Annotated in this window: 52 protein-coding genes and 2 pseudogenes (1 of these 54 only partly in view); 23 read left to right on the forward strand and 31 right to left on the reverse strand. The window is 58.8% G+C overall.

Going from position 1 to position 57,276, the window contains the following annotated elements; genetic code table 11:
• Nucleotides 1-307: 307 nt before the first annotated feature.
• The 5 genes and pseudogenes from TU74_RS24980 to TU74_RS03000 form a co-directional block, all read right to left on the reverse strand.
• Nucleotides 308-2,149: pseudogene (locus tag TU74_RS24980) on the reverse strand (site-specific integrase); the annotation flags it as partial.
• Nucleotides 2,146-3,252, reverse strand: coding sequence for a tyrosine-type recombinase/integrase (locus TU74_RS02985; protein WP_169775904.1), 1,107 nt, complete (start codon nucleotides 3,250-3,252; stop codon nucleotides 2,146-2,148). The pseudogene TU74_RS24980 and the gene TU74_RS02985, both read right to left, overlap by 4 nt.
• 240 nt (nucleotides 3,253-3,492) lie before the next feature.
• Nucleotides 3,493-4,188: pseudogene (locus TU74_RS02990) on the reverse strand (thymidylate synthase); the annotation flags it as partial.
• 49 nt (nucleotides 4,189-4,237) lie between these two features.
• Entirely contained in the window at nucleotides 4,238-5,044 is an 807-nt protein-coding gene (gene lgt, locus TU74_RS02995) for a prolipoprotein diacylglyceryl transferase (RefSeq protein WP_048375048.1), read from the reverse strand.
• A gap of 12 nt (nucleotides 5,045-5,056) precedes the next feature.
• Nucleotides 5,057-5,839: a sulfite exporter TauE/SafE family protein gene (locus TU74_RS03000; RefSeq protein ID WP_047279198.1), complete on the reverse strand. Its 783-nt coding sequence runs from the start codon at nucleotides 5,837-5,839 to the stop codon at nucleotides 5,057-5,059.
• A 117-nt stretch (nucleotides 5,840-5,956) separates the two neighbouring features.
• On the opposite strand from TU74_RS03000, the gene TU74_RS03005 reads away from it, so the two are divergent.
• A complete protein-coding gene (locus TU74_RS03005; protein WP_048375049.1) occupies nucleotides 5,957-6,712 on the forward strand; it encodes an NRDE family protein in 756 nt (251 codons plus the stop codon).
• A 36-nt stretch (nucleotides 6,713-6,748) separates the two neighbouring features.
• Here the strand turns inward: TU74_RS03005 and ptsP are convergent, their stop codons facing one another.
• Both ptsP and TU74_RS03015 read right to left on the reverse strand, forming a co-directional pair.
• On the reverse strand, nucleotides 6,749-9,028 hold the full coding sequence (gene ptsP, locus TU74_RS03010; protein ID WP_048375051.1) for a phosphoenolpyruvate--protein phosphotransferase: 2,280 nt from the start codon (nucleotides 9,026-9,028) through the stop codon (nucleotides 6,749-6,751).
• A 21-nt stretch (nucleotides 9,029-9,049) separates the two neighbouring features.
• Complete coding sequence (locus TU74_RS03015; protein ID WP_047278492.1) at nucleotides 9,050-9,529, reverse strand: RNA pyrophosphohydrolase; 480 nt, start codon at nucleotides 9,527-9,529, stop codon at nucleotides 9,050-9,052.
• Between the two features lie 143 nt (nucleotides 9,530-9,672).
• On the opposite strand from TU74_RS03015, the gene TU74_RS03020 reads away from it, so the two are divergent.
• Complete coding sequence (locus tag TU74_RS03020) at nucleotides 9,673-10,329, forward strand: histidinol-phosphatase (protein ID WP_048375053.1); 657 nt, start codon at nucleotides 9,673-9,675, stop codon at nucleotides 10,327-10,329.
• A gap of 49 nt (nucleotides 10,330-10,378) precedes the next feature.
• Here TU74_RS03020 and TU74_RS03025 read toward each other — a convergent pair whose 3' ends face one another.
• Nucleotides 10,379-10,807, reverse strand: coding sequence for a DUF2269 family protein (locus TU74_RS03025; protein WP_047296181.1), 429 nt, complete (start codon nucleotides 10,805-10,807; stop codon nucleotides 10,379-10,381).
• Nucleotides 10,808-10,847: 40 nt separating this feature from the next.
• A complete protein-coding gene (ilvA, locus tag TU74_RS03030) occupies nucleotides 10,848-12,362 on the reverse strand; it encodes a threonine ammonia-lyase, biosynthetic (protein WP_047278497.1) in 1,515 nt (504 codons plus the stop codon).
• A gap of 219 nt (nucleotides 12,363-12,581) precedes the next feature.
• On the opposite strand from ilvA, the gene rpiA reads away from it, so the two are divergent.
• Nucleotides 12,582-13,253 (forward strand): ribose-5-phosphate isomerase RpiA, encoded by a 672-nt coding sequence (rpiA, locus tag TU74_RS03035; protein WP_047278499.1) that lies wholly within the window; start codon nucleotides 12,582-12,584, stop codon nucleotides 13,251-13,253.
• A 54-nt stretch (nucleotides 13,254-13,307) separates the two neighbouring features.
• Here the strand turns inward: rpiA and TU74_RS03040 are convergent, their stop codons facing one another.
• Both TU74_RS03040 and TU74_RS03045 read right to left on the reverse strand, forming a co-directional pair.
• Nucleotides 13,308-13,529, reverse strand: coding sequence for a DUF1161 domain-containing protein (locus tag TU74_RS03040; RefSeq protein ID WP_047296183.1), 222 nt, complete (start codon nucleotides 13,527-13,529; stop codon nucleotides 13,308-13,310).
• Nucleotides 13,530-13,649: 120 nt separating this feature from the next.
• Nucleotides 13,650-13,865, reverse strand: a complete 216-nt coding sequence (locus tag TU74_RS03045; RefSeq protein ID WP_047278502.1) for a dodecin — start codon at nucleotides 13,863-13,865, stop codon at nucleotides 13,650-13,652.
• A gap of 156 nt (nucleotides 13,866-14,021) precedes the next feature.
• On the opposite strand from TU74_RS03045, the gene TU74_RS03050 reads away from it, so the two are divergent.
• A complete protein-coding gene (locus TU74_RS03050) occupies nucleotides 14,022-14,348 on the forward strand; it encodes an ElaB/YgaM/YqjD family protein (RefSeq protein WP_047278504.1) in 327 nt (108 codons plus the stop codon).
• Here TU74_RS03050 and TU74_RS03055 read toward each other — a convergent pair.
• Complete coding sequence (locus TU74_RS03055) at nucleotides 14,345-15,241, reverse strand: LysR family transcriptional regulator (RefSeq protein WP_048375056.1); 897 nt, start codon at nucleotides 15,239-15,241, stop codon at nucleotides 14,345-14,347. The two genes, TU74_RS03050 and TU74_RS03055, sit on opposite strands and share 4 nt — an antisense overlap.
• A gap of 113 nt (nucleotides 15,242-15,354) precedes the next feature.
• Here TU74_RS03055 and trpB point away from each other — a divergent pair, with 113 nt between their 5' ends.
• Nucleotides 15,355-16,575 (forward strand): tryptophan synthase subunit beta, encoded by a 1,221-nt coding sequence (gene trpB / locus TU74_RS03060; RefSeq protein ID WP_047279504.1) that lies wholly within the window; start codon nucleotides 15,355-15,357, stop codon nucleotides 16,573-16,575.
• On the forward strand, nucleotides 16,575-17,384 hold the full coding sequence (gene trpA / locus TU74_RS03065) for a tryptophan synthase subunit alpha (protein ID WP_047296187.1): 810 nt from the start codon (nucleotides 16,575-16,577) through the stop codon (nucleotides 17,382-17,384). Before trpB ends, trpA begins: the two co-directional genes overlap by 1 nt.
• A gap of 48 nt (nucleotides 17,385-17,432) precedes the next feature.
• Here the strand turns inward: trpA and TU74_RS03070 are convergent, their stop codons facing one another.
• From TU74_RS03070 to TU74_RS03100, 7 genes are all read right to left on the reverse strand, one after another.
• Nucleotides 17,433-18,077, reverse strand: a complete 645-nt coding sequence (locus tag TU74_RS03070; protein WP_047296189.1) for a methionine ABC transporter permease — start codon at nucleotides 18,075-18,077, stop codon at nucleotides 17,433-17,435.
• Entirely contained in the window at nucleotides 18,067-19,188 is a 1,122-nt protein-coding gene (locus TU74_RS03075; protein WP_048375059.1) for a methionine ABC transporter ATP-binding protein, read from the reverse strand. The genes TU74_RS03070 and TU74_RS03075 overlap by 11 nt, the downstream gene beginning before the upstream one ends.
• A gap of 1 nt (nucleotide 19,189) precedes the next feature.
• A complete protein-coding gene (locus tag TU74_RS03080) occupies nucleotides 19,190-19,999 on the reverse strand; it encodes a MetQ/NlpA family ABC transporter substrate-binding protein (protein WP_048375061.1) in 810 nt (269 codons plus the stop codon).
• Nucleotides 20,000-20,040: 41 nt separating this feature from the next.
• Nucleotides 20,041-21,402 carry an LLM class flavin-dependent oxidoreductase gene (locus TU74_RS03085; protein WP_048375063.1) on the reverse strand — a complete coding sequence of 454 codons (1,362 nt, stop codon included), beginning with the start codon at nucleotides 21,400-21,402 and terminating at the stop codon, nucleotides 20,041-20,043.
• Nucleotides 21,402-22,598 (reverse strand): SfnB family sulfur acquisition oxidoreductase, encoded by a 1,197-nt coding sequence (locus TU74_RS03090; protein ID WP_048375065.1) that lies wholly within the window; start codon nucleotides 22,596-22,598, stop codon nucleotides 21,402-21,404. The genes TU74_RS03085 and TU74_RS03090 overlap by 1 nt, the downstream gene beginning before the upstream one ends.
• A gap of 14 nt (nucleotides 22,599-22,612) precedes the next feature.
• Nucleotides 22,613-23,854 (reverse strand): SfnB family sulfur acquisition oxidoreductase, encoded by a 1,242-nt coding sequence (locus tag TU74_RS03095; RefSeq protein WP_047279509.1) that lies wholly within the window; start codon nucleotides 23,852-23,854, stop codon nucleotides 22,613-22,615.
• 243 nt (nucleotides 23,855-24,097) lie between these two features.
• On the reverse strand, nucleotides 24,098-24,862 hold the full coding sequence (locus tag TU74_RS03100) for a hypothetical protein (protein WP_048375067.1): 765 nt from the start codon (nucleotides 24,860-24,862) through the stop codon (nucleotides 24,098-24,100).
• Nucleotides 24,863-25,534: 672 nt separating this feature from the next.
• Between TU74_RS03100 and TU74_RS03105 the strand changes: the two genes are divergently transcribed.
• Nucleotides 25,535-26,467: an SdiA-regulated domain-containing protein gene (locus TU74_RS03105; RefSeq protein WP_048375068.1), complete on the forward strand. Its 933-nt coding sequence runs from the start codon at nucleotides 25,535-25,537 to the stop codon at nucleotides 26,465-26,467.
• Nucleotides 26,468-26,579: 112 nt separating this feature from the next.
• Entirely contained in the window at nucleotides 26,580-27,500 is a 921-nt protein-coding gene (locus TU74_RS03110) for an SdiA-regulated domain-containing protein (protein ID WP_048375070.1), read from the forward strand.
• Here the strand turns inward: TU74_RS03110 and TU74_RS03115 are convergent.
• From TU74_RS03115 to TU74_RS03125, 3 genes are all read right to left on the reverse strand, one after another.
• The gene (locus tag TU74_RS03115; protein ID WP_048375072.1) at nucleotides 27,494-28,156 is read right to left on the reverse strand and encodes a TetR/AcrR family transcriptional regulator; all 663 of its coding nucleotides are present in this window, start codon (nucleotides 28,154-28,156) and stop codon (nucleotides 27,494-27,496) included. The genes TU74_RS03110 and TU74_RS03115 overlap by 7 nt on opposite strands.
• A gap of 47 nt (nucleotides 28,157-28,203) precedes the next feature.
• A complete protein-coding gene (locus TU74_RS03120; protein WP_157315133.1) occupies nucleotides 28,204-28,914 on the reverse strand; it encodes a carbonic anhydrase in 711 nt (236 codons plus the stop codon).
• Nucleotides 28,915-29,170: 256 nt separating this feature from the next.
• Entirely contained in the window at nucleotides 29,171-30,547 is a 1,377-nt protein-coding gene (locus TU74_RS03125; protein WP_020295897.1) for a glutamine synthetase family protein, read from the reverse strand.
• Nucleotides 30,548-30,825: 278 nt separating this feature from the next.
• Between TU74_RS03125 and TU74_RS03130 the strand changes: the two genes are divergently transcribed.
• The 8 genes from TU74_RS03130 to TU74_RS03165 all read left to right on the forward strand — a co-directional run bounded on the left by TU74_RS03130 (nucleotide 30,826) and on the right by TU74_RS03165 (nucleotide 40,073).
• Entirely contained in the window at nucleotides 30,826-31,602 is a 777-nt protein-coding gene (locus TU74_RS03130) for a gamma-glutamyl-gamma-aminobutyrate hydrolase family protein (RefSeq protein WP_047279513.1), read from the forward strand.
• Nucleotides 31,603-31,638: 36 nt separating this feature from the next.
• A complete protein-coding gene (locus TU74_RS03135) occupies nucleotides 31,639-32,997 on the forward strand; it encodes a glutamine synthetase family protein (RefSeq protein WP_047296205.1) in 1,359 nt (452 codons plus the stop codon).
• 55 nt (nucleotides 32,998-33,052) lie between these two features.
• Entirely contained in the window at nucleotides 33,053-34,417 is a 1,365-nt protein-coding gene (locus TU74_RS03140; protein ID WP_048375075.1) for an aspartate aminotransferase family protein, read from the forward strand.
• 184 nt (nucleotides 34,418-34,601) lie between these two features.
• Complete coding sequence (locus TU74_RS03145; protein ID WP_048375077.1) at nucleotides 34,602-35,714, forward strand: polyamine ABC transporter substrate-binding protein; 1,113 nt, start codon at nucleotides 34,602-34,604, stop codon at nucleotides 35,712-35,714.
• Nucleotides 35,715-35,963: 249 nt separating this feature from the next.
• Complete coding sequence (locus tag TU74_RS03150; RefSeq protein WP_047296212.1) at nucleotides 35,964-37,058, forward strand: polyamine ABC transporter substrate-binding protein; 1,095 nt, start codon at nucleotides 35,964-35,966, stop codon at nucleotides 37,056-37,058.
• Between the two features lie 68 nt (nucleotides 37,059-37,126).
• The gene (locus TU74_RS03155; RefSeq protein ID WP_047278543.1) at nucleotides 37,127-38,269 is read left to right on the forward strand and encodes an ABC transporter ATP-binding protein; all 1,143 of its coding nucleotides are present in this window, start codon (nucleotides 37,127-37,129) and stop codon (nucleotides 38,267-38,269) included.
• Nucleotides 38,266-39,186 (forward strand): ABC transporter permease subunit, encoded by a 921-nt coding sequence (locus tag TU74_RS03160; protein ID WP_047279516.1) that lies wholly within the window; start codon nucleotides 38,266-38,268, stop codon nucleotides 39,184-39,186. Before TU74_RS03155 ends, TU74_RS03160 begins: the two co-directional genes overlap by 4 nt.
• Nucleotides 39,183-40,073, forward strand: coding sequence for an ABC transporter permease subunit (locus TU74_RS03165; RefSeq protein ID WP_047278547.1), 891 nt, complete (start codon nucleotides 39,183-39,185; stop codon nucleotides 40,071-40,073). The genes TU74_RS03160 and TU74_RS03165 overlap by 4 nt, the downstream gene beginning before the upstream one ends.
• Before the next feature lie 86 nt (nucleotides 40,074-40,159).
• Here TU74_RS03165 and TU74_RS03170 read toward each other — a convergent pair whose 3' ends face one another.
• Nucleotides 40,160-40,540 carry a COG4315 family predicted lipoprotein gene (locus TU74_RS03170; RefSeq protein WP_048375079.1) on the reverse strand — a complete coding sequence of 127 codons (381 nt, stop codon included), beginning with the start codon at nucleotides 40,538-40,540 and terminating at the stop codon, nucleotides 40,160-40,162.
• Between the two features lie 152 nt (nucleotides 40,541-40,692).
• Between TU74_RS03170 and phoB the strand changes: the two genes are divergently transcribed.
• From phoB to epsC, 7 genes are all read left to right on the forward strand, one after another.
• Entirely contained in the window at nucleotides 40,693-41,385 is a 693-nt protein-coding gene (phoB, locus tag TU74_RS03175) for a phosphate regulon transcriptional regulator PhoB (RefSeq protein WP_047278552.1), read from the forward strand.
• A gap of 41 nt (nucleotides 41,386-41,426) precedes the next feature.
• Nucleotides 41,427-42,749, forward strand: a complete 1,323-nt coding sequence (phoR, locus tag TU74_RS03180; RefSeq protein ID WP_047296217.1) for a phosphate regulon sensor histidine kinase PhoR — start codon at nucleotides 41,427-41,429, stop codon at nucleotides 42,747-42,749.
• 123 nt (nucleotides 42,750-42,872) lie between these two features.
• On the forward strand, nucleotides 42,873-44,213 hold the full coding sequence (locus TU74_RS03185) for a hemolysin family protein (RefSeq protein WP_048375081.1): 1,341 nt from the start codon (nucleotides 42,873-42,875) through the stop codon (nucleotides 44,211-44,213).
• 220 nt (nucleotides 44,214-44,433) lie between these two features.
• On the forward strand, nucleotides 44,434-45,741 hold the full coding sequence (locus tag TU74_RS03190) for a CitMHS family transporter (RefSeq protein WP_047296218.1): 1,308 nt from the start codon (nucleotides 44,434-44,436) through the stop codon (nucleotides 45,739-45,741).
• A gap of 207 nt (nucleotides 45,742-45,948) precedes the next feature.
• Nucleotides 45,949-47,607, forward strand: coding sequence for a Na/Pi cotransporter family protein (locus tag TU74_RS03195; RefSeq protein WP_047278560.1), 1,659 nt, complete (start codon nucleotides 45,949-45,951; stop codon nucleotides 47,605-47,607).
• A gap of 81 nt (nucleotides 47,608-47,688) precedes the next feature.
• Nucleotides 47,689-49,071, forward strand: a complete 1,383-nt coding sequence (locus tag TU74_RS03200) for a M16 family metallopeptidase (protein ID WP_048375083.1) — start codon at nucleotides 47,689-47,691, stop codon at nucleotides 49,069-49,071.
• A 94-nt stretch (nucleotides 49,072-49,165) separates the two neighbouring features.
• Nucleotides 49,166-50,092, forward strand: a complete 927-nt coding sequence (gene epsC / locus TU74_RS03205) for a serine O-acetyltransferase EpsC (protein WP_047278566.1) — start codon at nucleotides 49,166-49,168, stop codon at nucleotides 50,090-50,092.
• A 60-nt stretch (nucleotides 50,093-50,152) separates the two neighbouring features.
• Here epsC and TU74_RS03210 read toward each other — a convergent pair whose 3' ends face one another.
• From TU74_RS03210 to TU74_RS03245, 8 genes are all read right to left on the reverse strand, one after another.
• Complete coding sequence (locus tag TU74_RS03210; RefSeq protein WP_003444581.1) at nucleotides 50,153-50,368, reverse strand: TOBE domain-containing protein; 216 nt, start codon at nucleotides 50,366-50,368, stop codon at nucleotides 50,153-50,155.
• A gap of 36 nt (nucleotides 50,369-50,404) precedes the next feature.
• Complete coding sequence (gene ssuB / locus TU74_RS03215) at nucleotides 50,405-51,211, reverse strand: aliphatic sulfonates ABC transporter ATP-binding protein (RefSeq protein ID WP_048375085.1); 807 nt, start codon at nucleotides 51,209-51,211, stop codon at nucleotides 50,405-50,407.
• Nucleotides 51,208-52,014, reverse strand: a complete 807-nt coding sequence (gene ssuC / locus TU74_RS03220; protein ID WP_048375087.1) for an aliphatic sulfonate ABC transporter permease SsuC — start codon at nucleotides 52,012-52,014, stop codon at nucleotides 51,208-51,210. The genes ssuB and ssuC overlap by 4 nt, the downstream gene beginning before the upstream one ends.
• Nucleotides 52,015-52,021: 7 nt before the next feature.
• The gene (gene ssuD, locus TU74_RS03225; protein ID WP_047296224.1) at nucleotides 52,022-53,170 is read right to left on the reverse strand and encodes an FMNH2-dependent alkanesulfonate monooxygenase; all 1,149 of its coding nucleotides are present in this window, start codon (nucleotides 53,168-53,170) and stop codon (nucleotides 52,022-52,024) included.
• Between the two features lie 31 nt (nucleotides 53,171-53,201).
• Nucleotides 53,202-54,167 (reverse strand): sulfonate ABC transporter substrate-binding protein, encoded by a 966-nt coding sequence (locus TU74_RS03230; protein WP_048375088.1) that lies wholly within the window; start codon nucleotides 54,165-54,167, stop codon nucleotides 53,202-53,204.
• An 87-nt stretch (nucleotides 54,168-54,254) separates the two neighbouring features.
• Nucleotides 54,255-54,848 (reverse strand): NADPH-dependent FMN reductase, encoded by a 594-nt coding sequence (gene ssuE, locus TU74_RS03235; protein WP_047278578.1) that lies wholly within the window; start codon nucleotides 54,846-54,848, stop codon nucleotides 54,255-54,257.
• A 214-nt stretch (nucleotides 54,849-55,062) separates the two neighbouring features.
• Nucleotides 55,063-55,701 carry a peroxiredoxin gene (locus TU74_RS03240; RefSeq protein WP_047296227.1) on the reverse strand — a complete coding sequence of 213 codons (639 nt, stop codon included), beginning with the start codon at nucleotides 55,699-55,701 and terminating at the stop codon, nucleotides 55,063-55,065.
• Nucleotides 55,702-55,995: 294 nt separating this feature from the next.
• On the reverse strand, nucleotides 55,996-57,276 hold the 3' portion of the coding sequence (locus TU74_RS03245; protein ID WP_048375091.1) for an OprD family porin. Its footprint extends 72 nt past the window's final position; 1,281 of the gene's 1,353 nt are visible here — the last part of the coding sequence; its start codon lies beyond the right edge, outside the window; it ends in the stop codon at nucleotides 55,996-55,998.

Genomic DNA, 57,276 nt, shown 5'->3' on the forward strand with positions numbered 1-57,276 from the left:
GCGATATCAGCCATTTTTTGATGCATCGCTACAATTGGATTAGGCCTCATCAATTCAACGATGGGTTGGCTCCAGCGCGGGCCGAGGAAAAACTTAAAGTCGTGTCCGGGATAAGTTGACCACTACAGTCAAAAACGTTCATGCATGTGGCAAGGCCAGAACGCAGTGGCATCGCCTCGGGCGTGGGCTCGATAGTCTTGGTCGGGATCAGCTTCGGAGCCTCCTCTAACGTGTCTTGCTGCATTTCATGGAGAACCTTATTCAGCATTCGGCGCGCCATGGGGTTGAAGTCCATCTGATCCAGATAGGCCATGGTGGTGCTTAGGCTCTTATGCCCCAGGAGAACCTGGATCTCACGTGGAGAGACGCCGCGCTCGATCAGTTCGCTTACGAAGCTAGGTCGGAAACGTGACGGTGAGAGCTTGAGAGGATTACCATCTTCGTCAAGCAGCCCGTGATCCTGAGAGAACTTGTCCAGGGTCTTATTGAGCTGGTTGCCACCTGAGTTCTCAAAGGAATCTACAACCCCGTATTTCCTGGGAGAGCTTGAGCGGTAAATGAAGAGCTTGTTCTGGGCTTCGACAGGCGCACTCAAGCGAATCTCACGGGTCAGGTGCTTCACATCGTCAAAGATTTTCTTGACCACACGGCCTTGAGAGGTGGTCAGCCAAGAGATCTCCGCATGGAAGATATCTAGATGAAGCATCTTCGCGCCTTCAGAACGCTCTTTCCAATACAGCAAGCAAGGCCGATCCGTTAAGTCATGGCGCTCAATGAAATCATCCAGCTCCAGTCCCAGCAGCGAGTCAGCATTCATCCCGGTAACTTGGGCAAGCCGAGCGATGTACGGCGCAATGACTCGACCATCAACCTGATACTGCACGCCCCAGCTTTTATAAACCTCGAAGATCGAAATTGGCGAAGCCGAGATAATCGACATAAACGCCCGTTGATAAAGGTCGTTTTTATCTACGGATTCGAAGTTTAGGGGCTTGCAGTTGAGTTTGTTCTCAAAAATCCACCGTGCGTTATCCAGAGTGTTAAAGCCTCGGCGTACTCTTCCGTCAGCGTTCAGCGGATCTTCCCCTACCTGGCTTGGAACGTAAGCCTGGGCCAAGCGATTGGTTTCATCAATTTCTTGCTCAATGACCTGCGAAATACGGTTTCGGACAGCCTGGGGATAAGGCTTGTACTGGTCAGTTTCACGCTCAGCATCGAAGCCTGTAGCTGCGACGTAGCTGCTCAGCCCGAGACCCTCGATTTGGACTGCGCGCGCCATCATTTTCCGAGCAGAGCTCATCATCGAACTGCTGTGGCTGGTCGACAGCGAACGCTCCAAGATCTTTTCCTGGAGATATCCCCTGAACTTGGGGAGGGAATACGGGGTTACGAGCTCCCTAATGTCCTCCAAGCCTGTGTAGTTGGCATCCTTGAGATAGGCTCGGAAGTTTTTGAAAGCCTCAATGAAATTCGACTGCCCTGACGCACTACTGCTCTTCATTGATGAAGCACTGAAGAGGTGCAGCAGGTGCTGGAAGGGGCGCTCCGGTTCCGGGCTTACGAGGTCGGACAGGCGATGGATGCGGACTGAGCGCAAAGCGTTGAAGCCGTCTCGCAATGACTCAGTCTTTTCGACTACCGTCTTCGAGGCGATACGCTGCTCGACGGTTTGATAGTTAGGGTCAAGAACACCAAGCTTGCGAAGATCATCGAGAATCTCCTCAAACGTGATCCGCACCAGTTCGAAGCTCGCCCTGGCTGATTTGAAGCCAGCCAATTCAGGAATCTCGCTCATGAAGCCACGATCCCTGATGGTATTGGCAGCCACTGGAATCGCCAGCTTCTCCTCCATAGACATGCCTTCGTACCAGGCAAGCAGCCTACGGCGCCAATCGCAGGCGCCAGACGGATGGCCAGGTACGATAATTCCTTCGGCGCGCATCGCCTCGAAGATCGGCTCAAAGCTTGAGACGCGCTTTGAGATCGTACCTGGGTTCAGATTAGTCTGTTCGATGAGGTATTTAGGAGCCACCGCCAACTCGTCCCCCCTGCTCAGACATACCTTCAGCAACGACTCCCGATCATCAGTGGCGCGGGCCACAAATGACTCAATGACGGCGTCTGCCTGAGCGCTAGTCAACCGACTCATTTCATATCTCCCGCATCAATTTTCAGGCGCGTCTGCTGGGAAAGCTCAGCCATCTCGCCTGCTTTCGTCTTGGTTTCAGTTCCGGGGCGTACGAGCTTCTGGTAGAGGTCGTAGGGGATCTGGGTATAGGTTTCCGACGTGCTGAGGCGCGAGTGACCAAGCGTCTTCTGCACGCTCACTAGCCGGTCAAGGTAATCACTACCAATGTCTGGCGTTCTCAACAGGGCATAAGCATTCCCGTGCCTCAACTTGTGGGGAGAGATCATCCTGTCGATTTTCAGCAGGTTCAGCGCTCGCTCGGATGTGCGCTCCAAGAGCTTGGAGATCGAGCGAGGGGTGTACTCACCCCCTTCCGCATTCAGGAAAGCAGGGGTGTTCTCAGCCCCCTTGAATTGACGCTTAGTCATTTTGTACAGCGGCGAAGCATGGTACTTCTTGATGCGCAGCAGCGTGGCGCGGCTGACCAACGTCTGGCGGGGCTTAAATGAGTCCGCAGGGCCTTTGCTTCCATCAATATGCAGCGGGCAGTAGTCCGCGTTTACCGGTTCTGAAACACCAGGCGAGATGAACAACGTGTCCTGGAATCGAAGGGCATCATCAATGGCCTTGAGGGTCACTCGCGGGACTTCTGAGCGGCGCACGCCTGCGTCGTACATGAACTGGAGCAAGCAGCGCTCACGCTCACTCTGCGTAGCCAGGATGAGCTCTCTGAGATCATTCAGGGAACAAGCCACTACCAAGCTCTTGTTGGGACGGGGGGACAGGTAGCCGGCAGTGTAGGGGTTAGGCGCGGTACGAGGCGCGGGTGCGTCGTCCACTCCCCGGCATAGAGAATCATTGAAAAACGCCATCAAAGACGAATCCCGGTTGCGCACCGTCTTCTTGGAAAGCTCCTCGTCCTCGCGCAGGTGAGCGAAGTACTCCTCGATCACGTGGGTGCGGATTTCCAAGAACGCCGAGTCACGCTCGCAATCACGAAACTCACGGCGGTTCGTCAGGTACTCGCAGGTGTACCCAAGGTTGCGACCATAGGTGATGGCCGTCTGCTGGGATATATAGGCTTTCTGAAGCGCGTGGGATAGGTAACCCGAAATCAAAGGCATGAGGCGCTCATCATCATCAAAGACGGCTGTCCCTGTGACGTTCACGGCTTCCTGAATTGGGGATTCTTCGGATGAGTCGTCCCGCCTGGTTGGGGACTCTCTGAAATCTAGGGGGGCGCCCCTAACTGCGATGACCTTCACGGCTTCCTCTCTCTTCAAAGCGGCCCGTACTATACACAATGTGCATTTCGTATTGGGGCACAATAAATGAGCTTGGAAGGTAAAGCCTTACTACGCAGCCATTGCGTAATGTGCGGTTTCGTCGAGGGGGTATAATAGGCCCAGGTCGTTGGAGCGAATGTAGAGGGTCAGGGAGATTTCCCGGGTCTCGACGTTCGGGTGGAACTGGTACAACAAGTGGCACGGCGGCAAAGCCATTTCGTCGAGTTGGGCGCAGTTCCAGCCATGGAACAGGATACGGCGGCTGCCGGGGTCGTTGATGATCGTGTCGACGCACTGGCGCACCTGATCGATGGCCTTGTAGAGCACCACGTACGGTTGGCCGTCTTCTTCACCTTCGGCGATCTGACGGTAGCCCTGGCTCAGGCAAAGTTCGATGGCCGCCCGATTGCTGCGGGCAACCTGCTTGTACGCGGGCCATTTGCGCCATTGCACGCCATAGATTTCGCCCAGGTCGTCTTCACCCTGACGGAACGGGTTGGCCAGCCACTGGGCGTTTTCATTGGCGTTCTGGTCCCAGACTTTGCAGCCCAGGGCGCGGAAGTCAGCCGCGCTGTTGACCGGACGCAAGAAACCGCACATCTCGCCGATGGCCGATTTGAACGCCATGCGTCGGGTGGTGATGGCCGGAAAGCCTTCCTTGAGGTCGTAGCGCAACATGGCGCCGGGCAGACTGATGGTCTTCACACCGGTACGGTTGGCTTGCAGGGTGCCGTTTTTAATGACGTCGGCAACGAGGTCGAGATATTGCTTCATGGTTTTCCTACCGTTTGAATGCAGGGCCGCGCAGCCCTGCGATTCGAATTTAGTGCGCTGCTTGGCGGGCCGCCGGATCGCGGTGGTACGCCAACCCGATCAAGAACAGGCCACCGAGAATCATCGGGATGCAGAGAATTTGACCCATCGTCACCCAGCCGAACGCCAGATAGCCTAGCTGAGCATCCGGCACGCGGACGAACTCGACGATGAAACGGAAAATCCCGTAGAACAGGGCGAACATGCCGGAAACGGCCATGGTCGGGCGCGGTTTGCGCGAGTACAGCCACAGGATCAGGAAGAGTGCCACACCTTCGAGGGCAAACTGGTAAAGCTGCGACGGGTGACGCGCCAGTTGCTGCGGATCGGTCGGGAAAATCATCGCCCAGGGCACGTCGCTCGCCTTGCCCCACAACTCGGCATTGATGAAGTTGCCGATACGCCCGGCACCCAGGCCAATCGGCACCACCGGCGCAATGAAGTCCATGATCTGGAAGAACGACTTGTTGTTGCGCTTGCCGAACCACCAGGTCGCCAGCATCACGCCGATCAGCCCGCCGTGGAACGCCATGCCGCCCTTCCACACTTCAAAGATCAGCAGCGGGTTGGCGATATAGGCGCTCAGGTCGTAAAACAACACATAGCCCAAACGCCCGCCGACGATCACGCCCATCGCCACCCAAAACACCAGGTCGGAGAGTTTCTCTTTGGTCCAGGTCGGGTCGAAGCGGTTCAGGCGGCGCGACAGGATCAGCCAGGCGGCGCCAATGCCGATCAGGTACATCAAGCCGTACCAATGGATTTTCAGCGGGCCGATGGCCAATGCCACCGGGTCAATCTGCGGGTAAGGCAGCATTGCGACTCCTTGTTAGATCAGGAAACTCAAACCGACACAGAACAACAGTGCGGCAAACAGCCGTTTCAGCAAGCGCGGCGATAGTGTGTGGGCCAAACGCGCACCAAAACGGGCGAAAAACATGCTGGTCAGGGCAATCCCGAGCAGCGCCGGCAAATACACAAACCCGAGACTATGCGCGGGCAGGTCGGGGTTGTGCCAGCCAATGATCATAAAACTTAATGCACCTACCAACGCAATCGGCAGCCCGCAAGCGGCCGACGTGGCCACGGCTTGCTGCATCGGCACACTGCGCCAGCTCAGGAACGGCACGGTCAAGGAGCCACCGCCCACCCCGAAAATCGCCGACGCCCAGCCAATCACAGTGCCCGCGAGGGTCAGACCGACTTTACCCGGCACCGTTCGGCTGGCTTTGGGTTTGAGTTCAAGCGCCATTTGCACGGCGATGACCAAGGCAAAAACGCCAATGATTTTCTGCAAATGAGGACCGGCAATCGCTTCGGCCGTCAGCGCACCGATGCCCGCGCCGATCAAAATGCCCAGCGCCATCCACACAAACAGTGGCCAGCGCACCGCGCCTTTGCGGTGGTGTTCGCGGATCGAATTGATCGAGGTAAAGATGATCGTGGCCAATGAGGTGCCCACGGCCAGATGGGTCAGCACCTCGGGATTGAAGCCCTGCAAGGTGAAACTGAACACCAGCACCGGGACGATGATGATGCCGCCCCCGACCCCGAACAAACCGGCCAATACCCCGGCAAAGCCTCCCAGCACCAGATAGAGCAGAAATTCCATGACGCCCCCCAAATTTGACCCGCATGGTAACGGAGCAAGGGCTTGGGCTCCACACATGGCGCGAGACGCCTGAGCAATCTATAAGTACAGGGGTTAAAAAAACATTAAGGACTGACCATGTGCCTGATTGTCTTCGCGTGGCGCCCCGGCCATGCACAGCCGCTGGTGGTGGCGGCCAACCGGGATGAATTTTATGCTCGCCCCGCCAGGCCCCTTGCGCAGTGGGTCGATGCGCCGCACGTGTATGCCGGGCGTGATCTGGAGGCAGGCGGCACGTGGCTGGGCGTTGGCGCGAACGGCCGCTTTGCGGCTTTGACCAATATTCGCGAACCGCACACACCGCCTACACGGCGTTCGCGGGGGGATCTGGTTGCGCGTTTTTTAAGCGGGAATCAATCGACTGAAGAGTATTTAAACGACGTTAGTCAACAATCAGTGAATTACGCCGGCTTCAATTTACTGGTGGGCACCCGCAACGAGCTGTGGCATTTCAATTCCAGGGACGTCGTCCCGATACGCCTGAATTCGGGGGTATATGGCCTGTCCAACGCCGGCCTGGACACACCGTGGCCAAAATTAGTGAAAGCCAGGGCCGCGCTCGGCGACGTGTTAAACGCACCCGACCCGCAAGCGTTGCTGGCCATTCTGAAAGATCGACAGACGGCCTCATTCAGTGACCTGCCCGATACCGGTGTGGGATTGGCCACGGAGCATTTGCTGTCGAGTGTCTTTATTGCCAGCACCACCTACGGCACCCGTGCCAGCACGGCATTGATTGTTAACGCTGACGGTTCAAGGGTGATGGTGGAACACAGCTTCGGGCCCAATGGCGGGCGCCTGGGGGAAGTCAGGCTGGAGCAGCCCTCACCCTGATCCGCTCCTGTGCGAGAGGGCCGGGTGAGGCGGTTGTTAATACGGCTTGATGGCCGCCGGGTTCATCATGCGGGTCAGGCCCATGTTTTTCAGGGCCAGTTGCACGGTGCTGCGAATCACCTGCGGGTTGTCGATGGTCATGACTTCGGCCAGCAGCTCCTTGGCACGGCTGAGTTCAACCTGACGCAGCATCCATTTCACTTTCGGCAAGTTGGTGGCGTTCATCGACAGGCTGTCGAAGCCCATGGCCATCAACAGGATCGCCGCCGCCGGATCGCCCGCCATTTCGCCGCAGATGCTGGCAGGCTTGCCTTCGGCGTGGGCATCGCGCACCACCGATTGCAAGGCTTGCAGCACCGCCGGATGCAGGTAGTCGTACAAGTCGGCAACGCGCGGGTTGTTACGGTCCACCGCCAGCAGGTATTGGGTAAGGTCGTTGGAACCGACAGACAGGAAGTCCACCTGCCTCGCCAGTTCCCGGGTCTGGTAAACCGCTGCGGGGATTTCGATCATCACACCGATGGGGGGCATCGGCACATCGGTGCCTTCATCGCGCACTTCACCCCAGGCACGGTGCAGTAAGTGCAGGGCTTCTTCGAGTTCGTGCGTGCCAGAGATCATCGGCAACAAAATACGCAGGTTGTTCAGGCCTTCGCTGGCCTTGAGCATGGCCCGGGCCTGAACCAGAAAGATTTCCGGGTGATCGAGGGTGACGCGGATCCCGCGCCAGCCGAGAAACGGGTTGTCTTCTTTGATCGGGAAGTACGACAGTGACTTGTCGCCGCCAATGTCCAGGCTGCGCATGGTCACCGGTTGCGGATGGAAGGCGGCGAGTTGCTCGCGATAAATCGCCAGCTGCTCCTTTTCGCTCGGAAAGCGCTGATTGATCATGAACGGCACTTCGGTGCGGTACAGACCTACGCCTTCTGCGCCGCGCTGTTGCGCCCGTGCCACATCGGCCAGCAAGCCGGTGTTGACCCACAGCGGCATGCGGTGCCCGTCCGGGGTGATGCACGGCAGTTCGCGCAGGGCATCGAGGCCCTGGGACAACTGACGCTCTTCTTCCACCACGTCGGCGTATTGCTTGCGCAGCACTTCACTGGGGTTGGTGTAGACCTCCCCGTGATAGCCGTCGACGATCATCTGAATGCCGTCGACCTTGGAATACGGCAGGTCCACCAGGCCCATGACGGTCGGGATGCCCATGGCCCGGGCCAGGATCGCCACGTGGGAGTTGCCCGAGCCCAGTACCGAGACCAGACCGGCCAGTTTGCCCTCGGGCACCTCGCCAAGCATGGTTGCCGTCAGCTCTTCACTGACCAGGATCGTGTGGTCGGGGTAGACCATGGTTTGTTTTCGATCATGCTGCAAATAGGCCAGCAGCCGCCGACCCAGGTCGCGCACATCCGACGCCCGCTCGCGCAGGTAATCGTCGTCCATCAGTTCGAAACGGTTGACGTGGTCCGTCACCACCTGACGCAACGCGCCCTGGGCCCACTGACCGGTCTTGATTACATTTTTGACTTCGCTGCCCAGTGACGCATCGTCGAGCATCATCAGGTAAACGTCGAACAACGCCTGTTCTTCGGGGCGCAGTTGCGTGGCGAGTTTCTTCGACACGGCACGCATGTCATTGCGCACGCCTTCGAGGGCAGTCTTGAACAGGGCGATTTCCGCCGGGATGTCGGTGATGGCCTTGTCGGGCACCACGTCGAGATCAGCCGGGGGCAGCATGACCACCGCCGTGCCGACCGCTGCGCCGGGGGAACCGGGCACGCCGACAAACTTGGCTTCCTGGATGCCCTTGCCCTGACGCCCCAGGCCGCGAATCGAGCCGGTGGCTTCAGCGTGGGCGATCACCCCGGCCAGTTGCGCGCTCATGGTGACCAAAAAGGCTTCTTCGCCTTCGTCGAACTGGCGACGTTCTTTTTGCTGGATCACCAGAACACCGACCACACGGCGGTGGTGGATAATCGGCGCGCCCAGGAAGGCGGCATAACGCTCTTCACCGGTCTCGGCAAAGTAGCGATAGCGCGGGTGATCGGCGGCGTTTTCGAGGTTCAGAGGTTCTTCACGGGTGCCCACCAGGCCGACCAGGCCTTCGTTGGGCGCCATGCTGACCTTGCCGATCGAGCGCTTGTTCAAGCCCTCGGTGGCCATCAACACAAAACGGTTGGTCTCTGGATCAAGCAAATAGACCGAGCAGACCTGACTGCCCATGGCCTCTTTGACGCGCAACACAATAATCCCCAACGCCGCCTTGAGATCCTTGGCGGAGTTAACTTCCTGGACGATCTTGCGCAGCGTATTGAGCATGGCTCGGGGTCGAACTCCGTGTCAGGCGCGCGTTAAAAGGCGCGGGGCAAGCTCTTTGAGAGCGCGACGGTAGACCTCGCGCTTGAATGTCACCACCTGGCCCAACGGATACCAATAGCTGACCCAGCGCCAGCCATCGAATTCCGGTTTACCGGTCAAATCCATCCGCACCCGCTGCTCGTTAGAGATCAGGCGCAGCAAAAACCACTTCTGCTTCTGGCCGATGCACAGCGGCTGGCTGTGGGTACGGACCAAACGTTGCGGCAAACGATAGCGCAACCAGCCTCGCGTGCAGGCGAGTATTTCTACATCTTCGCGTTCAAGGCCAACTTCTTCGTTCAGCTCACGGTACAAGGCGTCCTCTGGCGTCTCATCAGGGTTGATACCGCCCTGTGGAAACTGCCACGCGTCTTGATTGATTCGGCGAGCCCAAAGTACCTGACCAGCATCATTTGTCAGAATAATCCCGACATTAGGACGGAAACCATCGGGGTCGATCACGGCAACAACCTCGCAAACGCATGTCGCCGCATTGTTCCACAAAGGTTGTGAACGCAGCAACGCGCCACCCTGTCTTATGTGCACTCTTCTTAAAAGACCGTATTCTTGTGGGCTTTCAACCGACAGCTCAGCGGGTAATTGCAATGCGTCTGGCTTTATTCGACTTGGACAACACCCTTTTAGGCGGCGACAGCGACCACGCATGGGGCGACTACCTGTGCAAACGCGGCATTCTCGACGGTGAGGCCTACAAAGCGCGCAACGACGCGTTTTATCAGGATTACCTGGCAGGCACACTCGATAACGCGGCCTACCTGAATTTCAGCATGGAAATCTTCGGCCGCCAGGACATGGCGCAACTGGATCAATGGCACCGTGAATTCATGCGCGACTGCATCGAGCCGTTGATGCTGCCCAAGGCCCAGGCGCTGCTGGCCCAACACCGCGAAGCTGGCGATACGCTGGTCATCATTACCGCCACCAATCGCGTGGTCACCGCGCCGATTGCCAGGCACCTGGGCGTGGAACATTTGATCGCCACCGAGTGCGAGATCGTCGATGGCCGCTACACCGGCCGCAGCGCTGACGTTCCGTGCTTTCGAGAAGGCAAGGTCACGCGCCTGACACGCTGGATGGCAGAAAACGGCCACACCCTCGAAGACAGCTACTTTTACAGTGATTCGATGAACGACCTGCCGTTGCTGGAGTGTGTCACCCATCCAGTAGCCGTCGACCCGGACCCCAACCTGCGGGCCGAAGCCATCAAACGTGGCTGGAAGGTCATGTCGCTGCGCGACTGAATGCAAAAGCCCCTCTTTGCAGAGGGGCTCGTCGGGTTCAGCACATGGCTTAAACCGGCTTGGCGCCCATCAAACCGGCGATGGCGACAAAGCAAACGGCACAAAAAATCGCCAACACCCGCGTGAAACGAGGGTGTTTGGCCACGCGCCCCAACCGCAGGCGATTGAGCCTGACCACCAGCCACACCCAGCTCAGCGCGCCCAACAAGTACAAGCAACTACCAGCCAGCAACCACAGTTGACTCAACGGCCAACCCGCCAGATGCACCAGCCACCACCCGCTGACGGGCAAGGCCAGCAGGCACAGCCCCATCAAAGCCCAGACAAAGCCCCACGGGCGTCGCAACGCGCCACCCGACACGTCTTTATCCCCGGCCCGGTTACGGCGAATAACCACCACCAGCAACGCAATGGCGCAGACGAACAGCAGCAGTGTCGACACCCCATGCAACAGCTTCAACGCGGTGAAGGTTTCCATGTCATTGCTTCCTTGAACGGTTCATTGAGCTTAGCGCCTATCAGCCAAGAAACAGCTGATAGGCCGGGTTATCACTTTCATCCCAGTACGGGTAGCCAATGTCCGCCAGCGCGGCAGGCACCAGATGACGCTCGTCCGCAGGCACTTGCAACCCGGCCATCACACGACCATCTGCGGCGCCATGGTTGCGGTAATGGAACATCGAGATATTCCAGCGCCCACCCAGTTTGTTGAGGAAGTTGAACAAGGCACCGGGGCGTTCCGGGAATTCGAAGCGGAACAACTGCTCATCACTGACTTTGTCGGCGTGCCCGCCCACCATGTGGCGGATGTGCAACTTGGCCAGTTCGTTGTCGGTCAGGTCCACCACCGGGAAGCCTTGCTCGCGCAAGCTCGCCAGTAAGGCGCTGCGCGGATCGTTGACCGGGTGCGTCTGCACGCCGACAAAAATGTGCGCTTCACGGCCGGTGTGGTAGCGGTAGTTGAATTCGGTGATCTGACGCTTGCCGATCGCCTGGCAGAACGCCTTGAAACTGCCGACCTCTTCAGGAATGGTCACCGCGATGATGGCTTCACGGCCTTCACCCAACTCCGCGCGTTCGGCCACATGGCGCAAGCGGTCGAAGTTGACGTTGGCGCCCGAGTCGATCGCAACCAGCGTCTGGCCCTTCACGCCACGCTGCTCGACGTATTTCTTGATCCCGGCCACACCCAGTGCACCGGCAGGTTCGGTGATCGAGCGGGTATCGTCGAAGATATCCTTGATGGCGGCACAGATCTCGTCTGTGCTGACCGTGATGACTTCATCCACGTAGTCTTTGCAGATATCAAAGGTGTGCTGGCCAATCTGGCCGACGGCCACGCCATCGGCAAAGATGCCCACGGTCGGCAACACCACGCGCTCGCCCGCGGCCATGGCGGCTTGCAGGCAGTTGGAATCGTCCGGCTCCACGCCAATGACCTTGATGTCCGGCCGCAAGTACTTCACGTACGCGGCGATCCCTGCAATCAGCCCGCCGCCGCCCACCGGCACGAAAATCGCGTCCAGCGGCGCCGGGTGCTGGCGCAGAATTTCCATCGCCACGGTGCCCTGCCCGGCGATGGTGTGCGGGTCATCGTAGGGATGCACGTAGACGTAGCCTTTTTGCTCCACCAATTGCAGTGAGTACGCCAGCGCCTCGGGGAACGAATCGCCGTGCAACACCACGATGCCACCACGGGAACGCACGCCTTCGATTTTGATCTCGGGCGTGGTTTTGGGCATCACGATGGTGGCCTTGACCCCCAGCTTTTTGGCGGCCAGCGCCAGGCCCTGAGCGTGATTGCCCGCAGAAGCCGTGACCACGCCACACGCGCGCTCGGCGTCGCTCAGGTGCATCAACTTGTTGTAAGCGCCACGAATCTTGAACGAGTACACCGGTTGCAGATCTTCGCGTTTAAGCCAAATCTGATTGCCCAACCGCTCGGTCAGCTGGTTGGCGGCTTGCAAGGGCGTTTCAACGGCCACGTCATAAACGCGCGAGTTGAGGATCTTCTTAACGTACTGTTCGAGCATCGGAAAGCGTCACTGTGCGAGTTAGCAGGGACCCAGGAGTCTACCCCAGCGTTTACGCGGCCGACCACACGAAATGGGAGGTTTATACCGCCTCCTTATCCCGACCCTCTGCTAAAGGAACAGGGCACAGGGTCGCACCCGTTGTCAGACCACGCCCACAGCTCAACGCTTGTCCGTATAATGCCGGCCTTCTGTTCCCCTTCCCGCCCCGGAGCCCGCATGACCCAGGATCAACTCAAACAGGCCGTCGCCCAAGCGGCTGTCGATTTCATCCTCCCAAAACTGGATGACAAGAGCATCGTGGGGGTCGGCACCGGCTCCACGGCCAACTGCTTCATCGACGCACTGGCCCAACACAAAGGCGCGTTCGACGGCGCCGTCGCCAGCTCCGAAGCCACCGCCGCACGCCTCAAGGGCCACGGAATTCCGGTGTATGAACTCAACACCGTCAGCGACCTGGAGTTCTACGTGGACGGCGCCGACGAGAGCGACGAGCACCTGAACTTGATCAAGGGCGGTGGCGCAGCCCTGACCCGCGAGAAGATCGTGGCCGCCGTTGCCAAGACTTTCATCTGCATCGCCGACGCCAGCAAGCTGGTGCCAGTGCTGGGTGCGTTCCCGCTGCCAGTCGAAGTGATCCCGATGGCCCGTAGCCACGTGGCCCGCGAGTTGGTCAAACTGGGCGGCGACCCGGTTTACCGCGAAGGTGTCATCACCGACAACGGCAATATCATCCTTGACGTGTTCAACATGCAGATCACCAACCCGGTGGAACTGGAGCGTCAAATCAACGCCATCGTCGGCGTGGTGACGAACGGTTTGTTCGCGGCACGGCCTGCGGATTTGCTGTTGCTGGGCACACCAGAAGGCGTAAAAACCCTGTCGAAATAAAACCTCAGGCATGAAAAAGCCGACGCATGCGTCGGCTTTTTTGTACGCGTTGACTTATCCGCGCTTGTAAACGATTTCCTTGGTGTCACCGCCGCAGGTGCCGACCACTTTGCCATCTGCCGAAGCGCCCTTGTCCACGATCTCCAGCGAGTAGTGTGCAACACCCTTGGCGTCTAGTTTGGCGGCAATTTCGCTTTTCAGCTCACCGCAGTCTTTTGCGGCAAAGGCTGTGCTCGCCAGTGTCATCAAACCGACAGCCACTAAAATCTTCTTCATCCGTCACATCCCCTGTTCAAAACAAAAAGGGTGCGCCGCGCTTGTGCAGCGTCGCACCCAGACGGTGTAGCGGAGTTTATGGCAAACGGCCAGCTCACAAGTTCAAAAGGATTGCGCGACTCAGCTGCTGGCGATGCGGAATCCGACCTTGAGGGTCACCTGGTAGTGCGCCACTTTGCCGTCCTTGATGTGCCCGCGAGTCTCCAGCACTTCGAACCACTCCATGTGCTTGATGCTTTTGTTGGCCTCGGCCAGTGCATTACTGATGGCGTCTTCTATGCTGCTCGGGGACGAGCCTACCAGTTCGATTTTCTTGTAGGTGTGATGGTCAGACATAACGTTCTCCATTTGTCGTAAGTCAAAGCCTAGCAGCGAATGTGCTGAATACTTGGGAAGCGATGCGAAAGGAAAAGTTCAGGTTTACTGCACTTTCTGAAAACACCGGAGTCGGACTTAACACACACAGTCACTCATCAATGCAGGAGAGCCCTAATGGCTAGCAATTCTTTACGTAAAGCCTCATTGCAAAGCATGGAAGCTGAGATCGAGAGCCTGCTTAAGTCTCTGGAAAGCCTCAAAGACGACGCCTCGGAAGAGTCCAAGAAGACCCTTAAGGCACTTAAAGGCAATGCTGAGAACGCCCTCAAGCATTCCCGTCACCTGCTCAGCGAAACCTTCGAAGAAGTGAAGGACAAAACCCGCGAGACGGCCATTGCCACCCGCGAATACGCCCAAGAGCACCCCTACGCCACAGCGGGCGTTGCCATCGGCGCACTGGGCCTGCTGGCCGCTTACCTGATGTGCAAGCGCGGCAACTAAACCGCGTTACGCGCGAGCTCAGCCTTGAGCCATTGCGCCAGTTGCCGGGCGCGCCCATCTGCGGCGCGCTTGGGCAGCCATAACGCCAGTTGCGCCGGGGTTTGCACAAACCCCCACGGCGCAACCAGGCGCCCTGCCTTGAGGTCCTCGGTGACCAGCGGCTGCGGGGCAATCGCAACGCCCAACCCGGCGACTGCGGCCTCCAGCAAGTAGTACAAGTGCTCAAACCCCTGCCCATATTTCAATGCCGTTGCATCGAGCGCATGCTGCTGCGCCCAACTGGGCCATGCCTGCGGCCTGGACGTGGTGTGCAGTAACGCCTCATCGAGCAAGGCGCTGGCCGGTGCATTGCGCAACTGTTCATAACGGGCGAAGCGCGGGCTGAGCACAGGCCCGATCCGCTCGCTGCCCAACTCATACACCTGCATGTCGGCGGGCCACGGCGGCTCAGCGAACACCAGCAAGGCGTCGAGCCCCGGTTTGCGGGGGTCCAGATCGCCTTCACCGGCAGACAGGTGCAAACGAAAATCCGGCAAATCGGCGTTCAACCGCCCCAGCCGGGGGATGAACCAGCGCGCCAGCAAACTGCCCGAACACCCCAGCACAAACGGCGCATCAATGTGGCTTTGCGTGAGTTCGTTGCACACGTTGCGTACCCGATCAAAGGCTTCGCTGCTGGCATCTCGCAGGCGCACCCCGGCGTCGGTCAGCCTCAGGCCACGGCCTTCCTTGACGAACAGGCTCACACCCAAGTGCTCTTCGAGGACTTTGATTTGCCGACTGACGGCGCCGTGGGTGACGTTCAACTGTTCAGCCGCCTGACTGACGCTGTTCAGGCGGGCAGTGGCTTCGAAGGCACGCAGGGCATTTAAGGGTGGGAGGTCGCGGCTCATGGTATCTGTGAGTTTTCCTGACAGGTTGCGGCGATCTTATCGGTTTTCATCGCGGTCTGTCGCGCGTAGAGTCAGGCCCATCGACCTTCGTACCTTTTCAGCTGGAGCGTCCCATGACTCAATCCAATTTGCGTACCGGCCCCGACGCCAATGGCCTGTTCGGTTCATTCGGCGGCCGTTACGTGGCAGAAACCCTGATGCCCTTGATCCTTGAGCTGGATCGCGAATACGAGCTGGCCAAGCACGACCCCGAATTCATCAAAGAACTGGCGTACTTTCAGCGCGACTACGTGGGCCGTCCCAGCCCGCTGTACTACGCCGAACGCCTGACCGAGTTCTGCGGCGGCGCAAAAATCTACCTCAAGCGTGAAGAGCTGAACCACACCGGCGCGCACAAAATCAACAACTGCATCGGCCAGATCCTGCTGGCACGGCGCATGGGCAAAAAACGCATCATTGCCGAAACCGGCGCTGGGATGCACGGCGTGGCCACCGCCACCGTGGCAGCGCGGTTCGGCCTGCAATGCGTGATCTACATGGGCACGACCGACATCGAACGTCAGCAAGCCAACGTGTTCCGCATGAAGCTGCTGGGCGCCGAAGTGATCCCGGTCGTGGCCGGCACCGGCACGCTCAAGGACGCCATGAATGAAGCCCTGCGTGACTGGGTGACCCATGTCGACAGCACTTTCTACCTGATCGGCACCGTGGCAGGCCCGCACCCGTACCCGGCGATGGTGCGTGACTTCCAGGCTGTGATCGGCAAGGAAACCCGCGACCAGATGCAGGCACAGGAAGGCCGCCTGCCCGACAGCCTGGTGGCGTGCATCGGTGGCGGCTCCAACGCCATGGGCCTGTTCCACCCGTTCCTGGATGACACCAGCGTTCAGATCATCGGCGTCGAAGCGGCCGGGTACGGCATCGAAACCGGCAAGCACGCCGCCAGCCTCAATGGCGGAGAGCCAGGGGTCTTGCACGGCAACCGCACGTTCCTGTTGCAGGACAACGACGGTCAGATCATCGACGCTCACTCCATTTCCGCCGGTCTCGATTACCCCGGCATCGGCCCGGAACACGCGTGGTTACATGACATCGGTCGTGTCGAATACACCTCGGTCACTGACGATGAAGCCCTCGACGCGTTCCATAAATGCTGCCGCCTGGAAGGCATCATCCCCGCGCTGGAAAGCGCCCACGCACTGGCTGAAGTATTCAAGCGCGCACCGACCCTGCCAGCCGACCACTTGATGGTGGTCAACTTGTCCGGTCGCGGCGACAAAGACATGCAAACCGTGATGCACCACATGGAACAGTCCCAGCAGGAGAAACACTGATGAGCCGCCTGCAAACCCGCTTTGCCGAACTCAAGGAACAGAATCGCGCCGCACTGGTGACCTTTGTCACGGCGGGCGATCCGGATTACGCCACGTCCCTGGCCATTCTTAAAGGCCTGCCTGCTGCGGGGGCGGACGTGATCGAGCTGGGCATGCCGTTCACCGACCCGATGGCCGATGGTCCCGCCATTCAACTGGCCAACATTCGTGCACTCAGCGGCCATCAGAATCTGGCCAAAACCCTGCAAATGGTGCGCGAGTTCCGCGAAGGGAACAGCGATACCCCGCTGGTGCTGATGGGCTACTTCAACCCGATTCACCATTACGGCGTGGCCACATTCATTGCCGAAGCGAAGGCATCCGGCGTTGACGGCATGATCGTGGTGGACATGCCGCCCGAGCACAACAGCGAGCTGTGCGACCCCGCACAAGCAGCGGGCCTGGATTTTATCCGCCTGACCACACCCACCACCGACGACGCACGACTGCCCAAAGTACTGACCGGCAGTTCGGGTTTTGTGTATTACGTGTCGGTCGCGGGTGTGACCGGGGCAGGTTCTGCGACCACCGATCAGGTCAGTGAAGCCATTGAGCGTCTGCGTCGGCACACCGACTTGCCGATCAGTGTCGGGTTTGGCATTCGCACCCCGGAACAGGCGGCCGCCATTGCCCGCTTGGCCGACGGCGTGGTGGTCGGCTCGGCGCTGATCGACAAGATCGAAAATGCCGCAACCCCGGAACAGGCTGTGGATGGCGTGCTGAGCCTGTGTGCCGCCTTGGCTGAGGGTGTTCGCAAAGCCCGGGGCTGACCGTGAAAAACCTGCTGGCACGCACGCCAGCAGGTTGTCGGGACTGATTTACCGCTTGTTCAGCCCCCTCGCCAGGCGATCCCCTCCCTGCTGAATCACCGCGACCAGCACCACCAGCAACACAATCACAGTGAGCATCACTTGAGTGTCAAATCGCTGGTAGCCATACCGATAGGCAATGTCCCCCAGACCGCCCGCGCCGATGGCACCTGCCATGGCGGAGGAATTGATCATGGTCACCAGCGTGATGGTGAATCCACCCACGATGCCGGGTAATGCTTCAGGCAGCAGGACGTGCCAGATGATGTGATGGCGTTTGCAGCCCATGGCTTGTGCCGCTTCGATCAGGCCGTGGTCCACTTCACGCAAACTGACCTCTGCAATGCGCGCAAAAAACGGGGTTGCGGCGATGGTCAATGGCACGACTGCCGCCCACACGCCGTAAGTCGTACCGACAATCAGCCGGGTGAACGGAATCAGGGCCACCATCAGAATCAGGAACGGGATGGAACGAAACAGGTTCACGAACGCGCCCAGTGCCTTGTTCAGCGCGGGCGCCTGATAAATGCCGCCCTTGTCACTGGTCACCAAAATGACCGCCAGCGGAATCCCCAGCACCAGCGCGATCAACGACGACACGCCGACCATCAGGAAGGTGTCGATCATCCCCTGCCACAAACGATCAAATGCCATAACCGACCACCTCGACGTGTTGTGCCCAGTGTTGGGCGCGCTTGCGCAGTTCTTCCGCGCCCACTGACATGCTGCTGACACTGAGCAGCAGTTGCCCCAAGGCATGGCCCTGAATCTGTTCAACCCCGCCCTGGAGCAAGCGCACCTGGCCACCGAGTGCGGCAAACAGGGCGCCAAGGTCAGGCTCCTGCGCCTGCTGGCCAGTCAAGCGCAAGCGCAGGATCACACTCGATTGCGCCGACACCGGTTGCGCGCTGATGCGCGCCTGCACGCTTTCGGGCAACGCATCCTGCAACGGCGCAAGCAAGGTTTTACTGACCTCGTGCTGTGGGTTGCCAAACACCTGCCACACCGGGCCCTGCTCGACAATGCGCCCCTGTTCCAGGACCACCACGCGATGGCAGATGTCACGAATGACAGCCATTTCATGGGTAATGAGCACGATGGTCAGCCCCAATCGCTGGTTGATCTCACGCAACAAACCGAGGATCGAGTGCGTGGTTTCAGGGTCGAGTGCCGACGTGGCTTCGTCGCACAACAAAATGGCAGGGTTATGCACCAATGCACGGGCAATGCCCACGCGCTGCTTCTGCCCGCCTGACAGCTGCGCCGGGTAGGCCGTGTGCTTGCCTTGCAAGCCCACCAGTTCCAGCAACTCACGGACTTTTTGTTCGCGCTGCAATTTCGGCACGCCCGCCACCTTCAACGGCAACTCCACGTTTTGCCACACAGTTTTGGCGGACATCAGGTTGAAGTGCTGAAAAATCATGCCGATCTGCCGGCGCAGCGTCACCAGCGTGTTTTCATCAAACCCGCCAATGTCGACCTGATCAATCAGCACACGGCCGCGGGTGGGTTGTTCCAGACGATTGATGGTGCGAATCAACGACGATTTGCCCGCCCCGCTGCGGCCAATGATGCCGAAGATCTCCCCGCGTTGAATCGCCAGGTCGATGCCCGACAGCGCATCCACCGGGCCCTGGCGCCCGTCATAGGTTTTACCCACGCCGATAAAGCGCACATGGGCGCGGCTGAGTTCAGGGTGCAGTTCGGTCTGGGTCGCACCGGGCGACTGGGTGTCGAGCCGCGCACGAGCAATGGCCACGCTCATGTCAGCCTCCCCAGCCCGGCTGGTACAAGGTGCCGTAGGTTTTGTCCAGCGACGCTTTGACCACCGGCGAGTGCTGGTAGATGTCCACAAATTTGGCGATGCGCGGATCGTCCTTGTTCTGCGGCTTGATGACGAACTGAATCACGTATTCCGGGTGATCGAGGCCGTCAAACAGCAGGGCGGAACCGGCATCGAAGGTTTTGGCCAGACGGATGTAGGCCGGATAACCTTGCACCAGATCGGCATCATCGTACGCGCGGACCAATTGCACGGCTTCGACTTGCAGAATGTTGATGTTTTTCGGGTTGGCGGTGATGTCGTCTTCGGTGGCTTTGTAACCGACGCCCGGCTTGAGCGTAATCAGTCCCGCTTTAGCCAGTAATTGCAGGCCGCGACCGCTGTTGATCGGGTCATTGGCGATCGCCACCGTGGCCCCGGTCGGCAGCGCTTCCAGGCTTTTGTACGTTTTGGAGTACAAGCCGATGTTGTTGATGATCCCCGGTTTGAACGGCACCAGATCGCTGCCGGAAGCCGCGTTGGCATTCTCCAGAAACGGAATGTGCTGGAAATAGTTAACGTCGATATCGCCCGCCGCCAGTGTGGTGTTGGGCGCGATCCAGTCCGTGAACTCCACCAGTTCCACTTTCAGGCCCTGTTTTTCAGCTTCTGCGACGGCTGTTTCCAGCGGGATGGCAAAGGCGGCCGTCGTGCCAACCTTGAGGGGGTTGTCGGCTGCATGGGCGAATCCGCTGATCAGGCCGAAGGCTAACACCAGTGCGTTGACTGGGTGGGTGATGTGTTTTTTGTTCATGGGCATGTTCCAGTCAAAGGGGGACATTCAAGAGCGCCGCTTCAGGCGCTGTGGCGGTAACTCGCACCGGTATGCCGCTGGGGCAGGTGCGCATCGCCTTCGGTAAACAGTTTTTGACGCAGGGTGCCGGGGTCATAGGCCGTTTTGTACGAGCCCCGGCGTTGCAACTCGGGTATCACCAGCTCGATGAAGTCCTGGTAGCTTTCCGGGGTGACGATGCGGGTCAGGTTGAAACCGTCCAGCCCGGTTTCTGCAATCCACGCTTCCAGTTCATCGGCAACTTGCTCGGGCGACCCCACCACCGTCATGTACCGCCCGCCCAACGCGTGCTGTTCCAACAGTTTGCGGCGCGTCCAATCGTTGTTTTGCAGCACCTGGGTGGCGGACTGAATGGCGTTGCTCTTCACGTACTGGATCGGTTCGTCCAGTTCGTAGTCCGAGAAGTCGATGCCCGTGGAGCTGGAGAAATGCGCCACACCCGCTTCGGCGCTGGCATAGCTCAGGTATTCCTCGCGCTTGGCGTGGGCCTGTTGCTCGGTCGGCGCGACGATCACGTTGAGGCCCATGAACACTTTGATGTCATCCGGGTTGCGCCCGGCGGCCTCGGCGCTGGCGCGCACCTTGTCGACCTGCTGGCGGGTTGCCGACTTGGTCTGACCGCTGATGAACACGCATTCGGCATGGCGCCCGGCGAAGGCCAGTCCGCGGTCGGAACTGCCGGCCTGAAACAGCACGGGCGTGCGCTGGGGCGAGGGTTCGCACAGGTGATAACCCTCCACCTGATAGAACTCGCCCTGGTGCTTCACCTTGTGCACCTTCTCCGGCCGGGCATAGATGCGCTGCGCCGGGTCGTTAATCATCGCGCCGTCTTCCCAACTGCCCTCCCACAGTTTGTAGAGCACCTCCAAGTATTCATCGGCCTGGTCATAACGGCGGTCATGCTCGACTTGTGCCTTCAACCCCATGGCCTTGGCAGCGCTGTCGAGGTAGCCGGTCACGATGTTCCAGCCCACTCGGCCGCGACTGAGGTGATCCAACGTCGACATGCGACGTGCGAACAGATACGGCGCTTCGTAGGTCAGGTTCGCCGTGAGGCCAAAACCAAGGTGGCGGGTGACCGCTGCCATCGCCGACACCAACAACAAAGGGTCATTGACCGGCAATTGAATCGACTCTTTGAGCGGGACATCCACTGACTGCTGATACACGTCGTACACGCCGACAATGTCTGCGATAAACAGGCCGTCAAACAGCCCGCGCTCCAGTAACTGCGCCAGTTCAGTCCAGTACTCAAGGGTATTGAACGCCGTGGAGTTGTCGCGCGGATGTGTCCACAACCCGTGGTTGATGTGGCCAATGCAATTCATGTTGAAAGCATTGAGCAGGATCTTTTTCTTGGCCATCAGATCGTCCCCCGCAGTGGCGGGTTTTCATCATTGAGGTAGTAATTGCCCACGGCGTGGTACTTCCAGCGCACCGGGTCATGCAGGGTGTGTACCCGGGCATTGCGCCAGTGGCGGTCCAGCCCGTGCTCGGCCAGGGTTGCCTGGCTGCCCGCCAGTTCAAACAAGGTGCTGCCAGCGGCCAGGGAAATCTCGGTGCTCAAGGCGCGCGCTTCGGCCACGGCGATGGAGGCAGCGGCCACTGTCTCGGCAGTCGGGTTGGCCTGGGCACGATCAAGAAACTCCCCAGCCCGTTCCAGCAGGGCTTCGGTCGCACTCAGGCGCACGCTCAGGTGGCCAAAACTTTTGAGGGTCAACGGGTCTTCACTGGCGATGTCGGTGGTGGCGTCGATCCACGGACGGGTTTTGGTGCGCACAAAGTGCAACGCGTCTTCATAAGCCGCCCGGGCAATGCCAGTGTCGATGGCCGCATGAAGGATCTGCGCCAGCGGGCCCACGGTGGTCGGGCGCTCGAAAGCGCTTTGGAACGGGATCACGTCTTCAGCGGCCACGAATACGTTGTCGAACACCACCGAACCACTGCCCGTGGTGCGCTGGCCGAAGCCACTCCAGTCATCAATGACGGTCAGCCCATCGCTGTCACGCGGCACGAAAGCCAGATGCTGAATGCCATCATCGTCGACCACCGAGGTGGGAATGCGTTGCGCATACAGCGCGCCCGTGGCGTAAAACTTGCGGCCGGCAATACGGAAACCATGCTCAGCCTTTGCCAGATGAGTCGTACGCTCATGAGCGTTTTTGGTACCCAGCTCTGCCAGCGCATTACCGAAACGTTGACCCGCCAGGACTTCTTCATACAAACGCTGCTTTTGTTGCGGGCTGCCATTCACCCTCAGCACTTCGAGGGCATAGAAATGGTTTTGCGGAATTTGCCCCAGCGAGCTGTCCGCCGCCGCAATCACGGCAATGACGTTGGCCAGCGTGGTGTTTGAAACACCCGCGCCACCCAAGGCCTTGGGCACGGAAATGCCCCACAGACCGGTGCGGGAAAACAGTTCGAGTTCGTCGTGGGGCAAGCGCCGTTCGCGGTCGCGCAGGGCGCTGTCGCGCTTTAAAACGGCCGCCAGCTCACGCGCTACGCTCAGGGCCTCGGCGTCGCTGCGCAGCACCGGGACCTGTTGGGATGTCAGTGACATGGTTCTCTCCAGAGTCAGATCCAGGAATGCCGGGCGGGCAAGGTGCCGTTCAGGCGATACGCACCAATGGCGTGGTATTTCCAGCGCACCGGGTCATGCAAGGTGTGTACGCGGGCGTTACGCCAGTGCCGATCAAGGTTGAATTCGGCGAGGGTGGCGCGGCTGCCGGACAGCTCGAAGAGTTTTTCGCTGGCCAATAACGACAGTTCGGTGCTCAACACTTTGGCTTCGGCCACGGCAATCGAGGCGCGAGCGGCGGCCTGAGCGTCGACAGGGCTGGCACTCACCTCATCGAGCACACGTCCGGCCTTGCGCAGCAGCGCTTCTGCGGCATGCAACTCGATGCTGAGTTTGCCGATGTCTGCGATCACATACGGGTCATCACTGTTGCGCTCAACCTTGGCGTCAATCCACGGGCGAGAGCGTTCACGCACGAAGCGGACGGTGTCGGCAATGGCTTCGCGGGCGATGCCCAAATCAATGGCCGCCTGAATCAGCTGCGACACCGCGCCTTGAATATTCGGGCTTTCGTTGAGTCGCCAGTTGTCGACCACCAGGTCAGCGTCAACCCGCACATTGTTGAGCAGCACGGTGCCGCTGGCAGTCGTGCGCTGACCAAAACCTGACCAGTCGTCTACCACACGCAAACCCGGCGTTGCGCGCTGCACAAAGGCGATGACCTGTTTGCCTGCTTCATTCAGCGCTTTGACGGCAATCCAGTGGGCAAATAACGCGCCGGTTGAGTAAAACTTCTGACCGTTGATGACGAATGCATCGCCATCAGCAGTGATACGCGCTTTAAGGTCGAGGGTATTTTTACTGCCGCGCTCAGGGCCGGCATTTCCAATGCGCCACCCTTGCAGCACGCTGCCAAACAGTTGCTCTTTTTGAGCCTGAGTCGCCGTATTCAGAATCAGATTCAGGATGCCGACCTGATTTTGCGGGATCTGCCCCAGTGCCGGGTCGGCCGCCGAGATGATCGCAAAGACTTCAGCCAAGGTGACATAAGACACCTGAGGGCCGCCAAACTCGCGAGGGATTGAAAGACTGCCCAAGCCACTCTGGGTGAACGCCTCGATCAGGGACCACGGCAGCTTGCGTTGCTGATCTCGCTTGGCAGCGTGTTCGCGGGCCACAGCAGCCAGGGCGTGCGCAGCTTCAAGGGCTTCGTTATCCGTGCGCAGAATGCGCGCAGGTAACAACAAAGGCGCGACGTCCTGGTCGCTGTGCAAATGTGCATTAGCCAAATTAGACATCAGTACCGCTCCTTGGCTGCACCCAATGCCCTGGCGTTACGCACAAGGGTGATTGTGTTACTGACCATACCTACCTCGCATCTCATGGGAGCGCCATTCAACGGCGCGGATAATCACTTGAGAGTCCGGTGGTCCGGTCTATATACCCTAATCGAGTATAAAAATTTTAAGAACTAACTTTTAGGAATATAGATAGACGTTTCTCACAGCCTGTTTACATACTTCTCACAGCGATGGCTCGGGCTACTCACGCCAGTTGGGCCTAGGTTCAGCCGCGCGTAGCAGCTCGCGGGGCGCAGGGTTAACGTAACGTTTGTTGGCCCCGACCCTGATGCTGCGAGGAGGCGCCCAGCGCGAGTTGTTGCCGACGCGATCGATCACGCAATAGGTGATTTCCAGCTTCAGGTCTTCCCCGGCTTCCTGAATGATCTCGGGCGGGACGAATACATTCACGGGTTTACCGATATCGATCACACGCAATTTGGGCACATCCATGCGAATGTCGCCCCACATCAGCGTGATGGCATCTTCGACTGCCATGTTGGGATAAGGCTCAATGGTCAGCGGCACCCCACGCTTCATTTGGCTCGGGTTGACCCCATAGCGCTGGATCGGATCAGGAATGATCACGGGCGCCAATCCCTGGTTTTCTTCACCGATGGCCTTGCCGCCTGGGGAGTCCAGTTTTACCAGGACTTTGAGTTGAGCGGACAGTGCAGGGCTGCTGCCTACATGCATCACCCGATAATAAAGTCGGGCAGTACCATTTTGTATGAAACTTTCCGGCACCCTGAGCTGGCAGGGCTGCCCCACATCCAACTTTCCAACTTGTCGAGAAGTTACATAGCAACCATCCCAGAACAACTCGATCAGGTCGCCCTCCTCCATATTTGTATAGGGCATGATTGTTATGAACAGCTGCTCGGCGGCCAACGCACAAATAGTGTTTTTATTAGTTTGGTAAAGGGTAGGCGCCGCGAGTTTTTGCGTGTGCGAAGTGAATGGCATATAAAAACTCCATAATTATTTATTAAGAACATAACCGCGTACGCCAGCGCAAATGAAGCCTGGCCCCAGACCGGCAGCGGATGTCATGTACCCGGAATACGTGCGACTGCCATCCGCTCGATCACCCCTGCATTCGGTGCGGCCGATATAAAGTGCAAGCGATGGAAATCGTTTTATTAGATAAGAGGGTAAGAAGGCAGGTGTCAAGTTTGAAGTAAACGAATACAAATGTCTTCGAACTATTCGGAAAGTTCCTACTTTCAGGATGCTTCGATCAGCAACTTTTGCATCTTTGTAAGTTTAAAAGGCACACATATGTAATGTGCCTGTGTACAAGTTAAAGCGCTGCACACGTTATTTGATGTACCCAAGTGCAAGGCACATGAAGTGTACGCCCCATGAATTTTAGTTATCGCGCGAATTTATAGATGGTTCCTACACCGGCTTTAAGGGGTTACGCCTGGCCGCAGACCATCAGCCGTTCGCGCCCACACCCATAGCCATACGCCATTACTGAGATTTTCCCGGCGTTCCTCTAAGCTGGCCGCCCCGCTGTCCGCACTTTTGCCAATAATTTCACATGCCATCCGGATAATGCTTCCGGGAGAAGTCCGTCACTGAAACCTGTTTGTGTTATTTAGACGTAGCAAAAAATTCTGGAAGAGCACACCCATGCCCACCGATCCTCTGCTAACTCACCCTGCTCGCCGACCTTCGCGCTTTGGCCTGCGCTGGTATTACTGGCTTTTACTACTGGCTGTCTTGCTTTACGGCCTGATGATAGCCATGCACTGGGATGATCGGGGCGCGTTATGGGTGTTGGAACGGTTCGAGAGCAAGAAGGAGCAGAGCGAAAGCGTCTGGCTCCCTGATTACACGGCCGTCATTGATGCCAAAGCCCTGCCCGGCATGGAGAAAGATGAGGCCTCTGACCTGGCCTATTCGCCACTGACTAAGACGTTGTTTTCGGTCATGGGCAAAAACCCGTTTCTGGTCGAGTTAACCCTCGAAGGCGACGTATTGCGCAAAATCCCCCTGGACGGGTGGAGCAACCCTGAAGGGCTGACCGTCATGGAAAACGGGCTGTTGGCGATCGTGGATGAACGTAATCACATCCTGAGCGTTGTGAAAATCGACGCCAACACCCAACGCTTGAACAGGGCTGACTTCCCTCAATACGAGCTTGGGGTTTCGAAGGACCAGAATAAGGCCTTTGAAGCCATCGCCTGGGACCCGCGCCGCCAGCAATTGTTGCTGGGAGAGGAACGCCCCCCGGCGATGTTCATCTGGAAGAGTGATGGCAGTCAGGTGCTCACCGGGGAGAAGCAAAAAGTGCCCAGTGATGAACTGGACTTGCGCAACCTGTCGGCCTTGAGCGTCGATCCACGCACCGGCCATACGTTGGTGTTGTCGGCTGACTCGCACATGTTGCTTGAACTGGATGAGTTGGGGGAGCAAGTCAGTTTCATGACGCTACTCGGAGGCTTCAACGGCTTGAAAGAGACAATTCCTCGTGCTGAAGGCGTCGCCATTGATGAGCAGGGCACCCTGTACATGGTCAGCGAACCCAATCTGTTTTACCGCTTCGAGAAAACCAAGAAATAACCTATAGACACGTAGGATTATTCTTGAAGGCGGCGGCGTGCTACGTAGATTAAGGTTTAATTCATACAGCCGTGGTATCTACACGGCCTGATCTGATTTGAGTTCGAAATCCATGCGCCGCACCCGTCGCTCTACTGTTTTTTTTATCAGCCTCCTGCTTGTGGTCTTTGTGGCCGCAGGCTTTGCTGCACAGCACGTTCGCCTGTTTGAGCGGGCCTGGTTGAACGCCCGCCAATTGTGGGAGCCGGTTGATCCGCAGAGCATCAATTTGGGCGAATACCAGGCTGTGCTGCAGGGTCAGAAAATTGAAGGCCTTGAAGACGATGTATCCGCACTCACCTACGACCCTCTGCGTAAAAGCCTGTTTACCGTCACCAACAAGCAAGCCGAGTTGGTGGAGCTGTCCCTGGACGGGAGGATTTTGCGCCGCATCCCGCTGATCGGTTTCGGTGATGCCGAGGCAGTTGAATTCATTGGGCCTGATACTTATGTCATCACCGACGAGCGTCAGCAGCGCCTGATCAAGGTCCATGTGGATGACAGCACCCAAGTGCTGGACGCAGCGCACGCCGAACAATTGACCTTGGGCATCAATCTGTCGGGCAATAAGGGGTTTGAAGGCTTGGCGTACGACTCGGTGGGCAAGCGCCTGTTTGTCGCCAAAGAGCGTGATCCCATGCTGATCTACGAAGTGCGCGGCTTTCCTCAGTCCAATCCCCAACAGCCGTATGCGACCCATGTGGTGAACAACCCGCGCCGCGACTCCCGGCTTTTTGTACGCGACTTGTCGAGCCTGCAATACGATGAGCGCAGCGGCCATTTGCTGGCGCTTTCGGACGAGTCGAAGCTGTTGATCGAACTGGATGTAGAAGGACGCCCAATCAGCACGTTGTCCCTGAAAAAAGGGCGACATGGCTTGAAGAAATCAGTCCCGCAGGCTGAAGGCGTCGCGATGGACGATGAAGGCACGGTGTACGTAGTCAGCGAACCGAATCTGTTCTACGTGTTTAAAAAGCCAGCGGCAGATCAGTGATCCGCTGAAACAGGTGCGGTGCGCTTGGGCAGAAACGGCGGCAAATAGAGCGCCAGATAGGCTTCGAACACCCGCATGCCCTCTTCGGCCATGCGCGGCGTAATGCTGCCGTGGAGCTGAATCGAACGCGCGTAGACGCGATCCCCCAGTTCCATCGCCAACGTGAAGACGTCTACGTCATCAGGCATGACGGGCAGTTCGAAATGCCGGGAAAACAGGGCGTGTAGCAATTGGCCCAGTTCGAGGTCGTGTTGACGGTCGGCCTGAGTGACTTCGGTGAGGCCATGTTGCGCCAGAATCAGCTGCCGCGCGGCCGCATCCTCGTTGTAAATCCTCAGCATGCGTTGTTCCACCACACGGGCCAGATCGCGCCAGCCGTGCACCTGCGCATGCTCGACGGGCACTTGCAGGCAGGCACGGAAGGCGGCATGAACATCACTGGTGAGGGCTTCGAGCAGCCCCGGCACGCCGGAAAAAAAATGGTAGACCGACGACGGCGGAATTTGCGCCCGCTCTGCCACGCTATAAATGGACAGACTGGCGACCCCTTCGCTGGCAAGCAATGTACGGGCGGCAGCGAGGATGGCCTCAATCCGGCCCTGACTACGGGCGCGGGCTTTGCGAGGTGCTGCGCGTAAAGGGGCGGGGCGCGTCATGGGGCTCTCCTGCGGGTCAGCAGGCATTGTACGAGCCGAGTGGGCGGTTAGCCACTGACCCTCACGGTGTGCTTGATCACAGGCTGGACGGGCCGTGGATCAATGGGAAACATCAATTGGAAGGCCACAATTTGTTCCTCCGACACTTCGACGGGCGTTTTCAAGATATGCCAGCGGACCTTTTCAGTGCAGGGCGGTACAGGCAAGCCTGCTCGGTAGGTGTAGTAATGACGCTGAGCAGGCATAAAACGCTCCACATTCAACTGCCCTAACACATAGGCATCGCCCTTGTGTCGAGGCATGACCCCTAACAACTGAGCGAGACTGCTGTTTTCTTTTCCTTTTTTAAACTGAATGGCAATCACCGCCAGCGTGCCTTTTTTGTCGCGATGAACCAGATGCGCAGACAGGGGATAAATCTGACCCTGGATTTGCTCACCGCTGGGGGTATGGAAATGCAACTGCTCAAATTCGTAGACTTTATTGCCTAACCTCAGCTCACCTTTGAGGTCTGTACGAACTTCGAGCGTATGGCCGTTATGCCTGACAGTGGCCGGACCTCTGAAATAGCGGACCTGCAAGGGGGGCAAATCGGCAAGCACTGCATGCTCAATATTGATGGGCGACTGCTGTTCCCCGGCGCTACACAACGCGTATTTTGGGTCCAGCGTGGCCAGGTGCTCTGCACGGGAAGGTGGGTTATAGCGCCAAGGCGCTTCCTCATCAGCCAAGGCAGAGTGATAGACCATCAACGCCATTAACAAAAGGGTCGCCGCCAGGCGGTGATGTTTGATCGCTGACCGCTTCAAGACAAGATGCATAAAAAGGCAGTCCGGTGAAGGTAATGGAGCGCCCTATGTGAGGCTCAACAAGTCGATCATCTTGGGAGCTTCGAATGTATTTTTATGTAGGATTTATCCTGTGGGCTGGCAGAAAAAGCCTGATTAATTGAACGAAAAAACCAAAAAACGCCGCGGGCTCAGGAGCCGGCGGCGTTTTTTGTGCGCGATCCGTTTACACGGTGTGCAAGTACCAGTTGTATTCGAGGTCGGAGATGGAGTGTTCAAATTCTTCCAGCTCACTCTCTTTACAGGCGACAAAGATATCGATGTATTTGGGATCGATGTACTTGGCCATCACTTCGCTGTCGTCCAGCTCGCGCAGTGCATCACGCAAGTTGTTAGGCAGACTTTGCTCGTTCTGCTCGTAGCTGTTGCCTTCAACCGGAGCACCCGGTTCGATCTTGTTGGTCAGGCCGTGGTGAACACCGGCCAGAACAGACGCCATCAACAGGTACGGGTTGGCATCGGCGCCGGCTACCCGGTGCTCGATACGCACAGCGTCGGACGAACCCGTCGGAACGCGGATCGCGACCGTGCGGTTGTCCAGGCCCCAGCACGGTGAATTCGGCACGTAGAACTGTGCGCCAAAGCGACGGTAGGAGTTGACGTTAGGGCAAAGGAACGCCATTTGGGCGGGCAGGGTCTCCAGCACACCGCCGATTGCATGGCGCAATGCGGCGTTCTGCTCGGGATCCTCGCTGGCAAAAATGTTCTTGCCGTCTTTGTCCAGAATCGAAATGTGTACATGCAACCCGTTACCCGCCTGGCCCGGATAAGGCTTGGCCATGAATGTGGTGTCCATCTCATGGTCGTAGGCGATGTTTTTAATCAGACGCTTGAGCAATACCGCATAGTCGCAAGCCTTGATCGGGTCGGCGACGTGGTGCAGGTTCACCTCGAACTGAGCCGGGGCGCTTTCTTTAACGATGGCGTCAGCCGGGATGCCTTGCTCTTTCGCACCTTCCAGAATGTCCTGGAGGCAGTCGACGTATTCGTCGAGGTCGTCGATCAGGTAGACCTGAGTCGAATGCGGGCGTTTGCCAGAAATTGGCGAGCGAGGAGGTTGCGGACGACCGTTCACGTTCTCCTGGTCAATCAGGTAGAACTCCAGCTCGAACGCGGCGCAGATGGTCAGGCCAAGATCGTCGAATTTGGTCACGACTTGACGCAGTACTTCGCGGGGATCGGCGAAGAAAGGTTCACCTTCAAGTTCGTGCATGGTCATGAGCAGTTGCGCAGTCGGGCGCTTTTGCCATGGTTCATTGCACAGGGTGTCAGGGATTGGATAACAGATTCGGTCTGCGTCACCGATGTCCAGACCCAGACCGGTGCTTTCCACCGTTGAGCCATTGATATCCAGAGCAAATAAAGAGGCTGGCAGGTTGATGCCTTTCTCGTAAACCTTGTGGAGACTGGTACGTTCAATGCGCTTGCCGCGCACTACACCATTCATATCCGCAATTAGAAGGTCAACGTACAGAACCTCAGGATGTTCCTTAAGGAACGCGTTCGCTTCATTCAGCTGAACGGCACGCGGGGGTACCGACATGATGCAACACCTTTGTTGTTAAAAATATCAATCATTGAGCGCTACGGGTTTCAGTCAACCCGAACGGCATACCGAAGTCAAGCAGCCTGTTTTTCGCCCTAAAAAAGCGCTGAAAGGCCATTTTTGACGCTTTTTAGGGCGCCATTCACTTAAAAAAAACCGTGCCGCCCGCAGGCTTGAGCGGGCCGTGTTGTATTTTTTACGGGGGTGTTGTGTAAAAAAATGAACAAGGCTAAGCTCGATTCAAACCCATAACAGCAATAATACCGGGGTGTTACATGTCACGCCTGCCGTTAATCGGCGTCACCGCCTGCACCAAGCAGATCGGTTTGCATCCTTATCACATCACCGGTGACAAGTACGTGCGAGCAGTTGCGGTGGCAGCCAAAGGCTTGCCTCTGATCGTTCCGTCGTTGGCGGAGCTTATTGATCCGATCGATATTCTTGACGGTCTGGATGGCCTGCTCTTTACCGGGTCACCCTCCAATATCGAACCTCATTTGTATCACGGCCCGTCCAGCGCGCCTGGCACGCTGCATGACCCTGACCGTGATCGCACCACCCTCCCCCTGATCCGTGCCGCGCTCGCCGCTGGCGTTCCCGTGCTTGGCATTTGCCGCGGGTTTCAGGAGTTGAATGTAGCCCTCGGCGGCTCGCTTCACCAGAAACTCCACGAAGTCGAGGGCTTCATCGAGCACCGCGAAGACCCGAGCGCCCCGGTTGACGTGCAGTACGCACCCAGCCACGCCATGCACGTTCACCCCGGCGGCGTGCTAGCCGGTCTGGGCGTGCCGGCCGAATTCGCGGTCAATTCCATCCACACCCAGGGTATTGATCGCTTGGCCCCCTGCTTGCGGGTTGAAGCCACTGCGCCGGACGGTCTGGTGGAGGCGGTTTCGGTCGAAGGCGGCAAGGCTTTTGCTTTAGCTGTTCAGTGGCACCCCGAATGGCAGGTAAGCTCTAACCCGATTTACCTCGCCATCTTCCAGGCATTTGGAGATGCCTGCAGACGGCGCGCAACACAACGCGACGCCGATGCGTCAGTAAACGCCTGACTTATTCAAGTCAGGAAACTCAGCCCAGAGGCATTTATGAGTAACAACCTCGACCAGCTCACCGATTGGTTGAAAGACCACAAGATCACAGAAGTCGAATGCATGATCGCCGACCTTACCGGGATTACTCGCGGCAAGATCTCGCCGACCAACAAGTTCATTGCCGAAAAAGGCATGCGCCTGCCCGAGAGCGTATTGCTGCAGACCGTAACGGGCGACTACGTCGAAGACGACATCTATTACGAACTCCTCGATCCGGCCGACATTGATATGGTCTGCCGCCCCGACGAGAACGCCGTATTTCTCGTGCCATGGGCGATTGAACCCACGGCCCAGGTGATTCACGACACCTACGACAAGCAAGGCAACCCGATTGAGTTGTCGCCGCGCAACGTGCTGAAAAAGGTGCTTAAACTCTATGCCGACCACGGCTGGCAGCCCATCGTGGCGCCGGAAATGGAGTTTTACCTGACCAAGCGCAGCGACGACCCGGATTATCCATTGCAGCCGCCAGTCGGTCGCTCGGGTCGCCCGGAAACCGGCCGTCAGTCCTTCTCTATAGAAGCCGCCAACGAATTCGATCCCCTGTTCGAAGATGTTTACGACTGGTGCGAACTGCAAGAGCTGGATCTGGACACCCTGATCCACGAAGACGGCACCGCGCAGATGGAAATCAACTTCCGTCATGGCGACGCGCTGTCGCTGGCCGACCAGATTCTGGTGTTCAAGCGCACCATGCGTGAAGCCGCGCTCAAGCACGACGTTGCCGCCACCTTCATGGCCAAGCCCATGACCGGCGAGCCCGGCAGTGCCATGCACTTGCACCAGAGCATCATCGACATCGAAACCGGCAAGAACGTCTTCTCTAATGAAGACGGCACCATGAGCACGCTGTTCCTCAATCACATCGGTGGTTTGCAGAAGTTCATTCCAGAGCTGCTGCCGCTGTTTGCACCGAACGTGAACTCCTTCCGCCGTTTCTTGCCTGACACCTCGGCACCGGTGAACGTGGAGTGGGGTGAAGAGAACCGGACCGTGGGTCTGCGGGTGCCGGATGCCGGTCCGCAAAACCGTCGGGTCGAGAACCGTCTGCCGGGCGCCGACGCCAACCCGTATCTGGCGATTGCCGCCAGCCTGCTGTGTGGCTACATCGGCATGGTCGAAGGCGTTAATCCGAGCGCGCCGGTTGTCGGCCGCGGTTATGAGCGTCGCAACCTGCGCCTGCCGTTGACCATCGAAGATGCGCTTGAGCGCATGGAAAACAGCAAGACCATCGAGAAGTACCTGGGCACCAAGTTCATCACCGGCTACGTCGCGGTCAAACGTGCCGAGCATGAAAACTTCAAGCGCGTCATCAGTTCGTGGGAGCGGGAATTCCTGCTGTTCGCCGTCTGACACGCCGGGGCCGCGCTTGGGAAGCGCGGCTCCCCACTGAGTAAAGGAGAGCCGTATGACTAACAAGAACCCGCAAACCCGCGAATGGCAGAACCTCAGTAACGATCACCACCTCGCGCCATTCAGCGACTTTAAGCAGTTGAAAGAAGTTGGCCCGCGCATCATCACTCACGCCAAGGGCGTGTACCTGTGGGACAGCGAAGGTCACAAGATTCTCGACGGCATGGCCGGCCTGTGGTGTGTGGCCATCGGTTACGGGCGTGACGAACTGGCCGACGCGGCCAGCAAGCAAATGCGCGAATTGCCCTACTACAACCTGTTTTTCATGACCGCCCACCCGCCCGTGCTGGAGCTGTCGAAGGTCATTGCCGAGATCGCGCCTGAAGGCATGAACCACGTGTTCTTCACCGGCTCGGGCTCCGAAGGCAACGACACCATGTTGCGCATGGTCCGCCACTACTGGGCGATCAAGGGCAAACCGAACAAGAAAGTCATCATCAGCCGCAAAAACGGTTACCACGGTTCGACCGTGGCCGGCGCCAGCCTGGGCGGCATGACCTACATGCACGAACAGGGCGACTTGCCGATCCCGGGCATCACCCACATCCCGCAGCCTTACTGGTTCGGCGAAGGCGGTGACATGTCCCCGGAAGAATTCGGCATCTGGGCGGCCAATCAACTGGAAGAAAAAATCCTCGAAATCGGCGTCGAGAACGTCGGTGCCTTTATCGCTGAGCCCATTCAGGGTGCAGGCGGCGTGATCGTGCCGCCTGAAACCTACTGGCCGCGCATCAAAGAAATCCTCGCCAAATACGACATCCTGTTCGTGGCCGATGAAGTGATTTGTGGTTTTGGCCGCACCGGTGAGTGGTTCGGTAGCGATTTTTACGGCCTCAAGCCCGACATGATGACCATCGCCAAAGGCCTGACCTCCGGCTATATCCCCATGGGCGGCCTGATCGTGCGCGATGAAGTCGTGAACGTGCTCAACGAAGGCGGTGACTTCAACCACGGCTTTACCTATTCCGGTCACCCGGTGGCCGCTGCCGTTGCGCTGGAAAACATCCGCATCCTGCGCGATGAGAAAATTATCGAAAAGGTACAGGCCGAAACGGCACCGTATTTGCAAAAGCGTTTACGCGAACTGAACGATCACCCGCTGGTGGGCGAAGTCCGAGGTGTCGGGATGTTGGGCGCCATCGAACTGGTGCAGGACAAAGCCACGCGCAAACGTTATGAAGGCAAAGGGGTGGGCATGATCTGCCGCCAGTTCTGCTTTGATAACGGCCTGATCATGCGCGCCGTGGGCGACACCATGATTATTTCGCCACCGTTGGTGATCACCCGGGACGAGATTGATGAGCTGGTAACCAAGGCTCGTAAGTGCCTGGATCTGACCTTGGAAGTCCTGCAAGGTTAACTGCTAGGCTTCGAGCGCAAGACAACTGCCGTTTTAAAGTAGGTAATTGCGCTCGAAGCCTTAAGAATCAAGGCTCTTCCCTTGAAAGCCTGCCCCGGATCTTGCCAGACTAGCCGCCGGCTTTAGTCACCCTGAGATCAGGACGCTGAATCGGTGGTTTAAAAGAATAATTGGAGCATTACAGATGAAGGCATCAGGTTTTAAGAACGCTGGCAAGACCCTTCTCGCCCTGTCCTTGATGGGTGTGATGGCTGGGGCAGCACAAGCAGCAGACAAAGTGCTGCACATCTACAACTGGTCCGATTACATCGCACCCGATACCGTGAAAAAGTTTGAAGACCAAACCGGTATCAAAGTGGTGTACGACGTGTTCGACAGCAACGAGACCCTGGAGGCCAAGCTGCTGGCGGGCAAGTCCGGCTACGACATCGTCGTGCCGTCCAACAATTTCCTGGCCAAGCAGATCAAGGCCGGGGTTTACCAGGAGCTGGACAAATCCAAGCTGCCTAACTGGAAAAACCTCGACCCTGCGTTGCTCAAGGCCGTTGGCGATGCCAGCGACAAAGACAACAAACACGCGTTCCCGTACATGTGGGGCACCATCGGCATTGGCTACAACCCTGAAAAGGTCAAGGCTGCCCTGGGTGTCGACACCATTGATTCATGGGACGTGCTGTTCAAGCCCGAGAACGCGGCCAAGCTCAAGAGCTGTGGCATCAGCTTCCTTGATTCGCCAACCGAGATGATCCCGGCTGCCTTGCATTACCTGGGTTATCCGACCAATACGCAGGACAAAAAGCAATTGGCTGAAGCCGAAGCCCTGTTCCTGAAGATCCGTCCTTCGGTGGGTTACTTCCACTCCTCCAAGTACATCTCCGACCTGGCCAACGGCAACATCTGTGTCGCTGTGGGTTACTCGGGCGACCTTGAGCAGTCGATTTCCCGCGCCAAGGAAGCCGGTGACAAGGTCAAGCTCAAGTACGTGATTCCGAAAGAAGGCGCTGGCAGCTTCTATGACATGGTTGCCGTCCCCAAAGATGCCGAAAACGTGGACGCGGCTTACGCCTACATGAACTTCCTGATGCAGCCGGAAGTGATGGCCGAAATCACCAACAGCGTACGTTTCCCGAACGGTAACAAGGCTGCAACGCCACTGGTGAATAAAGATATTTCGGGCGACCCGAGCATTTACCCGTCCGACGAGGTAAAAGCCAAGTTGTACGCAATCAGCGATTTGCCACCGGCCACCTTGCGGTTGCTGACCCGCAGCTGGACCAAAATCAAGTCGGGCAAGTAAGCCATCTGGAGCGGCTGCACAAGGTTGCGATTGAGACAAAAGGACGCAGGCATTTGCCCTTTTGAAGGCCTTCAAGGCCCTATCGCAGCCTGGCGCAGCGGCCTCAGAAACCGGCCATCGCGCAATTAATCGCAGAAAACTTTGCTGTGCAGGTTTATCGAGGGTAAGTTGCGCGCCGGTTTTGTCTTTGGCGGTACTGCTGCCGTGTGACGCGGGCAACTCAGGCCCAACTATTTTGAGGACCATCACGTGTCTATATCTTTGTTTCGCAAGACCTTGCTGGTCGGCGCTGGTTTGACGCTTGCCGTCAGCGTACAAGCGGCACCCACCGTGCACATCTATAACTGGTCGGACTACATCGCCCCGACCACGTTGGGCGACTTTGAAAAGGCCACCGGTATCAAACCGGTCTATGACGTCTTCGATTCCAACGAAACCCTGGAAGGCAAACTGCTGGCCGGACGTACCGGTTATGACGTGGTCGTGCCGTCTAACCACTTCCTGGGCAAGCAGATCAAAGCGGGCGCCTTCCAAAAGCTGGATAAATCGCAACTGCCCAACTATTCCAACCTCGATCCGGCCTTGCTCAAGCGTCTTGAGCAAAACGATCCGGGCAACCTGTATGCCGTGCCTTATCTGTGGGGCACCAATGGCATCGGTTACAACGTCGACAAAGTCAAAGAAGTACTGGGCGTCGACACCATCGACTCGTGGGATGTGGTGTTCAAACCCGAGAACATGAAGAAGCTGCAAAGCTGCGGCGTGGCCTTCCTCGACTCGGCCGACGAAATGCTGCCGACCGTGCTCAATTACTTGGGCAAAGACGCCAACAGCACCAACCCCAAGGACTACAAAGAAGCTGAAAAGACCCTGATGTCGGTGCGTCCATACGTCACCTACTTCCATTCTTCCAAGTACATTTCCGACCTGGCCAACGGCAACATCTGTGTCGCCATTGGTTTCTCCGGTGATGTGTTCCAGGCCAAGGCGCGTGCCGAAGAGGCCAAAAAGGGCGTCAACATCGCCTACATCGTGCCCAAGGAAGGCGGCGCCCTGTGGTTTGACATGCTGGCTATCCCCAAGGACTCCAGCAACGTCAAGCAAGCCCACACGTTCATCAACTACTTGCTCAAACCTGAAGTGATCGCTCAGGTCAGCGACTATGTCGGTTATGCCAACCCTAACCCGGCGGCCGACAAGGTGATGGACGAGTCCATTCGTACCGACGAAGCGGTTTACCCAACCCAGGCGGTGCTGGACAAAACCTACGTTTCCACCGAACTACCCCCGAAAGTGCAACGTCTGATGACGCGCACGTGGACCAAGGTCAAGACGGGTAAATAACCCTCTGGATCACCTATCCAAGGCCCGACCATCTGGATCGGGCTGCTAAATTTGTTGGGAGTTTCGTAATGGCTGTTGCCTCCGGCGCCTATAAGAAAGCCCTCGAGGGCGACCAGACCCCTAAACAGGTACTGGTCAAAATCGACCGGGTCACGAAAAAATTCGACGAGACGATTGCCGTGGACGACGTGTCCCTGGAAATCAACAAAGGCGAAATCTTCGCCTTGCTCGGCGGATCGGGATCGGGCAAATCCACCTTGCTGCGTATGCTCGCCGGTTTCGAGCGCCCAACAGAGGGCCGTATCTTCCTCGACGGTGTGGACATCACGGACATGCCGCCGTACGAGCGGCCGATCAACATGATGTTCCAGTCCTACGCGCTGTTTCCGCACATGACCGTGGCGCAGAACATCGCATTCGGTCTCAAGCAGGACAAAATGTCCAACGCCGAGATCGATGCCCGCGTGGGCGAGATGCTCAAGCTGGTGCACATGAGCCAGTACGCCAAGCGCAAGCCGCACCAGTTGTCCGGTGGCCAGCGCCAGCGTGTGGCCCTGGCCCGCTCGTTGGCCAAACGCCCGAAGCTGCTGCTGCTCGACGAACCGATGGGCGCGCTGGATAAAAAACTGCGTTCGCAAATGCAACTCGAACTGGTGGAAATCATCGAGCGCGTGGGCGTGACCTGCGTGATGGTGACCCACGACCAGGAAGAGGCCATGACCATGGCCCAGCGCATCGCGATCATGCATTTGGGCTGGATTGCCCAGATCGGCAGCCCGATCGACATTTATGAAACCCCGGTCAGCCGACTGGTGTGCGAATTCATCGGCAACGTCAACCTGTTCGAAGGTGAAGTGGTCGACGACGCAGAAGGCTATGCCCGTATCAACTGCCCGGAGCTGGAGAACGACATCTACGTCGGTCACGGCATCAGCACCTCGGTGGAAGACAAGCATGTGACCTACGCGATTCGCCCGGAAAAAATGCTCGTCACCACTGAGAAGCCGACCTACGAGTACAACTGGTCGCGCGGCAAGGTGCATGACATCGCGTACCTGGGCGGGCACTCGGTGTTCTACGTCGAACTGCCGAGCGGCAAGCTGGTGCAATCGTTTGTGGCCAACGCCGAACGCCGTGGCGCACGCCCGACCTGGGACGACGAAGTTTACGTCTGGTGGGAAGACGATAGCGGCGTGGTACTGCGCTCATGAACATGCGAAAACTTAAACGCCGACTGCAACGAATAACCCCCCGGGGCCGCCATGCGGTGATCGGGATTCCATTCCTGTGGCTGTTTTTGTTCTTCATGCTGCCGTTCTTCATTGTGTTGAAGATCAGCTTTGCCGAGGCCGACGTTGCGATCCCGCCTTATACCGAGATCTACAGCTACGTTGACCAAAAGATCCAGATCCTGCTGAACCTGGGCAACTACGCCATGCTGGGCGACGATGAGCTGTACATCGCCGCTTATCTGGGCTCGTTGAAGATGGCCTTTTTCAGCACGCTGCTGTGCCTGCTGATCGGCTATCCGATGGCCTACGCCATCGCCAATGCGCGTAAAGAAATGCAGACCGTGCTGGTGCTGCTGATCATGATGCCCACCTGGACCGCCATCCTGATCCGCGTTTACGCGTGGATGGGCATCCTGAGCAACAACGGGCTGCTCAACGGCTTCCTGATGTCGATGGGCTGGATCAGTGAACCGTTGCAGATCCTCAACACCAACATCGCGGTTTACATCGGTATCGTCTATTCGTACCTGCCGTTCATGATCCTGCCGCTGTACGCCAACCTCGTGAAGCACGACACCAGCCTGCTGGAAGCCGCGTCCGACCTGGGTTCGAGCACCTTCAACAGCTTCTGGAAGATCACCGTTCCGCTGTCCAAGAACGGCATCATCGCCGGCTGCATGCTGGTGTTCATCCCGGTCGTGGGTGAGTTCGTGATCCCCGAACTGCTGGGCGGCCCGGAAACCCTGATGATCGGTAAAGTGTTGTGGCAAGAGTTCTTCAACAACCGTGACTGGCCGGTAGCCTCCGCGCTTGCCGTGGTCATGCTGGCGATCCTGATCGTGCCTATCATCCTGTTCAACCGCAGCCAGGCTAAAGAGCTGGAGGGCAAGATATGAATCGCTTCCGTTTTTCTAGCTTCATGTTGGTCGCGGGGTTGTTGTTCATCTACCTGCCGATGCTGATTCTGGTGATCTACTCGTTCAACGCCTCCAAGCTGGTGACGGTGTGGGGCGGCTGGTCGCTGAAGTGGTACACCGGCTTGCTGGACAACACGCAGCTCATGGGCTCGGTCATGCGCTCGCTGGAAATCGCGCTGTACACGGCGATTGCAGCGGTCGCCCTGGGCACCCTGGCAGCGTTCGTGCTGACGCGCATCAGCCATTTCAAAGGCCGCACGCTGTTCGGCGGCCTGGTGACAGCGCCGCTGGTGATGCCTGAAGTGATTACCGGTCTGTCGCTGTTGCTGCTGTTCGTGGCCATGGCGCAGATGATTGGCTGGCCGCAAGAGCGCGGCATCGTCACCATCTGGATCGCTCACACCACGTTCTGTGCAGCGTATGTAGCGGTCGTGGTGTCGGCGCGGTTGCGTGAACTGGACCTGTCGATCGAAGAAGCGGCCATGGACTTGGGCGCCAAGCCCTGGAAAGTGTTCTTTCTGATCACCATCCCGATGATCGCGCCTTCGCTGGCAGCGGGCGCCATGATGTCCTTTGCCCTGTCGCTGGACGACCTGGTACTGGCCAGCTTCGTGTCCGGCCCAGGCTCGACCACGTTGCCAATGGAAGTGTTCTCGGCCGTGCGCCTCGGGGTTAAGCCCGAGATCAACGCAGTGGCTAGCCTGATCCTGCTGGCGGTGTCGCTGGTGACCTTCCTGGTGTGGTTCTTCAGCCGTCGTGCCGAAGAACACCGCAAGAAAGCCATCCAGCAAGCCATTGATGAGGCGGCTGCCGAGTCATGGAAGCAACCTGATGTTCGCCGTCCCAAGTCGCCCAGCGCGGCTTAAGGCAGTGCACTAAAAAAAACCTCGCCTTCCTGTTCAGGGGGCGAGGTTTTTTTATGAGCGCCAGGGCAATCGCCCTCAGGTTGCTTTCAAGGCTTGGCGACTTTCCACGCGCCGTCCATTTTCCCGTCACCTACTTTGTCTCCGGCTTTTTTGTCCTTCACGAAGGTGTACAACGGCTTGCCGTCATAGGCCCACTGCACTTGCTGGTCATCCCGGATAATCGTGGTCCATTTGCCTTCGCCTTTGTCCGTGCTCTCAGCTTTGAGCGGCGGCCAGTTCTCTGCGCATTGGTCATTGCACATCGATTTGCCATCTGTGTCTTTGGCAAAGGTGTACAGCGTCATGCCGTTGTGGTCGACCAGCACACCGTCTTTTGTCATCGCCGGGGCGGCGGCAAATGCCAGTCCCGGTACTGCCAGCACTGCGCTTAGCAGTAATGCCTTCAGGGAAAAAGAGCTGTATGTCATCGGAATCGTCCTCGTTGTGGATGTACGATTTGAACTTCAAGCGTAGTTCACTCACCCTTCGAACGTGGCGCTTGCCCAAAGTTGTCACACGACTGCAATAATTCCGTTATCTAATGCGCCACAAGACAGATAAATGACATGAGGATTACGGCATGGTTGGCAGGAGCATTCTGATCGTCGATGACGAGGCACCGATCCGCGAAATGATCGCTGTGGCTCTGGAAATGGCGGGTTACGACTGCCTGGAGGCGGAGAATGCTCAGCAGGCCCACTCCATCATCGTCGACCGTAAACCCGACTTGATCCTGCTCGACTGGATGCTGCCGGGGGGCACGTCCGGCATTGAGCTGGCTCGCCGCCTCAAGCGCGAGGAAATGACCGGGGACATCCCGATCATCATGCTCACGGCCAAGGGTGAAGAGGACAACAAGATTCAAGGGCTGGAAGTCGGCGCGGACGACTACATCACCAAACCCTTTTCCCCCCGCGAGCTGGTGGCGCGCCTCAAAGCCGTGTTGCGGCGTGCAGGCCCGGCCGACAGCGAATCCCCCATTGAAATAGGCGGCTTGTTACTCGACCCGATCAGCCACCGCGTCACCATCGACGGCACCCCCGCCGAAATGGGCCCGACCGAATATCGTCTGTTGCAGTTCTTCATGACCCACCAGGAACGCGCCTACACCCGCGGCCAATTGCTCGACCAAGTGTGGGGCGGCAACGTGTACGTTGAAGAGCGCACCGTGGACGTGCACATCCGCCGTCTGCGCAAAGCCCTCGGCGAGGCGTACGAGAATCTGGTACAAACCGTGCGCGGCACCGGGTATCGCTTTTCCACCAAAGCCTGATACCCCCTCCAGACTCAACGGCAAGCAAGGACCCGCGCGACGTGAATCAAAACTGGCATAGCACGCTGATTCGTCATTTGTTGCTTCTGGTCACGGGCTGCCTGTTGATCGGGCTGGCCACCGGCTATTACGGCTGGAGCCTGGCCGCCGGGGTGGCCTTGTACCTGGGCTGGACCCTCAAACAGTTGCTGCGCCTGCACGACTGGCTGCGCAATCACCAACCCGATGAAGCCCCGCCCGACGGCTATGGCCTGTGGGGCGAAGTGTTCGACAGCATTTATCACCTGCAACGCCGCGATCAACGCGTGCGCGGGCGCCTGCAAGCCGTCATCGACCGCGTGCAAGAGTCCACGGCGGCGCTCAAGGACGCTGTGGTGATGCTCGACAGCGAAGGCAACCTCGAATGGTGGAACCGCGCCGCAGAGACTTTGCTGGGCCTCAAGACGCCCCAGGACAGCGGCCAGCCCGTGACCAACCTGGTGCGCCACCCGCGCTTCAAGGAGTATTTCGAGCAGGACAACTACGCCGAACCGCTGGACATCCCCTCGCCGGTCAACGACCACCTGCGCATCCAGCTGTACATCACCCGCTACGGCAACAACGAACACCTGATGCTGGTGCGAGACGTAACGCGTTTGCACCAGCTCGAACAAATGCGCAAAGACTTCATCGCCAACGTGTCCCACGAGCTGCGCACGCCGCTGACCGTCATCTGCGGGTATCTGGAAACCCTGCTGGATAACGTCGATGACGTGAACCCCCGCTGGAAACGCCCGCTGTCGCAAATGCAGCAACAGGGCGAGCGCATGCAAACCTTGCTCAACGACTTGCTGTTGCTGGCCAAACTGGAAGCCACGGATTACCCGTCGGACAACCAGCCCGTGCCCATCGACAGCCTGCTGCGCACTATTAAAAACGACGCGCAGGCGTTGTCCGGGCAGCGCAATCAAACCATTACGCTGGACGTTGAAGCCGATGTTGCCCTCAAAGGCAGTGAGACCGAGCTGCGCAGTGCGTTTTCAAACCTGGTATTTAACGCCGTCAAATACACCCAGGACGGCGGGCACATTCGCATTCGCTGGTGGTCCGACGGCTCGGGCGCGCACTTGAGCGTGCAGGATTCCGGTGTCGGGATCGACAGCAAACACCTGCCGCGCCTGACCGAACGCTTCTACCGCGTCGACTCCAGCCGCAACGCCAGCACCGGCGGCACGGGCCTGGGGCTGGCCATCGTCAAGCATGTGCTGCTGCGCCATCGCGCCCGCCTTGAAATCAGCAGCGTACTGGGCCACGGCAGCACCTTCACCTGCCATTTCCCCCCGGTTCAGGTCACAAAATCGCTCAGCCCCGACCTGATTGACTGAACCCTGCGGCGTTCGCCCACTAGGCAACAGCTACATCAATGGTTACATTGCTTGCCATGTGCCTGCCCTTCAGGCACTTGACCTTTCCCTTTTTTGAAACAACGGAACCATTAAAACTCCATCATGGACCCTTCCCCTGGCTTGACCCTCGCCACACTGTTCGCCGATTTCGGCATGATTGTTTTTGCACTGATCCTGGTTTTGCTCAACGGCTTCTTCGTTGCGGCGGAATTTGCCATGGTCAAACTGCGCTCAACCCGGGTTGAAGCCATCGCCGACCAGAACGGCTGGCGCGGACGCATCCTGCGCACCGTTCACAGCCAGCTCGACGCCTACCTGTCGGCGTGTCAGCTGGGCATTACGCTGGCCTCGCTGGGCCTGGGCTGGGTCGGTGAACCGGCGTTCGCACACCTGCTTGAACCGCTGCTCAGCGCGCTGGGCGTGGAGTCGGCCGAAGTGGTCAAAGGCGTGTCGTTCTTCACCGCCTTCTTCATCATTTCGTACCTGCACATCGTGGTTGGCGAACTGGCCCCCAAATCCTGGGCGATCCGCAAACCCGAGGCGCTGTCGCTGTGGACCGCTGTGCCGCTGTACCTGTTCTATTGGGCCATGTACCCGGCCATTTACCTGCTCAATGCCAGCGCCAACGCGATTTTGCGCATTGCAGGCCAAGGTGAACCGGGCGCGCACCACGACCACGCCTACAGCCGCGAAGAACTCAAACTGATCCTGCACTCCAGCCGTGGTCAGGACCCGAGTGACCAAGGCATGCGGGTATTGGCTTCGGCCGTGGAAATGGGCGAGCTGGAAGTGGTCGACTGGGCCAACTCCCGCGAAGACCTCGTGACCCTCGACTCCAAGGCACCGCTCAAGGAAATCCTCGCGCTGTTCCGTCGCCACAAGTACAGCCGCTACCCGGTCTACGATGCCGAAACCAACACCTTCGTCGGTTTGCTGCACATCAAAGACCTGCTGCTGGAACTGGCAGACCTCGACCACTTGCCCGAGACATTCAACCTCGAAGAACTGACCCGGCCGCTGGAGCGCGTGTCGCGCCACATGCCGCTGTCGCAGTTGCTTGAACAGTTCCGCAAAGGCGGCGCGCACTTCGCGCTGGTCGAAGAAGCGGACGGCAAAGTCGTGGGCTACCTGACCATGGAAGACGTGCTCGAAGTGCTGGTGGGCGACATTCAGGACGAACACCGCAAGGCCGAGCGCGGCATTCTTTCGTACCAGCCCGGCAAGCTGCTGGTGCGGGGCGATACGCCGCTGTTCAAGATCGAGCGCCTGCTGGGGGTCGATCTTGACCACGTCGAAGCCGAAACCGTGGCGGGCCTGATCTACGACACCCTCAAGCGCGTGCCGGAAGAAGAAGAACTGCTGGAAGTCGAAGGCCTGCGCATCATCATCAAAAAGATGAAAGGCCCGAAAATCGTCTTGGCCAAAGTCCTCAAGCTGGACTGAAGCCACACCGGTTGTCGCTGACGCGCGCTCTTGCCCCGTCAGCGACCACCGCTTTTGCCCCCCCCTGACACGCCCCTTCAATCATTTCTGCCCGGCGAAAGCTGGCTGAAAGCATTCCCCTCTAGCATCGCGTCACTCCCGGCATAAGACCGGCAGGCCAGAGCAGCGGTCCAACCCGCGCTCAGCGCCCACTCGACAACAATAAGAATGGTGACTGTTTATGCTGACCTTCCTTGGCTTTGCCATGGTCATTACGTTCATGTACCTGATCATGACCAAGCGCCTGTCTGCCCTCATCGCGTTGATTCTGGTGCCTATCCTGTTTGCCCTCTTCGGCGGTTTTGCACCCAAGATCGGCCCCATGATGCTCGAAGGCATTACCAAGCTGGCCCCGACCGGGGTGATGCTGATGTTTGCCATTTTGTATTTCGCCCTGATGATCGACTCCGGCCTGTTCGACCCGGCCGTGCGCAAGATCCTCAAGCTGGTCAAGGGCGACCCGCTGAAAATCAGCGTCGGCACCGCCGTGCTGGCACTGGTGGTATCGCTGGATGGCGACGGCGCCACCACCTACATGATTTGCGTGGCGGCGATGCTGCCGCTGTACAAGCGCATCGGCATGAGCCCGCGCATCATGGCCGGGCTGATTATTCTGGCGGGCGGGGTGATGAACATGACGCCGTGGGGCGGTCCGACTGCACGGGCCGCCAGTGCGCTGCATGTGGACCCCTCTGACATTTTTGTGCCGATGATCCCCGCCATGCTGGCAGGTTGCGCGACCATTCTGGTGATCGCCTGGTGCTACGGCCTGCGCGAGCGCGCGCGTCTGGGCCAGTTGCATGTGCAAGGCGACGACGTGGATCACAGCGAGATCAGCGTGTCGCAATTCCCCGACGCACGCCGCCCCAAACTGATCTGGTTCAACGGCGCGCTGACCCTGGCCTTGATGATTACGCTGATCGCCGGTTTGCTGCCGCTGCCCGTGCTGTTCATGGTCGCGTTCAGCATCGCGATGATCGTCAACTACCCGTGCCTGCAACAACAAAAAGACCGCGTCGCCGCTCATGCAGGCAGCGTGCTGGCGGTGGTCGGGCTGATTTTCGCGGCGGGTATTTTCACCGGCATCCTCTCCGGCACCGGCATGGTGGATGCCATGTCAAAAAGCCTGCTGGCCGTTATTCCCCCGGCGCTGGGGCCGTACCTGGCAGTCATCACCGCGCTGGTGAGCCTGCCGTTTACCTTTTTCATGTCCAACGATGCGTTCTACTACGGCGTATTGCCGGTCCTGACCGAGGCGGCAAGCCACTACGGAATCACCGCGGTCGAAATGGCCCGCGCCTCGATTGTCGGCCAGCCCGTGCACTTGCTCAGCCCGTTGGTGCCCTCCACGTACCTGCTGGTGGCGCTGGCCGGTATCGAGTTTGGTGACCACCAGCGCTTCACCCTGAAATGGGCGGTTCTGGTGTGCATGGGCATTCTGCTGGCCGCCTTACTGCTCGGCACCTTCCCGTTGTACAGCACGCTCTGACGCCCGGCACCGCGAGCGGCCGCTGACCACGTCGGCCTCTCGCTGCGGGTTTTCTCACAAGTGTTTCAGAAATGTTTCAACCCTCCGCCAGCTATGCGATGCTGGCGCTCTGCTTATTTGCCGACTACAGCTTAAGAAACGACTGTAGGAGCTGGCCGCAGCCCTTTGATCCGGCCCACCAGGGCATCCATCGCACAGGGAGCCTGCATGCTGACCCTGCTTAATCTGCTTTCCGCCGTGACCCTGCTGATCTGGGGCACGCACATTGTCCGGACCGGTATTTTGCGGGTCTACGGTACAAACCTGCGCCACGTCATCGGGCAAAACGTGTCCAAGCGCATGCTGGCATTTGTCGCCGGTATCGTGGTGACCGCCATGGTGCAGAGCAGCAACGCCACCGCCATGCTCGTCACGTCATTTGTCGGCCAGGGCTTGATGGCGCTCACGCCAGCGCTGGCCACAATGCTCGGGGCCGATGTCGGTACGGCACTGATGGCCCGGGTGCTGACGTTCGACCTGTCCTGGCTGTCGCCGCTGCTGATTTTCCTGGGCGTGATCTTCTTCCTCTCCCGCAAACAAACGCGCGCCGGGCAACTGGGGCGCGTGGGCATCGGCCTGGGCCTGATCATCCTCGCCCTGCAATTGATCGTCGAAGCCGCAGCCCCCATCACCCAGGCGCAAGGGGTGAAGGTGATCTTCGCCTCGCTGACCGGCGATATCTTGCTCGATGCCTTGATCGGCGCCCTGTTCGCGATGATTTCTTACTCCAGCCTGGCCGCCGTGCTGCTGACGGCGACGCTGGCCGGTGCGGGGGTCATCAGCTTGCCGGTCGCGGTGGGGCTGGTGATTGGCGCCAATATCGGCAGCGGCGTGCTGGCGTTTCTCAGCACCAGCATGCAAAACGCCGCCGGGCGGCAGGTTGCGCTCGGTAGCCTGCTCTACAAGCTGATCGGGTTGCTGCTGATTATCCCGGTCCTCGACCCGCTGGTGGCATGGATGGACAGCCTGAGCTACAGCGCCCAGGAACTCGTGATCGGCTTCCACCTGCTCTACAACACGGCGCGTTGCTTCCTGATGCTGCCCACGGTCGGGCCGATGGCGCGGGTGTGCGCATGGCTGTTGCCCGAGCGCGAAAATGCCAACGGCGCCGTCAAACCCCGTCATCTCGACTCGACCGCCCTGGAAACGCCGAGCCTTGCCCTGGCCAACGCAGTCCGTGAAACCCTGCGCATCGGTGACCTGATCGACAACATGCTGGTCAACATGCTCGACGTGCTACGCGGCAAGCAAACAGCCATCACCCAAGAGATGCGCACCCTGGCCGATGATGTCGAAGTGCTCTACAGCGCGGTCAAACTCTATCTGGCGCAGATGCCCCGCGAAGACTTGGGCGAGCAAGACAGCCGACGCTGGGCGGAAATCATCGAACTGGCGATCAACCTCAAGCTGGCCAGTGACCTGATCGAGCGTATGTTGCGCAAAGTGCAGCAGCAAAAAACCTCCAGGCGCCGGGCGTTTTCCGAAGACGGACTGGAGGAACTGACCGGTTTGCAAAGCCAGTTGATCGACAACCTGCGGCTGGGGCTGACGGTCTTCCTCACCGGCGACCCGCAGAGCGCACGGCAATTGCTGCGTGAAAAACGCCGTTTTCGTGCGCAGGAACGTCGACTGGCGCACGCCCACGTCAGCCGTTTGCAGCGCAAAATCACCCAAAGCATCGAAACCAGCTCCCTGCACCTTGAACTGATCGCTGACATGCAGCGCCTCAACTCCCTGTTTTGCGCCAGTGCTTACGTGGTGCTCGAAACCTCTGAAACGGGCGCTCTGTTGCTGGACGAGATGACCGATACCCACCATTCGCCTTGAACGTTGCGCGATCCACTGTTGTCAGTCTTTAGAACCCGCATCGACGGCATCACACACCCGACAGGGATTCAGGGATTTTTTATGCGTTGCCTGCTGTTCATCTGCCTGCTGCTCGGCGCCGTCCAGAGCTTTGCCCTCGACCGTTCCAGCGTTGAAGGCTACCAACTGGCCAACGGCCTGCAACTGATCCTCAAACCCACCAGTGACCGCGGACACGTGTCGATCCGGCTGGTGGTCGGTGTGGGGCTGGATGATTTCAACTGTGCCGACCAACAACTGCCGCACTTGCTCGAACACTTGCTGTTCAGCGGCACCGATGACTCGGGCGAAGGCGGCCTCGAAGAACGCATGCAGGCGCTGGGTGGCGAGTGGAACGCCTTCACCAGCCATGCTGACACCACCTTTGTGATCGAGGCGCCCGCCAAGAACCAGCGCAAGGTACTGGATCTTTTACTGAGCCTGTTGACCCAAACCCAACTCACCGAACAACGCATCGCAGACGCCAAGCAAGTGGTCGAACGCGAAGACGGTGGCCACTACTCGCACTTGCAGCGCTGGCTGGACCGTCAGGATTTGGGCCACAGCGCGAGCAATCAGCTGGCGGTCGAACTCGGCCTTAAATGCGCCGAACGCGCGCCCGTCCGCAGCCTCACCCGCGAGCAACTCGAACGCGTGCGCAACGATTGGTATGCGCCCAATAACATGACGCTGATTGTCGTCGGCGAACTGGATCGCGTGCTGCCGGCCTATCTGGAGCGCACCTATGGCGCGCTGGAAGCGGTCGAGCCGAGCGATCACAAGCCGTTGGCCGACATTGATGCAAAGGCCGACGCCGAACGCGTGTTGCTGCGCGGTGTGGTCGGCGATACCGCCAAGCTGCACTGGTTGTTGCCGGAACCGGTCATCGCCGGGCAAAGCGACGAAACCTGGAACCTGCTGCGCGACTATCTGGAGTGGGCGCTGTACAGCGAGCTGCGGCTCAAGCATGGCTTGTCTTACGGGCCGTGGTCAGAGCGCGAAGTGTTTGGCGGGGTGGGCTTTCTGAGCCTGAATGCCGACCTTGAGCGTGATGATGTCGAGCAAGCGCAACAGGTGATGACGCAACTGAAAACCCAACTGCTCAAGAACGGCCTCGACCCGCAGCGTTTCGCCCGCCTCAAGCAAGCTGCCATTGCGCGTCAGGCGTGGGCTGTGCAGGGCAACAGCGCGCTGGCCGACTATTACTGGAGCGCACTGGGCGATTACGACGAAAGCCGCTTTGCCGACCCGGCCAAGCGCTTGCAGACGGTGACGCTAACCGAGGCCAATCATGCGTTGCGCCAATTGTTCGCTGAACCGGGTTATGTGCGCATCGAGAAGCCGCTGTTCAGCTACAACGGCTTGAGCGTGGCGATTTTGACAGCGCTGGTGCTGCTGGTGTTGATCGCGCTGGGCTGGCGCATCTGGCGCCATCGTCATCATTAAGTGTAATTGTCCAAAACTGACACGCCTTGATACCGTAAAATCATTGCCCTTTCGCGGCCGGCACACCCGGCCGCCAGCGTGCGGAGTATTCATCGTGAGCGAGCGTTCCAATCCTTGGCAATTGCAAACCATCGTCGGGCAGTTACGCACCGCGCGTAACCAGTGGCGCACGCAAAACGGGCGTGTCAGTGGCGAACTGGGCGGGAGAGAGCTGCCGTCCCGCGCCGCGATGGCCGACATCCTGGAAGCGTTGTGCGGTGCGTTGTTCCCGATGCGTTTGGGGCCGGTGGACTTGCGCGAAGAAAGTGAAGATTTCTACGTCGGCCACACCCTGGACGTCGCCCTCAATGCCTTGCTCGCGCAGGCTCGGCTGGAACTGCGCTACGCCGCACGTCAAAGCGGCCAGCCGGACGATGGCGTCGATGCCACGGCCACCTTGCTGATTCAGGATTTCGCCCTGGCGCTGCCGGGTCTGCGCACCCTGCTCGACACCGACGTGCTGGCCGCCTACCACGGCGATCCGGCGGCCCGCAGCGTGGATGAAGTGCTGTTGTGCTATCCGGGGATTCTGGCCGTGATTCACCACCGGCTGGCGCACCATTTGTATCGCGCCGGTTTGCCGCTGCTGGCCCGCATCAGCGCGGAGATCGCTCACTCCGCCACTGGCATCGATATCCACCCCGGCGCACAAATTGGCCGCAGTTTCTTCATCGACCACGGGACCGGCGTGGTGATTGGCGAAACCGCGATCATCGGTGAGCGGGTCAGGATTTATCAAGCCGTCACCCTGGGCGCCAAGCGCTTCCCGGCCGACGAATCCGGCCAGTTGCAGAAAGGCCACCCGCGTCACCCGATTGTCGAAGACGACGTGGTGATTTACGCCGGGGCCACGATTCTGGGGCGCATCACCATCGGTCAGGGTTCGACCATCGGTGGCAACGTGTGGCTGACCCGCAGCGTCCCCGCCGGTTGCAACCTGACCCAGGCCAACCTGCAACACGACGACGGCACCCAGAAATAACAGCGTCCACAAAAAACCCCGAAGGGCTCACGCCCTCCGGGGTTGTGGATAACTCACGCCTTACAACTTGGCGATCGAGACTTCCGTGGATTTCACGAAGGCGATCACTTCGCTGCCCACCACCAGCTCCAACTCTTTGACCGAGCGGGTGGTGATGACCGAGGTGACGATGCCGGAAGCGGTTTGCACGTCGATTTCAGACAGCACGTCCCCCAGCACGATTTCCTTGATGTGGCCTTTGAACTGGTTGCGCACGTTGATGGCTTTTATGGTCATGGTGTCGATTCCTGTCTCGGGATAGAAAAACAAAGGTTATTGCGCCCAACGCAATTGCGTGGGCAGCGGTGCAACGGGTTCCGGTTCGGGTGGCGAACCGGGTAAAGCGAGCGCTCGGTTGAGCACTTCGGTTTCCAGCGCCGCCAGCCGATGCGAACCGCGCACCCGAGGGCGCGGCAATTCGAGAGTGAGGTCGAGCCCCACGGCGCCGTCTTCGATCAAAATCACGCGGTCGGCAATGGCCACGGCCTCGCTGACGTCGTGGGTCACCAGCAACACGGTGAAACCATGCTGGCGCCACAAACGCTCAATCAACTGCTGCATCTCGATGCGGGTCAGGGCATCCAGCGCGCCCAACGGTTCGTCCAGCAGCAGCAAACGCGGCTGGTGGATCAGCGCGCGGGCCAACGCCACACGCTGTTTCTGCCCGCCCGACAACGCCGCTGGCCATTCATCGGCCCGTTCGGCCAGACCGACTTCTTCCAGGGCCTTGAGGGCCTTGGTGCGCCAGTCACCGTTAAGCCCCAGACCGACGTTGTCGATGACCTTTTTCCACGGCAGCAAGCGCGCTTCCTGGAACATCAGGCGCGTGTCGCCGTGGGCCTCGCGCAGGGGCGCGCTGCCCGCCAGCAGTTCGCCACCCGTGGGTTGGTCGAGCCCGGCGATCAAGCGCATCAGCGTGCTTTTACCGCAGCCGCTGCGCCCCACCACGGCCACAAACTGCCCGGCCGGAATGTGTAAATCGATGTCGCGCAGTACCTGACGTTCGCCAAACGCTTTGTGCAGGCCGTTGATCGCCAGCGGAATGCCCTGACGCAAACGCGGAGGTTGTTGAGCTGTCATGCTGCACCGCCTTTAACCACTTGATACGCCGGGTGCCAGCGCAACCACACGCGCTCCAGCCCACGGGCCGCGCTGTCGGCCAATTTGCCGAGCACCGCGTACAAAACAATTGCCAGCACCACCACGTCGGTTTGCAAAAACTCGCGGGCATTCATCGCCAGATAGCCAATGCCGGAGCTGGCAGAGATGGTTTCAGCCACGATCAGCGTCAGCCACATAAAGCCCAGCGCAAAGCGCACGCCCACCAGAATCGAGGGCAAGGCGCCCGGCAAAATCACTTGCCAGAACAGGCCCAAACCCGACAGCCCGTAACTGCGCGCCATTTCCACCAGCGCCGGGTCCACGTTGCGGATGCCGTGATAGGTGTTGAGGTAAATCGGGAACAACGTGCCCAACGCGACCAAAAAGATCTTGGCCGACTCGTCGATCCCGAACCACAGAATCACCAGCGGAATCAGCGCCAGATGCGGCACGTTGCGGATCATCTGCACCGAACTGTCGAGCAGGCGCTCGCCGCACTTTGACAGGCCGGTGATAAAGCCCAATGCCAGGCCGATGCTGCCGCCGATCACAAAACCCAGCCCGGCGCGCCAGCCGCTGATGGCGAGGTGCTTCCAAATTTCGCCACTGCGCACCAACTCGACCCCGGCGGCAATCACGGCGCTGGGCGCAGGCAAGATCCGCGTCGACAACCAGCCCGCCGACACGGATAACTGCCACACCGCCAGCAGCAACACGGGCAAAACCCAGGGTGCCAGGCTGTGACCGATCGTATTGAGGCGCGACGCCTTCCCCGTACTCATGCCCGCCTCAGCTCTGCGACGCAGCTTTGGGAAGAATGTCGTTGGCCACCATCTCGCCAAACGGGCTCACGTAACCGGCGCTTTTCGGCAACTCGGGACGCTCGACATCAAGGTGCGGGAACAGCAATTCCGCCACGCGATACGACTCCTCCAGATGCGGGTAGCCCGAGAAGATGAACGTGTCGATGCCCAGGTCGGCGTATTCCTTGACCCGCGCGGCCACCGTCGGGCCATCACCGACCAGCGCCGTGCCTGCACCGCCGCGCACCAGCCCCACACCGGCCCACAGGTTAGGGCTGACTTCGAGGTTGTCACGGCTGCCGCCATGCAAGGCGGCCATGCGCTGCTGGCCCACCGAGTCGAAACGCGACAGCGATGCCTGCGCCCGGGCGATGGTGTCGTCGTCCAGATGGGAAATCAGTTTGTCAGCGGCTTTCCAGGCCTCTTCATTGGTTTCGCGCACGATCACGTGCAGGCGTATCCCGAAGCGCACGGTGCGACCGAGCTTGGCGGCCTTGGCACGCACCTGTTCGATCTTTTCAGCGACCGCCGCGGGCGGCTCGCCCCAGGTCAGCACCATCTCGACTTGCTCGGCGGCCAGGTCCTGCGCCGCTTGCGAAGAGCCCCCGAAGTACAGCGGCGGGCGCGGTTGCTGGATCGGCGGGTAGAGCAACTTGGCGCCTTTGACACTGATGTGCTGGCCGTCGTAATCAACGGTTTCGCCTTCCAGCACACGACGCCAGATGCGGGTGAATTCCACTGACGCCTGGTAGCGTTCTTCGTGGCTGAGGAACAGGCCATCACCGGCCAGTTCTTCCGGGTCGCCGCCGGTCACCAGATTGAACAGCGCGCGCCCGCCGGAGAGTCGATCCAGGGTCGCAGCCTGACGCGCCGCCACCGTGGGCGAGACGATGCCGGGGCGCAAGGCCACGAGAAATTTCAAGCGCTGGGTCACCGGAATCAAGGACGCGGCCACCAGCCACGAGTCTTCGCAGGAACGGCCGGTGGGGATCAATACGCCGCCAAAACCCAACCGATCTGCGGCTTGTGCCACTTGTTGCAGGTAACCGTAATCGACAGCGCGGGCGCCTTCGCAGGTGCCAAGGTAATGGCCATCACCGTGGGTAGGCAGGAACCAGAAAATGTTGAGGCTCATGGAGTGGTCTCCTAAATGGGTACGGCAAGCGTTAAAGGGCTTTGGCCACAGCGGCCGGCGGCGTCCAGATCACATCTTTCACCACCAGCGGCTTGGGGATCAGCTTGAGCTGGTGAAAGCTGTCAGCGATTTTTTGCTGCGCGTTGACCACATCCGGGGTCAGGAACTGCGCGCCGTAGCCCTGACGCTTGACCGCTGTCAGCGTGATGTCGGGTGACAATCCCAGCAGCGGGGCCACTTGCTGAGTCACCTCGTCAGGGTTGGCCTTGGCCCAGTCGCCAATGTTGCGCACTTCATCGACCAGGGTTTCGATCACCTTGGGATGCTGTTCGGCGTAAGGCTTGGTGGCCAGATAGAACTGATGGTTGTCCGCGATACCGCTGGCATCGCGCAACGTGCGGGCGTGCAGTTGTTGCTCGGCGGCGGCCTGGTACGGGTCCCAGATCACCCAGGCATCGACACTGCCGCGCTCGAAGGCGGCTCGCGCATCGGCCGGGGGCAGGAAGACGGTCTGGACATCGGTGTACGTAAGGCCCGCGTCTTCCAAAGCCCGCACCAACAAGTAGTGCACGTTGGAGCCCTTGTTGAGCACAACTTTCTTGCCTTTGAGATCGCTGACCGAGGTGATCGGTGAGTCCTTGGGCACCAGGATTGCTTCACTGGTGGGGGCCGGAGGCTCGTAGGCGACGTACAGCAAATCGGCGCCTGCGGCCTGGGCGAACACCGGTGGCGTTTCGCCTGTCACGCCAAAGTCGATCGAGCCGACGTTCAAGCCTTCCAGCAGTTGCGGGCCACCGGGGAATTCAGTCCATTGAACGTCAACGCCCTGCTCGGCCAGACGCTTTTCCAGCGTGCCTTTGGCCTTGAGCAACATCAACGTGCCGTACTTTTGATAACCGATGCGCAGGGCATCCGCTTGGGCTTCCAACACAACGCCGAAGGACACAGCCGCAGCAAACAGTGCGACCAGACCTCGACGCAAAATGACAGGGCGCATGGCGCTCTCCTTTTGTTATTCGAGATTCAGATAGCACCTGCCGAGCCGTTAGCGAATCAGTAAGGTGGGACGACATAAACGGGTGTTTCAAATACTCCAGCGAGCCGTCACCAGACGGTCGTTGAGGATGTTCGGGTCCAACGGTTTCGGGCGACGGGCCAGCGCGCTGTAGAACTGCTCCAGCGACTCGTTCAGCCGTTGCTCCAGCACCGGGGCCAATTGGGGCTGGGCGCTGCCTTCGCCATACGCAATCTGGCTGTCGTCAGCAAAAATGCCGTGCAGCATTTCCTGTGCCTTGAGCGCCGACAGCACAGGCTTGAGGGCGTAATCCACCGCCAGCATGTGAGCGATGCTGCCTCCCGTGGCAATCGGCAACACCACTTTGTGGCTCAGTGCGCGCTCAGGCAGCAGGTCGAGCACGGTTTTCAATGCGCCGCTGAACGACGCTTTGTACACAGGTGTGGCGATGACCAGCCCGTCGGCGTTTTCGATCTGTTGCAACAAGTCGATGATCTTCGGGCTGTCGAAACGCGCATGCAGCAAGTCTTCAGCCGGGAAATCACGCACCTGATAGCTCACCACTTCGACCCCTTGCTGGTTGAGCCAGTGTTTGGCGCGGTCCAGCAACACCCCGGAACGGGATCGTTGGCTTGGGCTTCCTCCGAGTGTCACGACCAGCATCTAGAGATTTCCTTGCATGAATGTGTGCAAACCGCTGTCAGCGTTTTCGCTTGAGTGGACAGACCATAACAGGCGATTTTTATATCCATAAATCATATTTATTCATTTGTTTATTCTTTATTTGCATATACGACGAGGCATGTATTCCGTCTCGCCGCCGCCCCGGCCAACGGCCCGCTGCACTCCGACACCGGGCCAGGGTGTTCAGGCTGTGTTACTTGTTCGGCTGTGGCGTCAGGCGCAAATAGGGCTTCACGGCACGGTAGCCTTTGGGGAAGCGCTGCCGGATTTCCTCCTCGTCCTTGATGGACGGCACGATCACCACTTCGTCGCCGTCTTGCCAGTTGGCAGGGGTGGCGACTTTGTAGTGATCGGTCAGTTGCAGCGAATCAATGACCCGCAGGATTTCGTGGAAATTGCGCCCGGTACTGGCGGGATAGGTGATGGTCAGGCGAATTTTTTTCTTCGGATCGATCACGAACAACGAGCGTACGGTGAGCGTGTCACTGGCATTGGGATGAATCAGGTCGTACAGGTCACTGACCTTGCGATCGGCGTCGGCCAGGATCGGGAAGTTCACGACGGTGTGCTGGGTTTCGTTGATGTCATCGATCCACGCGTGGTGTGAATCCACCGGGTCCACCGACAGTGCGATGGCCTTGACGCCGCGTTGGGCGAATTCATCTTTGAGTTTGGCGGTAAAGCCCAGCTCCGTGGTGCACACCGGGGTGAAGTCCGCGGGATGCGAAAACAACACCCCCCAACTGTCCCCCAGCCATTCATGGAAGCGGATCGGGCCAGCGCTGGAGTCCTGATCAAAATCGGGGGCGATGTCGCCGAGTCTGAGGCTCATGGTGCAGCTCCTTTTTATAAGGGTTGGCGGGGCGTAGCAGCCTCACTCTGCCTGCCTCATGAATGAATTAAAAAGAATGAATATCGATTTATTTAGATCGGAATCGAATATTAAAAAGTGTTTCATTGGACGCCAAAAAGCACCGGGTCCACTCTGGACTCTGGTTTAGGCAAGGGGAGCGGCAGGGAGCTGCGACTATGACTGTGTTACGAATTGATCGTTCTGGTCTTCGGTAAACACCCTGCCCGGCATTGCGCCGGGCAGGATTTTTCTTACCTTTGCGCTACGCCCGAATTACAGCAACGGGATCGAGTAGCTGACGATCAGACGGTTTTCGTCCTGATCGCGCTGGCTGGCAATGTCGTTGCGCCACATGGCGTTTTTCCACATCACACCCACGTTTTTAAGCGGGCCTTCCTGCACGACGTAGGCAACCGTGATGTCACGTTCCCACTCCGAGGCGCCATTGCTGGTTTTACCGTTAGCACCATAGGTGTCGATGTTATCGCCGCGCAGGTAAACAGCGCCTGCGGTCAGACCAGGAACACCCAGTTTGGCGAAGTCATACGAATAGCGTGCTTGCCAGGTGCGTTCACCAGCACGGGCAAACTTGGAAATTTGCATGTCAGTGGTGATGTAAGCCGAAGAGCCGTCACCTTGGTTCAGCCATGGGAAGTCGCTGCTGCCGTTACTCACCTGATAGCCACCACCGAAGGTGTGACCTTCAATGGTGTACAGGAACAGGCCGCTGTAGAGGTTGTTGGAAACCTTACCTTTACCGTTCTTCGACACGCTGTTGGCGTAGTCACCGTTGCTGAAGTAAGCCGGGTCGTACGCATTTTTACCGTCATCACGGCTGTTGAAATAACGCAGGTCGGTTTTCAGCACGCCCGGGCCGATCGACCAGTTGTGAACCAAGCCCAGGAAGTTCTGTTTGTAGAACTTGTCCAGGTTGCCGTAGTAGTACTGCAGCAACAGGTCTTTGGTGACTTTGTAATCGGCGCCCGCGTAGATGAACTTGTTGCTGTTGGCGGTGCGAGCGCTCGCGCCCCCAATCGACATCTGTTCATTGTTGCTGGAGTTACGGCCTTTAACGTGTTCGATCTGACCACCGATCAGCGTCAGGTCCTTGAACTCGTTGGAGGTGATCTGGCCACCTTCAAAGGTCTGAGGCAGCAGACGACCATCGTTGTAGGAGATGACCGGCAGTTTCGGCATCAGGGTGCCGTAACGCAGTTCGGTCTGGGAAATCTTGGCTTTGGCGGTCAGGCCCAGGCTGGAAAATTCATTCACAGCATCGCCGTTGGACTTGCTCGGGAACACGGTGCCGCCGTAGGAATTGCCGCTACGGCCGTTGGTACCACCGCCCGAATCCAGACGCACGCCCAGCAGCCCGATGGCATCAATACCGAAGCCCACGGTGCCTTGGGTGAAACCCGAGGTGTAGTCCAGCTGGAAGCCTTGGCCCCACTCTTCTAGTTTGTTCTGAGCGCCAGCGGCTTTGGTGCCTGAGTCGCGGTTGTCGGTATTGATGTAGAAGTTACGCAGTTTCAGCGTGGCTTTGCTGTCTTCGAT

It is taken from the genome of Pseudomonas lundensis, from assembly GCF_001042985.1.
Taxonomy (GTDB): Bacteria; Pseudomonadota; Gammaproteobacteria; order Pseudomonadales; family Pseudomonadaceae; genus Aquipseudomonas; species Aquipseudomonas lundensis.

Bases quoted from the DNA above. Each gene is read 5' to 3' on its own strand.
- TU74_RS03130 (WP_047279513.1), top strand. From the start codon at position 30,826: ATGTCACGCCTGCCGTTAATCGGCGTCACCGCCTGCACCAAGCAGATC.
- TU74_RS03200 (WP_048375083.1), top strand. From the start codon at position 47,689: ATGCGTTGCCTGCTGTTCATCTGCCTGCTGCTCGGCGCCGTCCAGAGC.
- TU74_RS03105 (WP_048375068.1), top strand. From the start codon at position 25,535: ATGCCCACCGATCCTCTGCTAACTCACCCTGCTCGCCGACCTTCGCGC.
- ssuD (WP_047296224.1), bottom strand. From the start codon at position 53,170: ATGAGCCTCAACATTTTCTGGTTCCTGCCTACCCACGGTGATGGCCAT.
- TU74_RS03240 (WP_047296227.1), bottom strand. From the start codon at position 55,701: ATGAGCCTCAGACTCGGCGACATCGCCCCCGATTTTGATCAGGACTCC.
- TU74_RS03020 (WP_048375053.1), top strand. From the start codon at position 9,673: ATGCGTCTGGCTTTATTCGACTTGGACAACACCCTTTTAGGCGGCGAC.
- ssuE (WP_047278578.1), bottom strand. From the start codon at position 54,848: ATGCTGGTCGTGACACTCGGAGGAAGCCCAAGCCAACGATCCCGTTCC.
- TU74_RS03080 (WP_048375061.1), bottom strand. From the start codon at position 19,999: ATGAACAAAAAACACATCACCCACCCAGTCAACGCACTGGTGTTAGCC.
- TU74_RS03145 (WP_048375077.1), top strand. From the start codon at position 34,602: ATGAAGGCATCAGGTTTTAAGAACGCTGGCAAGACCCTTCTCGCCCTG.
- TU74_RS03090 (WP_048375065.1), bottom strand. From the start codon at position 22,598: ATGTCACTGACATCCCAACAGGTCCCGGTGCTGCGCAGCGACGCCGAG.
- rpiA (WP_047278499.1), top strand. From the start codon at position 12,582: ATGACCCAGGATCAACTCAAACAGGCCGTCGCCCAAGCGGCTGTCGAT.
- ssuC (WP_048375087.1), bottom strand. From the start codon at position 52,014: ATGAGTACGGGGAAGGCGTCGCGCCTCAATACGATCGGTCACAGCCTG.
- TU74_RS03100 (WP_048375067.1), bottom strand. From the start codon at position 24,862: ATGCCATTCACTTCGCACACGCAAAAACTCGCGGCGCCTACCCTTTAC.
- TU74_RS03050 (WP_047278504.1), top strand. From the start codon at position 14,022: ATGGCTAGCAATTCTTTACGTAAAGCCTCATTGCAAAGCATGGAAGCT.
- TU74_RS03055 (WP_048375056.1), bottom strand. From the start codon at position 15,241: ATGAGCCGCGACCTCCCACCCTTAAATGCCCTGCGTGCCTTCGAAGCC.
- TU74_RS03230 (WP_048375088.1), bottom strand. From the start codon at position 54,167: ATGCGCCCTGTCATTTTGCGTCGAGGTCTGGTCGCACTGTTTGCTGCG.
- TU74_RS03155 (WP_047278543.1), top strand. From the start codon at position 37,127: ATGGCTGTTGCCTCCGGCGCCTATAAGAAAGCCCTCGAGGGCGACCAG.
- TU74_RS03025 (WP_047296181.1), bottom strand. From the start codon at position 10,807: ATGGAAACCTTCACCGCGTTGAAGCTGTTGCATGGGGTGTCGACACTG.
- TU74_RS03040 (WP_047296183.1), bottom strand. From the start codon at position 13,529: ATGAAGAAGATTTTAGTGGCTGTCGGTTTGATGACACTGGCGAGCACA.
- TU74_RS03195 (WP_047278560.1), top strand. From the start codon at position 45,949: ATGCTGACCCTGCTTAATCTGCTTTCCGCCGTGACCCTGCTGATCTGG.
- phoB (WP_047278552.1), top strand. From the start codon at position 40,693: ATGGTTGGCAGGAGCATTCTGATCGTCGATGACGAGGCACCGATCCGC.
- TU74_RS03120 (WP_157315133.1), bottom strand. From the start codon at position 28,914: ATGGCGTTGATGGTCTATCACTCTGCCTTGGCTGATGAGGAAGCGCCT.
- TU74_RS03070 (WP_047296189.1), bottom strand. From the start codon at position 18,077: ATGGCATTTGATCGTTTGTGGCAGGGGATGATCGACACCTTCCTGATG.
- TU74_RS03115 (WP_048375072.1), bottom strand. From the start codon at position 28,156: ATGACGCGCCCCGCCCCTTTACGCGCAGCACCTCGCAAAGCCCGCGCC.
- TU74_RS03125 (WP_020295897.1), bottom strand. From the start codon at position 30,547: ATGTCGGTACCCCCGCGTGCCGTTCAGCTGAATGAAGCGAACGCGTTC.
- ptsP (WP_048375051.1), bottom strand. From the start codon at position 9,028: ATGCTCAATACGCTGCGCAAGATCGTCCAGGAAGTTAACTCCGCCAAG.
- TU74_RS03170 (WP_048375079.1), bottom strand. From the start codon at position 40,540: ATGACATACAGCTCTTTTTCCCTGAAGGCATTACTGCTAAGCGCAGTG.
- TU74_RS03045 (WP_047278502.1), bottom strand. From the start codon at position 13,865: ATGTCTGACCATCACACCTACAAGAAAATCGAACTGGTAGGCTCGTCC.
- TU74_RS03210 (WP_003444581.1), bottom strand. From the start codon at position 50,368: ATGACCATAAAAGCCATCAACGTGCGCAACCAGTTCAAAGGCCACATC.
- TU74_RS03075 (WP_048375059.1), bottom strand. From the start codon at position 19,188: ATGAGCGTGGCCATTGCTCGTGCGCGGCTCGACACCCAGTCGCCCGGT.
- TU74_RS03160 (WP_047279516.1), top strand. From the start codon at position 38,266: ATGAACATGCGAAAACTTAAACGCCGACTGCAACGAATAACCCCCCGG.
- TU74_RS03135 (WP_047296205.1), top strand. From the start codon at position 31,639: ATGAGTAACAACCTCGACCAGCTCACCGATTGGTTGAAAGACCACAAG.
- TU74_RS03140 (WP_048375075.1), top strand. From the start codon at position 33,053: ATGACTAACAAGAACCCGCAAACCCGCGAATGGCAGAACCTCAGTAAC.
- lgt (WP_048375048.1), bottom strand. From the start codon at position 5,044: ATGCTGCCTTACCCGCAGATTGACCCGGTGGCATTGGCCATCGGCCCG.
- ssuB (WP_048375085.1), bottom strand. From the start codon at position 51,211: ATGACAGCTCAACAACCTCCGCGTTTGCGTCAGGGCATTCCGCTGGCG.
- TU74_RS03005 (WP_048375049.1), top strand. From the start codon at position 5,957: ATGTGCCTGATTGTCTTCGCGTGGCGCCCCGGCCATGCACAGCCGCTG.
- trpB (WP_047279504.1), top strand. From the start codon at position 15,355: ATGACTCAATCCAATTTGCGTACCGGCCCCGACGCCAATGGCCTGTTC.
- TU74_RS03110 (WP_048375070.1), top strand. From the start codon at position 26,580: ATGCGCCGCACCCGTCGCTCTACTGTTTTTTTTATCAGCCTCCTGCTT.
- TU74_RS03190 (WP_047296218.1), top strand. From the start codon at position 44,434: ATGCTGACCTTCCTTGGCTTTGCCATGGTCATTACGTTCATGTACCTG.
- TU74_RS03185 (WP_048375081.1), top strand. From the start codon at position 42,873: ATGGACCCTTCCCCTGGCTTGACCCTCGCCACACTGTTCGCCGATTTC.
- TU74_RS03085 (WP_048375063.1), bottom strand. From the start codon at position 21,402: ATGGCCAAGAAAAAGATCCTGCTCAATGCTTTCAACATGAATTGCATT.
- TU74_RS03165 (WP_047278547.1), top strand. From the start codon at position 39,183: ATGAATCGCTTCCGTTTTTCTAGCTTCATGTTGGTCGCGGGGTTGTTG.
- ilvA (WP_047278497.1), bottom strand. From the start codon at position 12,362: ATGCTCGAACAGTACGTTAAGAAGATCCTCAACTCGCGCGTTTATGAC.
- TU74_RS03000 (WP_047279198.1), bottom strand. From the start codon at position 5,839: ATGGAATTTCTGCTCTATCTGGTGCTGGGAGGCTTTGCCGGGGTATTG.
- trpA (WP_047296187.1), top strand. From the start codon at position 16,575: ATGAGCCGCCTGCAAACCCGCTTTGCCGAACTCAAGGAACAGAATCGC.
- TU74_RS03095 (WP_047279509.1), bottom strand. From the start codon at position 23,854: ATGTCTAATTTGGCTAATGCACATTTGCACAGCGACCAGGACGTCGCG.
- TU74_RS02985 (WP_169775904.1), bottom strand. From the start codon at position 3,252: ATGCCTTTGATTTCGGGTTACCTATCCCACGCGCTTCAGAAAGCCTAT.